The sequence below is a fragment of the Agrobacterium sp. genome (assembly GCF_032092815.1).
Classification (GTDB): domain Bacteria; phylum Pseudomonadota; class Alphaproteobacteria; order Rhizobiales; family Rhizobiaceae; genus Agrobacterium.
This window is the reverse complement of the sequence record NZ_DAMDBP010000008.1, coordinates 85,597-131,858: the sequence shown is the minus strand read 5'-3', so window position 1 is coordinate 131,858 and position 46,262 is coordinate 85,597. Positions and strand designations below refer to the sequence as shown.

The 46,262-nt window shown below is 54.2% G+C and carries 44 protein-coding genes; 36 read left to right on the top strand and 8 right to left on the bottom strand.

Translation table 11 applies throughout. The annotated features are described in order from the left end of the window. The 23 genes from RT613_RS06775 to folD all read left to right on the top strand — a co-directional run. Nucleotides 1-1,047 (top strand): flagellin (locus RT613_RS06775; RefSeq protein ID WP_313614004.1); only part of this gene is annotated, 1,047 nt, incomplete at its 5' end. A gap of 230 nt (nt 1,048-1,277) precedes the next feature. Continuing rightward, the gene (locus tag RT613_RS06770; protein ID WP_313614003.1) at nt 1,278-1,931 is read left to right on the top strand and encodes a hypothetical protein; all 654 of its coding nucleotides are present in this window, start codon (nt 1,278-1,280) and stop codon (nt 1,929-1,931) included. Further along, nucleotides 1,928-3,262, top strand: coding sequence for a MotB family protein (locus tag RT613_RS06765; RefSeq protein WP_313614002.1), 1,335 nt, complete (start codon nt 1,928-1,930; stop codon nt 3,260-3,262). The genes RT613_RS06770 and RT613_RS06765 overlap by 4 nt, the downstream gene beginning before the upstream one ends. Beyond that, on the top strand, nt 3,259-4,551 hold the full coding sequence (gene motC, locus RT613_RS06760) for a chemotaxis protein MotC (RefSeq protein WP_409558776.1): 1,293 nt from the start codon (nt 3,259-3,261) through the stop codon (nt 4,549-4,551). Before RT613_RS06765 ends, motC begins: the two co-directional genes overlap by 4 nt. After that, nucleotides 4,548-5,909 (top strand): flagellar hook-length control protein FliK, encoded by a 1,362-nt coding sequence (locus tag RT613_RS06755; protein WP_313614000.1) that lies wholly within the window; start codon nt 4,548-4,550, stop codon nt 5,907-5,909. Before motC ends, RT613_RS06755 begins: the two co-directional genes overlap by 4 nt. Then, nucleotides 5,863-6,420 carry a lytic transglycosylase domain-containing protein gene (locus RT613_RS06750; RefSeq protein ID WP_313613999.1) on the top strand — a complete coding sequence of 186 codons (558 nt, stop codon included), beginning with the start codon at nt 5,863-5,865 and terminating at the stop codon, nt 6,418-6,420. The genes RT613_RS06755 and RT613_RS06750 overlap by 47 nt, the downstream gene beginning before the upstream one ends. 282 nt (nt 6,421-6,702) lie before the next feature. After that, entirely contained in the window at nt 6,703-7,374 is a 672-nt protein-coding gene (rem, locus tag RT613_RS06745; protein ID WP_313613997.1) for a transcriptional activator Rem, read from the top strand. A 106-nt stretch (nt 7,375-7,480) separates the two neighbouring features. Continuing rightward, nucleotides 7,481-8,701: a flagellar hook protein FlgE gene (locus RT613_RS06740; RefSeq protein ID WP_313613995.1), complete on the top strand. Its 1,221-nt coding sequence runs from the start codon at nt 7,481-7,483 to the stop codon at nt 8,699-8,701. A 22-nt stretch (nt 8,702-8,723) separates the two neighbouring features. Further along, nucleotides 8,724-10,208, top strand: a complete 1,485-nt coding sequence (gene flgK / locus RT613_RS06735) for a flagellar hook-associated protein FlgK (RefSeq protein ID WP_313613994.1) — start codon at nt 8,724-8,726, stop codon at nt 10,206-10,208. A gap of 1 nt (nt 10,209) precedes the next feature. Further along, a complete protein-coding gene (locus RT613_RS06730) occupies nt 10,210-11,316 on the top strand; it encodes a flagellar hook-associated family protein (RefSeq protein ID WP_313613993.1) in 1,107 nt (368 codons plus the stop codon). A gap of 35 nt (nt 11,317-11,351) precedes the next feature. Then, nucleotides 11,352-11,699: a flagellar biosynthesis regulator FlaF gene (gene flaF / locus RT613_RS06725; RefSeq protein ID WP_313613992.1), complete on the top strand. Its 348-nt coding sequence runs from the start codon at nt 11,352-11,354 to the stop codon at nt 11,697-11,699. Next, the gene (flbT, locus tag RT613_RS06720; RefSeq protein ID WP_313613991.1) at nt 11,696-12,145 is read left to right on the top strand and encodes a flagellar biosynthesis repressor FlbT; all 450 of its coding nucleotides are present in this window, start codon (nt 11,696-11,698) and stop codon (nt 12,143-12,145) included. The genes flaF and flbT overlap by 4 nt, the downstream gene beginning before the upstream one ends. Continuing rightward, a complete protein-coding gene (flgD, locus tag RT613_RS06715; protein ID WP_313613990.1) occupies nt 12,136-12,609 on the top strand; it encodes a flagellar hook assembly protein FlgD in 474 nt (157 codons plus the stop codon). Before flbT ends, flgD begins: the two co-directional genes overlap by 10 nt. Before the next feature lie 30 nt (nt 12,610-12,639). Beyond that, the gene (fliQ, locus tag RT613_RS06710) at nt 12,640-12,906 is read left to right on the top strand and encodes a flagellar biosynthesis protein FliQ (protein WP_313613988.1); all 267 of its coding nucleotides are present in this window, start codon (nt 12,640-12,642) and stop codon (nt 12,904-12,906) included. A gap of 121 nt (nt 12,907-13,027) precedes the next feature. Beyond that, nucleotides 13,028-15,115: a flagellar biosynthesis protein FlhA gene (flhA, locus tag RT613_RS06705; RefSeq protein ID WP_313613987.1), complete on the top strand. Its 2,088-nt coding sequence runs from the start codon at nt 13,028-13,030 to the stop codon at nt 15,113-15,115. Next, nucleotides 15,112-15,867 (top strand): flagellar biosynthetic protein FliR, encoded by a 756-nt coding sequence (locus RT613_RS06700; RefSeq protein ID WP_313613985.1) that lies wholly within the window; start codon nt 15,112-15,114, stop codon nt 15,865-15,867. Before flhA ends, RT613_RS06700 begins: the two co-directional genes overlap by 4 nt. A 55-nt stretch (nt 15,868-15,922) precedes the next feature. Next, nucleotides 15,923-16,342 (top strand): hypothetical protein, encoded by a 420-nt coding sequence (locus RT613_RS06695; protein ID WP_313613984.1) that lies wholly within the window; start codon nt 15,923-15,925, stop codon nt 16,340-16,342. A 110-nt stretch (nt 16,343-16,452) separates the two neighbouring features. Continuing rightward, complete coding sequence (locus RT613_RS06690; RefSeq protein WP_313613982.1) at nt 16,453-17,022, top strand: rod-binding protein; 570 nt, start codon at nt 16,453-16,455, stop codon at nt 17,020-17,022. Between the two features lie 19 nt (nt 17,023-17,041). After that, a complete protein-coding gene (locus RT613_RS06685) occupies nt 17,042-17,407 on the top strand; it encodes a hypothetical protein (RefSeq protein WP_313614056.1) in 366 nt (121 codons plus the stop codon). Beyond that, nucleotides 17,407-17,949, top strand: coding sequence for a hypothetical protein (locus RT613_RS06680; RefSeq protein ID WP_313613981.1), 543 nt, complete (start codon nt 17,407-17,409; stop codon nt 17,947-17,949). The genes RT613_RS06685 and RT613_RS06680 overlap by 1 nt, the downstream gene beginning before the upstream one ends. 286 nt (nt 17,950-18,235) lie before the next feature. Beyond that, nucleotides 18,236-18,379 (top strand): hypothetical protein, encoded by a 144-nt coding sequence (locus tag RT613_RS06675; RefSeq protein WP_313613979.1) that lies wholly within the window; start codon nt 18,236-18,238, stop codon nt 18,377-18,379. A gap of 353 nt (nt 18,380-18,732) precedes the next feature. After that, nucleotides 18,733-20,340 carry a hypothetical protein gene (locus RT613_RS06670; protein WP_313613977.1) on the top strand — a complete coding sequence of 536 codons (1,608 nt, stop codon included), beginning with the start codon at nt 18,733-18,735 and terminating at the stop codon, nt 20,338-20,340. A 148-nt stretch (nt 20,341-20,488) separates the two neighbouring features. Further along, a complete protein-coding gene (gene folD, locus RT613_RS06665; protein WP_313613975.1) occupies nt 20,489-21,388 on the top strand; it encodes a bifunctional methylenetetrahydrofolate dehydrogenase/methenyltetrahydrofolate cyclohydrolase FolD in 900 nt (299 codons plus the stop codon). On the opposite strand, the gene RT613_RS06660 is transcribed toward folD, so the two are convergent. Further along, a complete protein-coding gene (locus RT613_RS06660) occupies nt 21,389-22,411 on the bottom strand; it encodes a LacI family DNA-binding transcriptional regulator (protein WP_313613973.1) in 1,023 nt (340 codons plus the stop codon). A gap of 289 nt (nt 22,412-22,700) precedes the next feature. On the opposite strand from RT613_RS06660, the gene RT613_RS06655 reads away from it, so the two are divergent. The 6 genes from RT613_RS06655 to RT613_RS06630 all read left to right on the top strand — a co-directional run bounded on the left by RT613_RS06655 (nt 22,701) and on the right by RT613_RS06630 (nt 29,805). After that, a complete protein-coding gene (locus tag RT613_RS06655; protein ID WP_313613972.1) occupies nt 22,701-24,062 on the top strand; it encodes an ABC transporter substrate-binding protein in 1,362 nt (453 codons plus the stop codon). A gap of 112 nt (nt 24,063-24,174) precedes the next feature. Then, the gene (locus RT613_RS06650; protein WP_313613970.1) at nt 24,175-25,188 is read left to right on the top strand and encodes a sugar ABC transporter permease; all 1,014 of its coding nucleotides are present in this window, start codon (nt 24,175-24,177) and stop codon (nt 25,186-25,188) included. A gap of 1 nt (nt 25,189) precedes the next feature. Next, on the top strand, nt 25,190-26,350 hold the full coding sequence (locus RT613_RS06645; protein ID WP_313613968.1) for a carbohydrate ABC transporter permease: 1,161 nt from the start codon (nt 25,190-25,192) through the stop codon (nt 26,348-26,350). Between the two features lie 36 nt (nt 26,351-26,386). Further along, nucleotides 26,387-28,042 carry an alpha-glucosidase family protein gene (locus RT613_RS06640; RefSeq protein WP_313613966.1) on the top strand — a complete coding sequence of 552 codons (1,656 nt, stop codon included), beginning with the start codon at nt 26,387-26,389 and terminating at the stop codon, nt 28,040-28,042. 18 nt (nt 28,043-28,060) lie between these two features. Further along, nucleotides 28,061-29,152: a sn-glycerol-3-phosphate ABC transporter ATP-binding protein UgpC gene (locus RT613_RS06635; protein ID WP_313613964.1), complete on the top strand. Its 1,092-nt coding sequence runs from the start codon at nt 28,061-28,063 to the stop codon at nt 29,150-29,152. A gap of 296 nt (nt 29,153-29,448) precedes the next feature. Beyond that, nucleotides 29,449-29,805 (top strand): hypothetical protein, encoded by a 357-nt coding sequence (locus RT613_RS06630; RefSeq protein ID WP_313613962.1) that lies wholly within the window; start codon nt 29,449-29,451, stop codon nt 29,803-29,805. Between the two features lie 77 nt (nt 29,806-29,882). Here RT613_RS06630 and edd read toward each other — a convergent pair whose 3' ends face one another. The 5 genes from edd to RT613_RS06605 all read right to left on the bottom strand — a co-directional run bounded on the left by edd (nt 29,883) and on the right by RT613_RS06605 (nt 36,922). After that, a complete protein-coding gene (edd, locus tag RT613_RS06625) occupies nt 29,883-31,703 on the bottom strand; it encodes a phosphogluconate dehydratase (protein ID WP_313613960.1) in 1,821 nt (606 codons plus the stop codon). Between the two features lie 123 nt (nt 31,704-31,826). Continuing rightward, a complete protein-coding gene (gene pgl, locus RT613_RS06620) occupies nt 31,827-32,525 on the bottom strand; it encodes a 6-phosphogluconolactonase (protein WP_313613958.1) in 699 nt (232 codons plus the stop codon). Nucleotides 32,526-32,537: 12 nt separating this feature from the next. Then, nucleotides 32,538-34,013: a glucose-6-phosphate dehydrogenase gene (gene zwf, locus RT613_RS06615; RefSeq protein WP_313613956.1), complete on the bottom strand. Its 1,476-nt coding sequence runs from the start codon at nt 34,011-34,013 to the stop codon at nt 32,538-32,540. A gap of 161 nt (nt 34,014-34,174) precedes the next feature. Then, nucleotides 34,175-35,461 carry an FAD-binding oxidoreductase gene (locus tag RT613_RS06610; protein ID WP_313613954.1) on the bottom strand — a complete coding sequence of 429 codons (1,287 nt, stop codon included), beginning with the start codon at nt 35,459-35,461 and terminating at the stop codon, nt 34,175-34,177. A gap of 24 nt (nt 35,462-35,485) precedes the next feature. After that, entirely contained in the window at nt 35,486-36,922 is a 1,437-nt protein-coding gene (locus RT613_RS06605) for a glutamine synthetase family protein (RefSeq protein WP_313613952.1), read from the bottom strand. 127 nt (nt 36,923-37,049) lie between these two features. On the opposite strand from RT613_RS06605, the gene RT613_RS06600 reads away from it, so the two are divergent. Next, the gene (locus tag RT613_RS06600) at nt 37,050-38,231 is read left to right on the top strand and encodes an NAD(P)/FAD-dependent oxidoreductase (protein ID WP_313613950.1); all 1,182 of its coding nucleotides are present in this window, start codon (nt 37,050-37,052) and stop codon (nt 38,229-38,231) included. Nucleotides 38,232-38,415: 184 nt separating this feature from the next. Then, nucleotides 38,416-38,550: a hypothetical protein gene (locus tag RT613_RS06595; RefSeq protein ID WP_313613948.1), complete on the top strand. Its 135-nt coding sequence runs from the start codon at nt 38,416-38,418 to the stop codon at nt 38,548-38,550. A 64-nt stretch (nt 38,551-38,614) separates the two neighbouring features. Here the strand turns inward: RT613_RS06595 and RT613_RS06590 are convergent, their stop codons facing one another. Together RT613_RS06590 and aceA are read right to left on the bottom strand one after the other, a co-directional pair. Beyond that, nucleotides 38,615-38,860, bottom strand: coding sequence for a hypothetical protein (locus RT613_RS06590; protein ID WP_192487042.1), 246 nt, complete (start codon nt 38,858-38,860; stop codon nt 38,615-38,617). Between the two features lie 65 nt (nt 38,861-38,925). Next, nucleotides 38,926-40,215: an isocitrate lyase gene (gene aceA / locus RT613_RS06585; RefSeq protein WP_313613946.1), complete on the bottom strand. Its 1,290-nt coding sequence runs from the start codon at nt 40,213-40,215 to the stop codon at nt 38,926-38,928. Nucleotides 40,216-40,452: 237 nt separating this feature from the next. On the opposite strand from aceA, the gene RT613_RS06580 reads away from it, so the two are divergent. From RT613_RS06580 to RT613_RS06560, 5 genes are all read left to right on the top strand, one after another. Beyond that, nucleotides 40,453-41,871, top strand: coding sequence for a short-chain fatty acyl-CoA regulator family protein (locus tag RT613_RS06580; RefSeq protein ID WP_313613944.1), 1,419 nt, complete (start codon nt 40,453-40,455; stop codon nt 41,869-41,871). A gap of 128 nt (nt 41,872-41,999) precedes the next feature. Beyond that, nucleotides 42,000-43,094: a polyamine ABC transporter substrate-binding protein gene (locus RT613_RS06575; RefSeq protein WP_313613942.1), complete on the top strand. Its 1,095-nt coding sequence runs from the start codon at nt 42,000-42,002 to the stop codon at nt 43,092-43,094. 122 nt (nt 43,095-43,216) lie between these two features. Further along, complete coding sequence (locus tag RT613_RS06570; protein WP_313613940.1) at nt 43,217-44,374, top strand: ABC transporter ATP-binding protein; 1,158 nt, start codon at nt 43,217-43,219, stop codon at nt 44,372-44,374. A gap of 11 nt (nt 44,375-44,385) precedes the next feature. After that, on the top strand, nt 44,386-45,291 hold the full coding sequence (locus RT613_RS06565; RefSeq protein ID WP_313613938.1) for an ABC transporter permease subunit: 906 nt from the start codon (nt 44,386-44,388) through the stop codon (nt 45,289-45,291). Nucleotides 45,292-45,301: 10 nt separating this feature from the next. Then, complete coding sequence (locus RT613_RS06560; protein WP_313613936.1) at nt 45,302-46,126, top strand: ABC transporter permease; 825 nt, start codon at nt 45,302-45,304, stop codon at nt 46,124-46,126. Nucleotides 46,127-46,262: the final 136 nt, after the last annotated feature.

The window sequence follows — 46,262 nt, the reverse complement described above, 5'->3', positions numbered from 1 at the left end:
CTTGAAAGTGCCATTGAGGTTGTCAAGGAGATCAAGAAGAAGCTTGTTGCTGCCTATAGCGTTGGCGCCGATCGGGTGAAAATTCAGGAAGAAATGCAGCAGCTACAGGAGCAGTTGAAAAGCATTTCCGAATCCGCATCCTTCTCGGGCGAAAACTGGCTTGAGGAGCGCATCGGAAACAGCGGAACGCTGCCGGTCGAAGAGCCTATTACCAAAAAAATCGTGGCGTCCTTCATTCGTACATCGTCCGGTGGTGTTGAGGTGACGACGGTTGACTACAGCCTCGATTCTAAAACCGTGCTGTTTGACTTGAGTGGCGGAAAATTCGGTATTCTGGACAAGGAAGCAATCTTTGTTGGTCCAAACGAGGCGCAGGTCGACGTGAAGATAACAACCGGCACCACGACAACGACCACCGGATACGTTGTCGAGAAGTTGAGCGACACGCAGATTGCAGCCCTCGACGCGGCCACATCGGATACGAATACTGATCCAAACATCTACAGTGACGGCACAGATACCTACTATCAGGTGGCAGCCAACAGCTGGGTAAAGATGGCTGGCACGCCGTCAACCGGCGCAGGCACCGAAGTCGCCTATACAGACGGTTCCGGCACCGACTGGTATTACGATATTGGCGGCACACCTATCCTAGCGGCTGATCGTTCGCTGTCTTTCTCCGTCTCTACACTTGACATTAACGACCTCAACTCTGTTGCCGGCGTGATGAATGGCATGGTGACAGGTGGCAATTACACGGATTCAGAAGCGCTCGATGTTATGGTTCAGTTTGTGAACACGCAGCTTGAAGCCATGACCAGCGCTGCATCGAGCCTTGGTTCGCTGCAAAGCCGTATTAGCATGCAGGATGATTTCGTGTCAGCACTGATGGATGTGATCGATAAGGGTATCGGTCGTTTGGTTGATGCTGACATGAATGAGGAATCGACACGCCTCAAAGCCCTGCAAACCCAGCAGCAACTCGGAATTCAGTCGCTGTCGATCGCCAACTCCAACGCAGAAAACATTCTGATGCTCTTTAAGTAAGAGCTTGCTGGTGTTTGGTAATTTTTAAAGGCGAGGTGAGGTGTCCTTCATCCTCGCACAAGTTTGAAGTTCTAGCGTTTCGAGTGAGTATCCTCGGCTTTTTCTGGCAGAGGGTGGAATTGACGATCTTCGAACATGGTGACGGGAATGATTTCACAACCGCATAGAAAACATGGCTTCTGGAGGCAGCATTGTGCCTCCAATCTCACGGCCATGGGCGGAGGAAGACGATGAGCGCATCCATTGCCCGTTATCTGAAAGACTTTGGCGAAAGCCAGCCTGTCCCCCCTGTCATGGATGAGGCCGCAGCACTACCGCCGTCGTTTGCAGATTTTGATCTGGGCGAGGACGACAGTTTTGCCATGCCCGCTCCTGTCGATGTGGATGAAGAAAAGCGCATTTCCTATGCCGAAGGCCACGAGGCAGCAACGGCTGCGCTGACTGAGCAGTTTGAAGCAGAAAAGCGCGCCCTGTTGGAAAGCCATGCCGCTGAGATCGCTGAATTCCAGGCCCGGTACCACAGCGAAATGGCTGGTTTCGTCGCATCCCGTCTGCAGGAAAATCACGATCTGCTCGTCAGCACTCTTGACGAGCAGATTTGTTCCGTTCTGGCTCCAGTGATGTCGGACGCACTTGTGCAAAAGGCGGTTTCCGCTCTGGCTGACATTATCCGCCCATCACTGATCGATGGCGAAGCCGTGACCTTGACCGTCAAGGGACCGAGGGCGCTTTACGACCTGTTGATCGAAGCGCTTGGCGGCAATGAAAAAGCATTTCGTTTTGTAGAAAATGCGGACGTGGATCTGTCCGTTGAGATGGACAATAGCGTGTTGGTAACCCGTATGTCGGCGTGGGCGTCAAGCGTTCGGAAGGTGTTGAAATGAGTGAAAGCGAAAATCATCACCACGGCAAGAACGAGGTTATCATTGTCAAGCGCAAGGGTGGTGATCACGACGGCGCGCATGGTGGTGCATGGAAGATCGCTTATGCTGACTTCATGACCGCGATGATGGCATTCTTTCTTGTTATGTGGCTGGTTAACGCTGCCAACGAGGAAACCAAGGCCTCCGTCGCAAGTTATTTCAACCCGATCCAACTCTCCGATGAGAAGCCGACGACCAAGGGGCTGGAAAAGCCGGTTGATGAGAAGGACGGTCTCGAAAAGAACGAACGCTCCAAGGTAAAGGCTGAAAACGCCACAGTTGGTTCTGCCGCTGCGACCGGTGAAGACCAGACGTCACAGACCGGTGAAGAAGCCAACTATTCCGAAGCGGACTTTTTCCAAAACCCGTATTCTGTTCTGGCTGAAATCGCCCAGGAAGTTGGCCAGCAAGCCAATGTCAGCGCCAAGGGCGAGGGCGGTGCGTCAGATTCCGGCCCGGCAACTGGTGCCAGTGGCGGTGAGGCGTATCGTGATCCATTTGATCCCGATTTCTGGACGCAGCAGGTGCGCATAACGCGTGCTGACCAGAAAAGCGAAACACAGCCACAAGAAGAGCAGACCGCGCAGCAGGATAATCCCGCTGCTGAAACGCAGACCTCGCCGTCAACTGCAACACAACAGACAGAAGCTCAGCAGTCGAACGATATCATTGCCGATGTCGCCAAGCTCAACGAGCAGAAACAGAATGACCACGAGCAGCAGGAAATTGCCGCCGTCATTCCGCAGCAGAAACCAGAGTTTGATCCAAACGAGATCAAGCCTGTTCCTGATCCGGAAGAGGCACAGCACAAGCCGACACCTCTCGAAGAGAAGGAGGCTAATGAGCTGCGTGAGGAGATTGAAGCACAGATCAGTGGTGTGAGCGGCAAGCTCGCTGAAGGCCTGATCGTGACCCCTGCAGAGGGCGGAATTCTGGTGACGATTTCGGATCAGAGTCAGGCACCGATGTTCAACATCGGGTCGGCAGTTCCACGCCGCGAGATGGTATTGGCAATGGAAAAAATTGGCCAGCTTCTGCAAGACAAGGGCGGCAGCGTCGTCATTCGTGGCCACACGGACGGCCGCCAGTTCAAAGGCAGTTCCAATGACAATTGGCGTCTGTCGATGGATCGTGCTCACAGCGCCTATTACATGCTGGTGCGTGGCGGTCTTGAGGAAGATCGCGTCAAGCAGGTCTCCGGTTTTGCTGACCGCAGGCTGCAGGTTCCGGCAGATCCGCTGGCTGATGCCAACCGCCGTATTGAAATTCTTCTGGAAGCGGACCGAGGATGATGCGGATACGGCTTCCAAAACGCTGGGTATCTCTATTGGCTGCGGTCAGCACGCTTGTCGGCGCGTCTGAAAGCTTTGCCCAGTCGCCAGACAATCTGATGCCGTACTCGATGCTGCGTTCTTTGCAGTTCGTGCAGGATTCTGTTGTGCTGGGCGACCATTCGGCAGCCGAGATGCAGAGGTTCATGCTGACGACCATTGATGCGCGCCTGAGAGACGCGCCGCCATCGATCTTTGCCGACCCGCGCAATGTGGATGCCGCACTGATTTATGCAATGAGCGGCGGTAATCCTGCCACCTTGGAATTACTGGTCGCCAAGGATGTCGACGGAAATTTTGATACGCGCGTCGCAGATGCCCTGCGTAAATATCTCAGCGGACGAGGTACGTTGATTGCCAAAGGGCTTGGCGCGATGGTGCCGGAATATCGCAAGACCCGGATCGGACCATATCTGGCGCTGATCAGTGGCAACGTGACGCTGGCCCAGGATCCTGCGGCCGCATTGAAGTTTTATGATATTGCCCGGCTCGAAGCGCCTGGCACCATTGTTGAGGAAGCGGCACTGCGTCGTTCTCTTGCCATTGCCGTTGAAGATGGCGATGCGACACAGGGCTTCAAATATGCCCAGCGTTATGCGCGCCGCTTTTTGCATTCGCCCTATGCCAGCCAGTTTGCCGACCTCATCGTCGCGCTATCTGTACGCCGCTACGAGCATATCGACGAGCATCTGATCACCGATACTGTTGCCCTGATGGACAAAGACCGTCAGCGCGAAACATATTTGCGTATGGCGCGTATGGCGATGGTTGCCGGCAAGGAGAAACTGGCACGTATTGCTGCGATGAAAGCCAGAGATTTATCTGCAGATCTGCCTGTCATCGATGGCGCACCGGCCAATCTCTACGAGAGCCTCGCCAACATAGGCACGCCTGATGTGGTCAGTGCCATCAAGACGATCACCAGCATTCCTGATGAGCATCTGTCAGACAGAGACAAGATTTTACGCGAGGCGGCACGCGTGGTCGCTGAGGAGGTTGTGAGACCTCCAGTGGCGAGCTCAGCCTCACCTGCGTCGATGGATGTCACACATGAGGGCACTCCGGTCAGCGCGGATGTGGAAACCGCGGCGGGCGAACAACAACCGGTCACGGAAAACAGTGGTGTCTGGCGTAGCCCGACACCTGTTTTGGAAGCGCCCAGCCCGGAATATCAAAATACGCTTACCAGCGGTCGTTCAAAGCTGGATGAGATTGATGCACTGCTGAAGAAAGAGGGCTCACTGCCATGATCGATACGAGCGCATTTACACTGCAGCCACCAGTATCCGATGCAAAGCCGGCAAGTACGGCTGGAAGCAAGAGTGACTCGCGTGCGAGCGGCTTTGATGACGCAATGTCGAGTGCGCGAAACGATCGCACCAATCCGCAAGCCTCCGATAAACAGCCAACGGATAGCCGGACAGACGATAATGTTCCGGAAGATGACGCCCCTCCAGTTCGTGGCCGCCTGCAGGACGATCAGTCCGGCGCCCAGAAGAACAAACTTGCCGGCAACTCGGAAAATCTGCGCGCGCACCTGTCTGCCTATGACAAGATGACCAAGGTGACTGACGATACGTCTGGCACCAAGCAGGTGAAGCAAGAGCAGGTCAAGAAACGCATCAAGGACGGTGACGAGAACGAAACGCTCATCGGCAAAACAACGCCAGAAGCCGATACCGATGTCTCGACCGATGACACTAAGGTTGCTGCAACAACCACTGTGCTCGAGATGGGCGACGCCGCCGTTCAGGAACTGGTAAAGGCCGTCGCCAAGGAAAATCCCGGCGCAAACAGCCGTGTCGAGGACAAGGCGAACGCAAAATCGAAGGCGGCAAATGCCATCGACATGTTGTCCGCAACACAGGCAGATACCGAGACGGAAGAGCTGGATGTCGCTGCCGACCCGCTTACAGTGCGTTTCTCCTCGTCGCGGGCCAATTCTGGCCGCGACATGGACATGTCGATCCGCTCCGGCTCAGATGGTGTGGAGTTTAAGGTCAGTGACGCCAAGGGTGGTGTGATGGAGAACGTGAGTGTTCTCGATTCACGCCGCTTTATCGGTCTTTCCATGTCGACAAATGCGTCTGCGCTCACAAGCCTGATCGCTGGTGATCCGGAATGGGTCAGCGCTATGCAGCCCGGTTCCGAACTGTCCAATGCGGCCGCTCAGAGCAGCACGGGAAGGGTCGTGCATACGTTGAAGCTGCAGATGACCCCGATCGAGCTGGGCACCGTCACCATGTCTCTGCGCATGGTAGGCGACGAACTGAACGTTCATGTGACGGTACAGAACACAGCCGCATACCGCAAACTCAGCGACGACAGCAAAAGCATCGTCGATGCATTGCGGGCACAGGGCCTCCAGGTCGATCAAATCACGCTAAATATTTCTTCGACAGAAAAAAGTGATCAGTCGAGCGCGCAGAACAATGGACAGCAAGCTCAGCAAAACAATCAGCAGACTTTGAGTGATCGCAACCAGGGCGAGTCTGGCGGCCAGCGCGGTCAGTTCGTGGGACAGAGCAATGAAGGGGAACTCGATGGTGTTGTGGAAGGGAATGTTGGCCTCGCTTCCGGTAATCACGGTTCTGGCCTTTACCTCTGACGCGCTTGCAGTTGGCGTACAGGGCGCCTGTGAAAATGAGATACGATCTGCGGCTGCCAAGTATGGTGTGCCGGAAGGTATCTTGTATTCCGTTGGGCTGACGGAAACGGGCCGCAAGGGGCGTCTGGACCCTTACGCGATGAATATTGAAGGAAAATCAGTGTTTTCCGCATCGCGTAATGAGGCTTTGGCTGCTTTTGAAGAGGCGAAACGCAACGGCGCAAAACTGATCGACCTCGGCTGCATGCAGATCAATCAGTACTTCCATGGAGAAAATTTCAGTTCCACGCAGGAAATGTTTGACCCGAAGCGCAACGTGGAATATGCGGCGATGTTCCTTAAAAATCTGCACGACAGGCATGAAACCTGGACGATGGCAGTTGCCAGATATCACGCAGGACCGAACAACGACCCGGCACAGAAGAAATATGTGTGCCGCGTGATATCAAATCTGGTCGCAACCGGGTACGGAAAATGGACGACCAACGCAAAGAATTTTTGCGACAATTAGCAACCTTAAATTGAGATGCCCCATATAAGGCAGGAATCTGGAATTGTGGCGATCGTTTGCCGCAAATGTGGTCCCGCAAGAGGGATTCTTGTTGAATCCGTCCTTTCTCCACATTAAAATAGTGCCATTTAGTTAAAATGCCTACTAAATGTAGATCAAATCGGCACTCAAAAGTTAATCAATTATTAATTTCTATAGTTAATATTCTACAGTTGTCGCTGATTCCCCCGATTCGTACCAATGCCAACATTGGCAACACCACACTGATTCGGAGGCGGACGAATGATCGTAGTGGTTGATGAGCGCGAGCTCGTTAAGAACGGATATACATCTCTATTTGGGCGTGAGGGCATTCCCTCGACGGGTTTCGACCCGCGCGAGTTTGGTGAATGGGTCACGACGGCGGCAGATACGGATCTGGCGGCGGTCGAGGCATTCCTCATTGGACAGGGCAATGGTTTTGCGAATTTGCCACGGGCAATTCGCGACAGAACCATGGCGCCGGTAATCGCTGTCAGCGATCAGCCATCACTTGAGGCAACGCTTGCGCTGTTTGATAGCGGTGTTGACGATGTGGTGCGCAAACCGGTTCATCCACGCGAAATTCTTGCACGCGCTGCGGCCATCCGCCGTCGCCTGAAGGTCATCAACAATTTCACTGACATTGGTCCCATTCGCGTGTTTTCGGACGGGCGCGATCCAGAGATCAACAGCGAAACCTTCCCATTGCCGCGCCGCGAGCGCCGCATCCTCGAATATTTGGTCGCCAATCGCGGCCGGCGCGTTTCCAAAACACAAATCTTCAATGCCATCTATGGCATTTTTGATGACGACGTCGAGGAAAACGTCGTGGAAAGCCACATCAGCAAGCTGCGCAAGAAGCTTCGCAAGAAGCTTGGTTACGACCCTGTCGATTCCAAGCGCTTCCTTGGCTACTGCATTGATTGGCAATGATTTTTAGACATCTGCCGCATTTGCGAGGAATGCGGCATTTGAGACAGCTTCACGCAAGGCCCATCTCTTAAGTTGCTATTCAACGACCACCACGAGGGTTCTTTTAATGAGTATTTTTGGAACGATGAAGACCGGCGTATCCGGTATGAATGCGCAGGCTAACCGCCTGGCGACAGTGGGTGATAACATCGCCAACTCCAGCACGATTGGTTACAAGCGCGCATCGACCGCATTTTCGTCCATGGTTCTTCCCTCGTCCGGCGGCAACTATAACTCGGGCGGCGTCAGCTCCAACATTCGTTACAGCATTTCGGAAACTGGTGGTTACTCCTACACCACCTCTGCGACTGACATGGCGATCGAAGGCAGCGGCTTCTTCATCGTTGCTGAATCTCGTGAGCCAGGTGCGGCCCAGTTCCTGACACGTGCAGGTAACTTTGCCCGCGAAACCGTGGAGGAGCCAGCGGGTTCCGGCGTATACAAGACCTTCCTCAAGAATGCCGCTGGTTATTACCTGTTCACGCCTTCCCAGGCGACAGCATCCAGCAACCGCTTCTCCGGTAGCGTTGTTGAAATGCCAGGCAATGACATTCAGTCAACGCCAACGACGGCCGGCACGATGAAATTCAATCTGAACAACCAGACGGAAGACGGCGCCACCTGGAAGACCTCGATGACTGGTTTCGGTTATCAGGGCGTTGAAATCGTTTACGACTTCACCTTCACCAAAGACGCTGCCAACCAGTGGACACTGCAGATCACCAACCAGGAAACTGGTGTTGCAGTCATGCCTGACATTGCGGTTGAATTCGATCCCGTCACAGGCGAACTGACAACGCCAACTGGTACGTTTGATATTCCTGCAGTCGCCAATCAGAATGATGCCATCACTATCGATCTGGCTGGCTCAGTCACTCAGAACACCGGCAGCACCATCATGAGCGGTGGCCTGAACGGCAACGGTGCTTCGGCGGTAAAGGATGTGATCATCGAGACCGATGGCAGCATCTACATCCAGTACCAGAACGGTTCCAAGGTTCTGACCGAAAGCAGGCTGATGCTTGCGACGGTAACCAGCCCGGATAACCTCAATCCGGTTAACGGCAATGCTTATAGTGCCAGCAACACCTCAGGTATCCTGATTGCCAACGATCCCGGCACCAAGGGCGTCGGTAATCTGATGACCAAGACGCTGGAAACATCGAACGTCGATATCGCCAACGAATTGACCGAGATGATTGAATCGCAGCGCATCTACAGTGCTAACTCCAAGGTTTTCCAGACAGGTTCCGAATTGTTGGATGTCCTGGTCAACCTGAAGAGATAATAAATCTCACGAGGACAGATGAATGTCACTTTCGTCAGCAATGATTACTGCACAGTCAATTTTTAACAATACCGGCAAGCAGACCGATGTTGTTTCAAGCAACATCGCCAACGTTGGTAATAAAAATTACGTCAAAAGAACTGCAATTCTGAGCGCAACAGCGTATGGCGCGTCGGTCGTGACAACGGCCCGCGTACAGAATGACAGCCTTTTGCGGCAGACTCTTGCTTCGTCCTCGCTTTTCTCCGGCCAGAATGTTCTTTTGACCGGTCTTGAAGAAGTCAAAAGCATTTTTGGCGGAAACGACTACGAAAGTTCTCCGAGCGCTTACCTCGGAGAACTGCAAAAAAGCCTCGATACCTATGCTGGCAAACCAGGCGATTCTGCTCTAGCTGCAACCGTCGTTAACGCCGCAACCGATCTTGCTACTTCTCTGAATACCGCTTCCAACGAACTGCAGGCAATTCGTACCCGTGCAGACAAGGAAATGGCGCTGCAGGTCGATGAGCTCAACGAACTGCTCTCGCGTTTTGAAGTCGCAAACAACGCAGTCAAGTCGGCAACAGCATCCGGTTCGGACCCGAATGACGCGCTCGACATCCGCGACAGCCTTCTGAAAGACATTTCCAGCATTGTCGGCGTATCCATCGTGACGCGTGGCGACAATGATATGGCGCTCTACACCAGCGACCAGGGCATCACTCTGTTTGAGACGATCCCACGCCAGGTCAGCTTTACGCCGAAGATCGGCTACACTGCAGCCATGGACGGCAATTCGCTGTACATTGACGGTGTTGCTGTCAAGGCAGGCGACGGTGCCAACACAACGGCCTCCGGCAGTCTCGCCGGTCTGTTGCAGATGCGTGATGACGTCGTTCCGACGATGCAGAACCAGCTCGATGAAATTGCACGCGGTCTGATCACACTCTTCGCAGAAACGCAGGCGGACAGCACCGGTTCTGATCCGGACCTGCCAGGCCTGTTTACCTATGGCGATCCAACTACCGCAACCGTGCCCGCTGCTGGCGCAGTTACCAAGGGTCTGGCTGCGGCAATCAAAGTTCATCCGGATCTGATCATTTCTCAGGGTGGCAATCCCGAACTGCTGCGCGATGGCGGCATTAACGGTGCGGCCTACGTCAAGAATGATCTGACCAATGGCGGTGGCACCGGTTATTCCGAGCTGATCCGCAGCTACGTAACGGCGCTTGACACGTCACTTGATTTCGATCCGGTCACCCGTATCGACACTGACACATCGCTTCTGAAATACGCGTCCAACTCCATGGGTTGGCTCGAGCAGATGCGCCAGGGCGCGACCAACGCAAGCGACGTCAAGACCGCCGCTTATGAGCGTGCCGAAGAAGTCTATTCGAACACCACTGGTGTCAGCCTGGATGAGGAGCTGTCTCTGCTTCTCGATATCGAGCAATCGTACAAGGCGGCTACCAAGCTGGTTTCGACGATTGATGAAATGTTGCAATCTCTGATGAGCATGGTGAAGTAACATGAAAACGTCTTTCATATCATCACTGGCAATGCAGAACAGCATGCGGAGTACGATCCTCAAGGCTCAGCTTGAGATGACGGATCTGACCACGGAGCTGACGACAGGCAAGCATGCCGATCTGGGTGTGGCGCTGGGTGCGAACACCGCGCGCAGCCTTGACCTCAACCGCGATGTGCAGCGCCTGACGTCGATCATCAGCGTCAACTCGATTGCGACCCAGCGTCTTGAAGCATCGCAGCTTGCACTCAAGAACATGTCGGAAGCGGCAAACGAAATTCAGAAAGTGCTCGTTCCAAACACCAGTGCAGAAGAGCCGACCCTGAGCACTGTTCGCAACACGATTACCAATGCGTTCAACAACTTCATCGGTTTTGCCAACACCTCGGTCAATGGTGAGTTCCTGTTTGCGGGCATCAACACTGACGTGAAGCCGGTTGATGACTATTTCGCGGCGGATTCGAAGCTTGCGAAAGCCTATAATGACGAACTGAACTACTACATGACCTCTGTGGTAACGCCGGCTGTTGGTGCAGCGTCCGAGCTTTCCAAAGAGCAGGTCGCGACGTTCATGTCCGACATCGAAAAGAAGTTCAGTGGTGAGGTTAAAGTTACCAACCCGCCGCACGCTGACCTTGCTGTGGGCACTGACTATGATTTTTGGACGGCTTTCGGTTCGAATTCCAGCGATGTGAACATGACAAGCCGTATCAGCCAGACGGAAGTTGTCGAAACATCGACCAACGCAAATTCCAATGGCATGCGTTATTTTGCCTTCACGGCAATGACCACCATGACCTTTCTCCAGGACGACATTGATCCCGAAATTCGCGAACAGGTTTCCATGGATGCGGTGAACAATATCAAGACTGCAATTGACGGATTGAACCAGCAGGCCAGTAAGCTTGGTTTGTCTGAAGAGCGTGTTTCCAAGGCAAATGATGCTTTGTCGGCACAGAAACAGATTATCGAAACACACCTCATCGATCTCGAGGGCATCGATACCTACGAGGCGAAAACCCGCCTCGATTTGTTGACGTCTCAAATTGAAATTGCCTACAGCTTGACTGCACGGCTGCAACAAATGAGCCTTGTAAACTACCTTTGATGATTAAAGGTAGCCGTAGATAAAGGATACAATGAATGTACCAGTTTTCCTATGCGGAGATAATGGAGGACGATGTCACCGACGCGAAAGACCGCGAGCGGCAGGCATTGACCAAATCCTTGGAATTACTGGACGCAGCGCAGAATGATTCCGGACAATACCGTCTGACAGTCGAAGCGCTTTACTACACTCGGCGGGTGTGGGTGAGGTTCATAGAAGACCTCAAGCACCCGGAGAACCAGTTGCCAAACGAACTTCGTGCCAATCTGATCTCGATCGCAATCTGGATATTGAAAGAATGCGAGAGGATCAGAAAAAGGGAATCGAGCAACTTTCAAGGCATAATTGACGTAACAACCATCATCAGGGATGGACTTAAATGAAAAGTACTCTGCGCATTTCGCTCAAATCCGGCGAGAAAATCTTTATTAACGGGGCGGTGTTGCGTGTTGACCGCAAGGTTGCACTCGAATTCCTGAATGATGTTACCTTCCTTCTTGAGAACCATGTTCTCCAGCCTGAGCAGGCGACAACTCCATTGCGCCAGCTTTACTTCATCGCACAGATGATGCTGATCAATCCCGAAGGCCGTGAACAGTCGATGACCATGTTCCGCAAGTCGGTGACAATGCTGCTGTCCTGCTTCCAGAATGACGAAGTTCTGGCCGAGTTGAAGCGCATTGATGCACTGGTTGCAACGGGCAAGGCATTCGACGCGCTCAAGGCAATCCGTTCGCTTTATGCAACGGAAGAGCAGATCCTGAACAATCAGGAGATGACACCGGCGACCATCGAACATATTCGCAAGGAGATTGCACCATGGCGGTAGACGCAGTCAGCGCCACAGCAACGTCCAACCCTTGGGCCAATGCTGGTTCTGATTCCACGGCGAGTGACAACGCTTCGCTGAACTATGACAGCTTCCTGAAGCTGCTTATTGCGCAGATGAAGAACCAGGACCCAACCGAACCTATGGACGCCAGCCAGCAGATGTCTCAGCTGGCGAGCTTCTCTCAGGTCGAACAGACAATCAAGACGAACACCCACCTGAAGAGCATGTTGCAGGCAGAAGCCCTGACACGTTCGACAGATCTTATCGGCAAGTACATCACCAGCGCCGACGACCAGATTTCGGGCATCGTCAAAGAAGTCGAAATCTACTCCGACGGCGTCATCGCGATTACCGAAGAAGGCAAGGGCATCCTGTTGCAGGTTGGTGTCAAGTTCGGTGAGAAAAGCGACACAACCGCGTCAGATTCCACTTCGGGTTCTGACACCGAATCTGATACCTAAGGTCAACAATTGTTGTTCTGAGGTTTTGCAATGAACGAGGCGGATGCGCTTGATATCATGCGGGCAGCCGTTTGGACCATTCTGGTCGCATCCGGTCCTTGCGTCATTGCGGGCATGGTGGTTGGAGTAACCATTGCCTTCATTCAGGCCCTTACCCAGGTTCAGGAAATGACCCTGACCTTCGTTCCTAAGATCGTGGCAATCATGATCACGATCGGAATTGCGGCGCCATTCATTGGCGCCCAGATTTCCCTATTTACAAATCTCGTCTTTTCCCGAGTTCAATCCGGGTTCTGAATTTTCTTGCGGGAACGCGCGATTACCATTTTCGCGCAAGCTTCGGTCGCTAGGGATGGTGTGAAACCATGCGGCGGCCCTTCTCGGTCGCCCCTTCTCATGAAGAGACAGGACGTTATCGATGGCGCAACCACCTGCAATATCAATACCGAAGGTCAGTCCCAGCACGCGTGATGTTGGCTTTGCCCTTGGTATCGTTGCAATTCTTTGCATTCTCTTTTTGCCGATCCCGGTTATTCTTGTGGATATGGGACTGGCGTTTTCCGTTGCGTTGTCCGTTTTGATCCTCATGGTTGCCTTGTGGATTCAGCGTCCTCTCGATTTCTCGTCATTTCCGACGATCTTGCTGATTGCAACCATGGTGCGCTTGTCGCTGAACGTGGCAACAACCCGTGTCATTCTTTCGCACGGGCACCAGGGACATGACGCCGCCGGCAGTGTGATTGCAGGCTTTTCCAGTCTCATCATGTCTGGCGACTTCGTCATTGGTCTGATCATCTTTATGATCCTGATTACGGTGAACTTCATCGTTATTACCAAGGGCGCAACGCGTATCGCGGAAGTCGGTGCTCGCTTCACCCTTGACGCGATACCAGGCAAGCAGATGTCGATTGACGCGGATCTTTCCGCAGGCATCATCGATGAAAAAGAGGCGCAGCTGCGCCGCAAGGAACTTGAGGCAGAAAGCTCGTTCTTCGGTTCTATGGACGGTGCATCCAAGTTCGTGCGTGGTGACGCTGTCGCAGGCCTCATCATTACAGCAATCAACATCTTCGGCGGCATCATCATCGGCTATTTCCGTCACGGCATGGAAATCGGCCAAGCTGCGGATGTTTTTGTGAAGTTGTCGGTTGGTGACGGTATCGTCACGCAAATTCCGGCGCTGATCGTTTCTCTGGCCGCCGGCCTTCTGGTGTCGCGTGGCGGCATGTCCGGTACCACCGACAAGACCGTTGTCGATCAGCTGAGCGCCTACCCGCGCGCCCTGTTCGTTGCCTCGCTTTTGATGGGCTTGCTTGCCATCATCCCAGGCTTGCCTTTCCTGCCGTTTATGGTGCTCGGTGGCGTCATGGCCTTTGGTGCCTGGTACATTCCAAAGCAGGTCGAGGCGATGAACCTCGTTCGCCGCGAAGAGGAAGAAAAGAAGGTTATCCAGAGCAAGGAAGCCGAAAAAGATTCCGTCAAGCTGGTCTTGAAAACCGCTGAAATCGAGCTGGCGCTTGGCAAGCAGGTTTCCACCCGACTGCTGGGCGCGCATCAGGAGCTGGCCTTCCGTGTTGGCAAGATGCGCAAAAAATTCGCCAGCCAATATGGATTTGTGGTGCCTGAGATCAAGGTGTCTGATGACATCATGATCCCGGAGAAATCCTACCAGATCCGTATTCACGGCACGACGATTGCCTCCAGTTCACTGCGTGTCGGCGACGTACTTGTCGTGACCGGTTCTGGCCGCAAGCCGACCATTCCCGGCGACGAGATCCGGGAACCCGCATTCGGAATGCCTGCGGTTTCCATTCTGGAAGCCTTTGCAGACGATCTGCGACGCGAAGGTTTCCATCCAATCGACAACGTGTCGGTTGTTTTGACCCATCTCAGCGAAGTGATCCGCAACAATCTGCCACAGCTTCTCTCCTATAAGGATGTGAAGGTGCTGATTGATCGCCTCGATCCAGAATACAAGAAGCTGGCGGATGAAATCTGCTCGTCTCATATGTCCTATTCCGGTCTTCAAGCGGTTCTCAAGCTATTGCTGGCCGAGCGTGTGTCCATTCGCAACCTGCACCTCATTTTGGAAGCAGTCGCCGAACTTGCACCACATGTCCGCAAAACCGAACAGATCGTGGAACACGTGCGCATCCGTATAGCGCAGCAGCTGTGTGGCGACCTTGCCGACAATGGCGTGCTGCGTGTTCTGCGCCTTGGCAACAAATGGGACATGATTTTCCATCAGGCTCTCAAGCGTGACGGCAAGGGTGAAATCGTCGAATTCGATATCGATCCACGCCATCTTGAAGAGTTCAGTGAGCAGGCATCGAAAGTTATCCGTGAATTCATGGACAGGGGCCTGCCTTTTGTTCTTGTCACGTCGCCTGAAACACGGTCCTATGTGCGCATGATTATCGAGCGACTCTTCGCCACCTTGCCTGTGCTGTCGCATGTTGAACTGGCCAAGGGGCTGGAGATCAAGATTCTAGGCGCTATTTCATGATAACCGACCCGCAAGGGACAATATTGGCATTGTTCCTTGCATTTTGCCGCATCGGTGGTTGCTTCATGACCATGCCGGGCTTTTCAAGTGCCCGGCTTAACACGACCATCAGATTGTTGTTGTCCGTTGCCGTGTCCATGGCGCTGATGCCAATCTTGTGGGATTCAGTCTATCCCAAGGTCTCGGGCGCGACACCTGGCGCCATCGTTGCGTTGATCTTTTCTGAAACCATTATCGGCGCCGTGTACGGCATGATTGCCAGACTGTATGTTCTCGGCCTGCAATTTACCGGCGCGATCGTCGGCAATGCCATTGGCTTCAACGCGCCGGGTGGCGCAGATGTTCTGGAAGACAGCCAGGAAAGTCAGCTTACCAACCTGATCGTGTTCGGTGGTCTGCTGCTGTTGTTCATTTTTGACTTTCATCATGTCGTTCTGAAAGCGGTGGTGGATTCCTACACCTTGACGCCGGTCGGGTTCGTGCTGGATTCGCAGAAAACACTGATCACCATGACCGATACGCTGCGTGCGACGACCAATGTCATGTTACGCTTGGCAAGTCCGTTTCTGATCTATGGCCTGATGTTCAACGTGGCGGTCGGTTTGATCAACAAGCTGGCACCACAGGTTCCGGTCTACTTCATTTCCACGCCATATCTGCTGATGGGTGGATTGTTCATGCTCTACCTTTCCATCGCAGCATTGATTCGTCAGTTCGCGGATGGGTTTGGTCCCATATTCTTCGGTTTCTGACCGGGGTTATTCGGCAGTGTGTGTTTGAGACGGTTCGCCGTGAAGGGAAAGCGCCATGGCGCAAGATAAACGCTCCCGCAAGCTAAAGCGGCTGGTGACAGTACAACGCCACATGGAAAAAATGGCGGAGGTCACGCTTGCCGACACCACACGCCAGCGCGTCGAAGTCAATGAATCCATGGATAGCATCCTCAACGCACTCAGTTCCATGGACCCAGTGCACCACCAGTTTTCCAAGATCTATTCGGAACGTTTTGGTCGTCTGACCGTCAAGGACAAACAGCTTTCCGGTGCGCAGCAGTTGCAGGAAATGGCTGTTCTCAAAGAGAAAACCAAGGGCGATCGCCTGCAGGACAAAATGTACGAGGCACGCGACGACGAAGATCGCGAAATCGACGACAATGCAATTTATGATCTATTGGAAATCATGAATGCGACACCAGCACCAGCCTCCAGCAAGGTTCGCGATACATAGTCACCGCCACATCATGCATCACCTTTTAGTGGTGGTGAATATTCGTGATTGATGAAATGCAAGTGCGTTGGGGCCAAAACCCCAATGCATTCCTTTCAGGAGGTGATTGCGTGGCGATATCGGTTGTTAGCGACCTTGTCATGGACGTTGTCCGGGCGGCAGATCCGCTCGATGTTCAGGTTGCCCAGGATAAGCTTAAGGCAAACAAGGCTGCGTTTGCAGCGTCCAGTCTTGCAGATGCAGGTAAGGGTTTTGATGCTGCGGTTGGCGTTTTGAACGACGCGGCGTCCAAGGCCGGATTGGGTGACACCAATTTGCGCGCCGAGCGCAAGGAAATTCCCGAAACTTTCCGTCAGTTTGAAGCCTCAGTCTTGCGGACCTTCATCGGTTCGATGCTGCCTCAGGAAAGTGAGGAAGTGTACGGCAAGGGTAATGCCGGCGAAATCTGGAAAGGCATGTTGGCCGAACAGCTTGCCAACAGCATGACTGAAAATGGCGGCATCGGTATTGCCGAACAGGTCTATCAGGACACGTTGCGCAAGGCAGAAAACCGCAACTTTGAAAACATCTCCTCTCTTGAGGACAAGGACAATAATGCAGCCCTGCGCATGGTTGCCGAATTCGAGCGCAAGGTTCTCGGTATTTCGGATGAAATGAACGGGGAGGCCAAGAATGTATAATCATAACGGAACAGAAGCCATGGAAGCTATGTCGAACGATCATCGTATTCAGTCCGTTCTCGGACGTCTGGAAACGATCATTGACAATGAAAATGAAAAGATCGGCAAAGATCCAAAGTTTGATCTCAAGGTTTCCAACGCGCACAAAAGCCGTTGCCTCTATGAACTGACCATGTTGTTCCGTGATACGCCGCATGAAGAAATCGCTTCCGGTTACATCAGCCAGGTTCGTGGCATCAAGGAAAAGCTGGCGGTTAACGCACGCCGCGTTGAAGCACATCTCAATGCCGTGCGTGCGGTTGCTGATCTCCTGAAAAATGCGATCCGCGAAGCTGATACGGATGGCACTTACTCTCAGGAACAATTTCTTTACGGCGCTACCTGATGCTTAAACTAATCCTCACGGGTGTATGGGTTTGCGCGATTACGCTCGGCGCAGTGTATTTTTCCGTGCAGATGGCGCTGCCACCAGCTCCGCTCAGCGAGGAAGAAGCCCGCAAGGCATCGCTTGCCTTGGTCAAGGGAGAGCAGATTACAGTGCCTGTCATCAGTGAGGGTGCTGTAAACGGATATTTCATGACACTCATCTCTCTGAATGTCGACAAGACAAAGGTGAACTTGATCGAGGGTCCGAAAACAGAGTTGATGACCGATGAGTTGATCACGCTGCTGGCTGGCTCCAACATGATCAACATCGCCAATGTTTCGACATTCGATGCTGAGGAGTTCAAAAAACGCATTCGCGAGGGGCTGAACAAGAAGCTCGGCGACGAGGTCGTACAGGAAGTGTTGATCGAAAAGCTCGATTATCTTTCCAAGGCAGACATTCGCTCGCAGCAGGGTGGTGCTGAACCGCACTCGGTCAAGATCGTTGAAGGCGAAAAGGTGGAAGAAGCGGCAGGGCATGAACCTGCACCATCTCACTAAACCAGCTCTGGACCACTGAGCCAGCTGTGTTTGAAAGACATTTGAAGGGTCGCGTTTGCGGCCCTTTATTTTGAGCGCCGTCTGTCGCTCACGGCAAAGATTAATATTTGCTTAAAAAAATGCTCCGTATTTGAAAACGCTATTTGAAAGTAATTTCAATTCTGTCACATAATATCACCAAACAGCAAAGAGGCTGTTGAAGAGGAACTGCTAGCGCAGGACGGGTGTGGGTGTGAGTAAATTTTCAGGATTTTCTGTATCAACGTTTGAAGTATCCGAAAAAACCATGCCCCTTTCGCGCCGTGGTGATGCAGGCAGTGCTGACAAGCAAAAAGCCTCGCAGACCCTCTATTCTGGCGATAGCGACCCGGTTCCTGAGGTGTTTTCCCGCCTCGGTTTTGAATGGCTTTATCGCCTTATCCGCCACTGACAGTGACGACAGCGCGCGCGTTTGAGGCTCCGTCGAAGTGAACTGCTGATTTCAGTGGTTGTTAACTCTTTATTTGCCTTGTTGATTTAGGTTTCATTAATATTACGGGGGCTTCAAACCAGTTCCAGCCCGGAATATTAAGGTGGCTTGACGTGGCAGATGGCGCGCAAAACGTTGAAAAATTGCATTTGACAGATCGTATTCCGGCCTCGCCTGGACCCGGGCATCGAACAAATGTCAGGTATCGCTCATCCGGCTGGCTGGGTGGTTTTTTCGGCAAATATCCCTATCTGTTATCGGCTTTTTGCATTCTGCTGCTGACATTGGCAGGTGCCGCAGTTTCGGTGCACTTTATGTCACCGTCGCAGCCAGAAAAATTGACGCAAATTCGCATCACATTCGATACGTCATTGCACCAGAAGGCCGATCCGCAGACGTTGATGACAGTGGCACAATCCGCTGTGTCATCAGATGACGGGCGCGCTGAATTGGCCCGCCAGATCATCAATGACGGTCTGGTGCTGTCGTCCGTACCAGAGACAACGTGGTTGGGACTTTTTTCAGAAGTCGTGCTTGGCAGGGTGCCGGCTCCATCCGATCCTGTTTTGCGGGCAATACATGATATGCGAGGCCGCATCACACTGTCTCAAACCGCTGATGGCAATGCACTTTTTGTCACCACCCATGCCGAAACGTCAGGCGCAAGCGCCCGATTTGCATTGCATGCCGCAAACCGTATCGTCGCCCATATCAATGCCAGCTTGCCGGGTGCAACGTCGGGCAATGTCGATGTCGACCGTGCGAAATTTGAAAAGGCAGAGGCTGCCGTGACGGGTTTCCAGGTTCGCCATGGCAAGGATGCCATGACAAAGATGGAGACTTTGACGCAGGATCTGGCGCTTGCTTCTGACACTGTCCATGAACTGGACGCTAGGCTGGCAGGTGCCACACGTGATCTTGCCACGCTTGCATCCTTAAAGGATAGCAAGGCGCTGGAACGCGTGATTCCAGATGAACTGGTTTTCCTGCCACTTCAGGATGCTGCCCGGAAATATGCAACAGCATCCAAGGCACTGTCGCAACTATCGGTGCAATACGGTCCGAAGCACCCACATGTGATCGCTGCGACACAGACGCTGCGTGAAGCGAAAGCCGGTGTCGCAACAACGGTCAAACAGATCGCTGGCGAAATGAAGCTGGCGGAACAATCCGCCAAAACAGAACTGGCGCAGGTTAAAACCAGACAGCAGTCTCTTGAAAACGAACTTGCTGTGTTTGGCGACGCGCCGCAGGAGTTGCAGAAGCTCGAGACAGAGCTTGCTCAGGCACGTGATGCCTATTTCAGCGGTCTTAACGACAACAGCCAGCAGGGACGCCAAGCATCGCGGCCTTTTGCGATGGCCGATGCGCCGCTTGCGGTGAATATAAGCACCGGTCTGCGACAGATGATGTCGTCAGCGCTGGTTGGCGGTGGTTTTGGTCTGGGTGTCGCGCTTGCTGGACTTGGTTATCTGTATTTGCGCTTGCGCACGCATCATCAGCCTGTTGCCATAGCTGCAGAGGCTCATGTCGATCCGGACATGGAGGATCTCCAGGTTGATGTTTCGGCGGATGAATATGCTGAAGAAACCAACGCGATGGATGAAGACCTCTATGAGGACATGGTAGAGGCGGCCGAAGACTTCGCGGTGTCGAACGCGCACGAACAACTCCACCTCTATGCAGCCAATGACATTCCGCTTGATCAACGGGTGCGTGCGGTTTTGATGCGTCGAAGCGTCCCGGCACATCAGCAGGACATGGCCCAAATTCCGCCAGTGCTGGCAGCGGCCATGCAGGGGCAGTTTGACGTGACAGCGTATGATGAGCCGGATGAAGTGTCAGACATACGCCGTGACATCGCCGTTCTACGCCAGCGCTTGCATGATTACGCAAACTACAGGGCTGCGCACTCCGCCTGACAGGATTGTCGCTCCTGTGACAGCCTTTTTGCTTGCAATCGATATCATTCGGCAGCATTAGGGGCAAAAATCACACAGCTTTCTGATGTGATCAAAAGGCAAGCCGTTGCCGGCTTTCTGCTGGCAGGTTGGTATTGGAGACAGGCGCATGGTTCAGGTAATTGACGGCAAAGCGAAAGCGGTATCGGTAACGGAAGCGGTGCGTGTTGCTGCGGAAGAGCTGGAAAAGACCGCTGGTGTAAAACCGGGGCTTGCAGTCATCATTGTCGGCGATGATCCCGCCAGCCACGCCTATGTCGGCTCCAAGAGCAAGATGGCCAAGCAGTGCGGTTTCAATTCCGTGCAGCACACCCTGCCGCTCGAAACCGGTCAGGCTGAACTGGAGGCGCTGGTTTCCTCACTGAACGACGATCCATCGATCCACGGCATTCTGGTGCAGTTGCCACTCCCCAAACATCTCGATTCCGAACCGGTTATCCAATTGATTCTGCCGGAAAAAGACGTCGACGGTCTGAGTGTCGTTAATGCGGGCAAGCTGGCGACCGGCGATCTGGAATCAGGTCTTATTTCCTGTACACCGGCTGGTGCCATGCTGCTGGTCAAGGATATCAACGGAGCCGATCTTTCCGGCCTCAATGCCGTTGTGATTGGCCGCTCAAATCTGTTTGGCAAGCCAATGGGCCAGCTTCTGCTGGCGGCAAACGCAACCGTGACTATGGCGCATTCGCGCACCAGGGATCTGGCTTCCGTATGCCGCAACGCCGATATCTTGGTTGCCGCGGTTGGACGTCCACAGATGGTCAAGGCCGATTGGGTCAAGCCTGGCGCGACTGTCATTGATGTTGGTATCAACCGTATTGACGCGCCTGAAAAGGGCGAGGGCAAGACCCGACTGGTTGGTGATGTCGCTTTTGATGAGGCAAGCAATGTTGCTGGTGCCATCACGCCGGTGCCAGGCGGTGTCGGGCCGATGACCATCGCCATGCTGATGGCCAATACGGTCATCACTGCCTACAGAAAATCCGGCAAGACGCCGCCGACATTCTGATCAGTTCGGGGCAGGGCCGGTGGATGCACGCACCACAAGCTCTGCCTTCCACAATTCCTGCACGGGTTCGACCTCGTTGAAGGTGATGCGGTTGATCAATCGCTGAGCCACTCTTATGCCAGCCGCGCGCAGTGATGAGCGTGTTGTCGTGAGTGGTACGGAAAAATTATGCGGTTTGAGCAATGGCAGGACATCGTCATGGGCAATCAGCGACACGTCCTTGCCCGGTTTCAATCCACGCTGGTTGAGTGAACGAATGGCTCCCAGTGCGAGGGTGGTACTGGCACACAAGACGGCGGTTGGCGGGGCGCTTTGCGATAGGAGCTCTTCCATGTTCAGAAAGCCGATTTCATCGGTCATGGCGCTGTGCCGCAGACAGTCGGAACGCAGCGCAAGCCCATATTCCGACAGTGCCTTTTCGACACCGGCCTTACGCCGGTAGGTGAAATCGAGACCTTCCGGGCCGTTCAGCAGGCCGATCCTGTTGTGGCCAAGCTGCAAGAGCAGTTTCGTTGCGTCATAAAAGGCGCCCTCATTATCGACATCGAGAAACGGATAATCGGTCTCTGCTCCGAATGAGCGCCCATGCACCATGAACGGGATGTTGAATGATTTGAGCAGATCAATGCGCGGATCGCGTTCCCGCATATAGGCCAGATAGATCCCGTCGACATTGCCGCTGCCAGCTAGCCAGCGCAAAGCGTCTTCTTCATTGCTGGGGTCAGACGGCATGATCAGCATGTGAAAAGAATGTCGTGCCGCTTCTTCACCAAGGCCACTGAGAAACTCACCGAAATGCATGTCGGACTGGTGGGCGGGTGCCGTTGGCATGACCAGACCAATCGAACCGATCTTGCCCGTCGCCAGTCGACGTGCAGTCTGGTTTGGTCTGTATCCGTTGTCCTTGGCAGCCTGCAGCACGCGTTGGCGCGTGTCCGCATTGACCTCGGGATAACCGTTTAATGCGCGGCTGATTGTCGTTTGTGACAGACCGAGCAACTGGGACAATTGCTTCAGGTTCATCTTTCTGGTCTCCTCCACACGCTCAAAGATTTGGCGAGATACAGTGATCTTGCGAAAAATCCGCTTCAAAGCGCTTTGAATTCTGTAATGCCAGTTTCCTTTTTGCTCAATGGAAAATGCAGCCCAAAACTGTAATTTCTTTGCAAAATCTATTGATGCAGTGTAACTGCAACGTTACAGTTTTATTTGGCACTTGACTCCTCTGGTTTGTGAGGGGAATTAATAGCGTCCAAAGCGCTTTGAAGTGTTTGTATAGGTTTAAATCTTGATGTGATGGGAGGTAAGTCACATGCTTAAGACATTCCTGGCAACAACAGCAGCCATGGCCATTTTCATGAACTCCGCTATGGCTGCGGATTTGAAATTCGCCCCTGGCGAAGACGCAAAATTCAACTGGAAAAGCTACGAAGATTTCAAAACAGCCCATGCCGACCTCAAGGGCCAGACCCTGACGATTTTCGGACCATGGCGCGGCGAAGATGAAGCCCTGTTTCAAACGGTTCTGGCATATTTCGCCGACGCAACCGGCATCAATGTAAAATATTCTTCTTCTGAAAATTACGAGCAGCAGATCGTTATCGATACGCAGGCCGGTTCTCCTCCCAACATCGCAATTCTGCCGCAGCCGGGCCTTCTGGCCGACCTGGCTGCCAAGGGGCTGCTTGTTCCGCTTGGTGACGATGTCGCGTCTTGGGTGAAGGACAATTACGGTGCCGGTGAATCCTGGGTGAACTACGGCACCTATAACGGCAAGGATGGCCAGCCGGCCTATTTCGCATTCCCGTTCAAGGCTGATGTGAAGTCGCTGGTCTGGTTCGTGCCGGAGAACTTCGAGGAAGCCGGTTATGAAGTGCCTGAAAGCATGGAAGACCTGATTGCGCTTTCCGACAAGATTGTTGCCGATGGCGGCACCCCCTGGTGCATCGGCCTCGGTTCTGGCGGTGCGACAGGCTGGCCGGCAACCGATTGGGTTGAAGATTTGATGTTGCGCCAGCAAAGCCCGGAAACCTATGACAAGTGGGTCAAGAACGAGATCAAGTTCAATGATCCGGCCGTTGTTGGTGCCATTGATGAGTTCGGCAAGTTTGCCAAGAATGAGAAATATGTCAGCGGTGGTGTTGCCGCTGTTGCATCGACCGACTTCCGTGATAGTCCGAAGGGTCTGTTCGACATTCCACCAAAGTGCTACCTGCACCACCAGGCATCTTTCGTGCCGTCCTTCTTCCCAGAGGGCACCAAGGTCGGCACCGATGTCGACTTCTTCTACATGCCGACCTATGCGTCCAAGCCTGAACTCGGCAAACCGGTTCTCGGTGCCGGCACGCTGGTGACCGTGACGAAGGAATCGCCCGCTGCCAAAGCATTTGTCGACTTCCTGAAAACGCCGATTGCGCACGAAGTGTGGATGGCGCAGTCCAGCTTCCTCACGCCGTACAAGGGTGTGAACACCGATGCCTACGCCAATGAACAGATGAAGAAGCAGGGTGACATTCTCACGTCTGCGACCACCTTCCGCTTTGACGGTTCTGACCTGATGCCGGGCAAGATCGGTGCTGGCGCGTTCTGGACGGGCATGGTTGATTTCGTCGGCGGCAAGTCTGCCGAAGCTGTCGCCACCGACATCCAGAAGGCCTGGGATGGCTTGAATTAATCATTTCCTGCCCGCCCGGCGACTGTGTTGCCGGGCGGTTGTTTCTAGAGCTTTTCGGTTTTCGTGATTGGCTAAAAACAACGCCGGATGACCGGGAATAAGGGAGGGGAATGTGATCGCTCAGATCGTTTCGGCAATCGGGGTCATGATTGTCGGTGTATTTGCTTGTGCCGCCTATTATTGGCTTTCCGACAAATTTCTGCAGGTTCTGTTTCCTGTGGGCGCGAAGAATGTCATCGACGCCTCCCGAAATCTCAACCGCCGGGCTGCTGTGCGTCCGTGGTTGTTTGTCGGGCCGGCCTTGCTGTTGCTGCTGGTCTATCTCGTCTACCCCGTGATCGCGACCTTCATCCTGTCTTTTTATGATAGAACTGGCGTCAATTATGTCGGCTTGGCCAATTATCGCTGGGCGTTTTTCGATGCCGGTTTCAGGCAGTCGATTTTCAATAACATCCTCTGGCTCGCGGTTGTTCCGGCTGCCTGCACCTTCTTCGGTCTTGTCATCGCGGTCATGACAGACCGCATCTGGTGGGGAAACATTGCCAAGAGCATCGTGTTCATGCCCATGGCCATTTCCTTCGTTGGTGCCTCGGTTATCTGGAAATTCATTTATGAATATCGCGGTGAGGGGCAGACCCAGATCGGCCTCCTGAACGCCGTCGTCGAGTTTTTTGGCGGCACACCAGAAGTATGGATTTCCATGCCTTTCTGGAACAACTTCTTCCTGATGGTCATCCTCATCTGGATCCAGACCGGTTTTGCTATGGTCATCCTGTCGGCAGCCCTGCGTGGCATTCCCGAAGAAACCGTCGAGGCTGCCGTGATTGATGGCGCCAATGGCTGGCAGATTTTCTGGAAAATCCTGGTGCCGCAGATCTGGGGCACGATTGCCGTGGTGTGGACAACCATCACCATCCTCGTTCTCAAGGTGTTTGACATCGTGCTGACCATGACCAATGGCCAGTGGAACACCATGGTTCTGGCCAACCTGATGTTTGACTGGATGTTCCGTGGCGGTGGCGACAGCGGTCGAAGCGCGGTGATCGCCCTGATCATCATGGCTGCCGTCACGCCCATCATGATCTGGAACATTCGCCAGGCGAACAAGGAAATGGAGGGCCGCTGAGATGGATATCGTCAAACGTCTTCGCCGTGTTGGCCTGCCGCGCCTGATCGTTCATGCCAGCGTTTTGTTGCTGGTCATTTTGTGGCTGTTGCCGACCCTTGGCATTCTCGTCAGCTCGCTGCGCGACAAGGACCAGATTACCGTGTCAGGTTGGTGGACTGCTTTTGCCAGTTCCACCCAGTCGCAGGCCGTTCGTCTGGCTGATCCGGCCACGCAGCGCCAGGAAGGCGATCGCTTCATCATATCAGGCAACGTCTTCGAGGCCGACCAGGCTGGCCAGGTATCCGCCTTTGGTGTGCGTGTGCAGGAACCGTCTGCCTATCCAGCCGGAGAAGCGGTCGATCTCGGTGACGGTGAAAGCCTGCTGCTGAATGAAGATGGCGCCTATGAATATAGCAAGAATGCCAGCTTCGAAGGATCGCGCGGCAAACGCATCTATATTTCCGTGCTGTCGCCACCGGTCTTCACCTTGGATAATTATCGCACGGTGCTGTTCTCCGAAGGCATTGGCCAGTCTTTCGTCAACTCGCTGACGGTGACAATTCCCGCAACGATCATCCCGATCCTGATTGCCGCCTTCGCAGCCTATGCCTTGTCATGGATGCGCTTTACCGGCCGCTCGCTGATGATTGCCATGGTGGTTGGCCTGATTGTTGTGCCGTTGCAGATGTCGCTCATTCCGTTGCTGCGGCTTTATAATGAAATCGGCAACATCTTCGGGGTGCCATCCAAAACCTATGCCGGCATCTGGCTTGCGCACACGGCCTTCGGCCTGCCGCTCGCCATCTACCTGCTGCGAAATTACATCTCGGGGCTGCCGAAGGAAATCATTGAATCTGCCCGTGTCGATGGCGCCAGCGATTTCGAGATTTTCGTCAAGATCATCCTGCCGCTATCATTCCCGGCACTGGCATCCTTTGCCATCTTCCAGTTCCTGTGGACCTGGAACGACCTGCTTGTTGCCATGGTCTTCCTTGGTACCCAGAAGGATCAGTTGGTGCTGACCGGCAGCCTCAATGCGCTGCTTGGCTCGCGTGGCGGCAACTGGGAAATTCTCACCGCATCGGCCTTCGTAACCATCATCGTGCCGCTCTGCGTTTTCTTCGCCCTTCAACGTTATCTCGTGCGTGGCCTGTTGGCCGGCTCCGTCAAGGGAGGCTGATACTTCATGAATGCCCATACCAAACAGGATACTGCAATGACATCTTCAGTTTCATCCGCTCTCAAGTCTGACAAGGATTGGTGGCGTGGCGCGGTTATCTATCAGATTTATCCACGCTCCTATCAGGACTCCAATGGCGATGGCATTGGTGACCTGAAAGGCATTACCGACCGCCTGGAACATATTGCCCGCCTTGGCGCGGACGCGATCTGGATTTCGCCGTTCTTCACCTCGCCGATGAAGGATTTCGGTTATGACGTGTCGAATTACGTCGATGTCGATCCGATGTTCGGCACGCTGGCAGATTTCGATGGTCTGATTGCCGAAGCGCACCGACTGGGCGTGCGGGTGATGATCGACCTAGTTATGTCGCACACGTCAGACCAGCATCCATGGTTCGTTGAAAGCCGGTCCAGCCGCAATAACCCGAAGGCGGATTGGTACGTCTGGTCGGATGGCAAGCCGGATGGCACGCCGCCCAACAACTGGCTGTCAATTTTCGGCGGTCCGGGCTGGCAGTGGGATCCGACCCGCATGCAATATTACATGCACAACTTCCTGACCTCACAGCCGGACCTTAACCTGCATAACCCTGAAGTGCAGGAAGAGTTGCTCAATGCGACCCGGTTCTGGTTGAAGCGTGGTGTGGATGGTTTCCGTCTCGATACCATCAACTTCTATTTCCACGATCTGGAACTGCGCGACAACCCGGCTCTGGCGCCAGAGCGTCGTAACGCTTCGACTGCGCCGGCTGTTAACCCATATAACTTCCAGGAACATCTCTACGATAAGAACCGTCCGGAGAACCTCGAATTCCTCAAGCGCTTCCGCGCCGTGCTGGAAGAGTTTCCGGACATCGCCGCCGTTGGCGAAGTCGGCGACAGCCAGCGTGGTCTCGAAATCGTCGGTGAGTACACATCCGGCGATGACAAGATGCAGATGTGCTACGCCTTTGAATTTCTGGCACCCGATGCATTGACGCCGCAGCGCGTTGCGGATGTGCAGGCAGCCTTTGCCACAGCCGCGCCTGAAGGCTGGGCATGCTGGGCCTTCTCAAACCACGATGTTGTGCGTCATGTCAGCCGCTGGGGCGCTGATGTCGCCGACAAGGATGCCTATGCCAAGGTGCTCTCGGCCCTGTTGCTGACACAGCGCGGCTCGGTTTGCATCTATGAAGGTGAAGAGCTTGGTCTCACCGAAGCCGATATCGCTTTCGAAGATCTGCAGGACCCATACGGCATCCAGTTCTGGCCGGAATTCAAGGGCCGTGACGGTTGCCGTACACCGATGGTCTGGGATGCCGGTCATGCGCAGGCTGGTTTCAGCACGTCTGATAAGACCTGGCTGCCAATTCCGCCTGAACACAAGGCACGTGCTGTCAGCACGCAGGAAGGCAATGAAGCCTCGGTTCTCGAGCACTATCGCCGTTTCCTGTCATTCCGCAAACAGCATCCGGCTTTCGCCAAGGGCGCTATCGAGTTCCTGCCAGTTACGGAAAGCGTTGTCGGTTACACGCGCTCCAAGGGCAACGAAACGGTGGTTTGCTTCTTCAACCTGTCGGCAACACCGGCCAGTGCCACCCTGCCTGACGGCAATTGGGAAGTGCTCGAAGGCCATGGTTTCGACAGCAAGCTGAACGGCCGCAATGTCGAATTGCCTGCTTGGGGCGCATTTTTCGCGCGTTACGCCTGAGAAAACGGGGAGGGTAGAATGGCGGGTCTCATACTGAAAGACATTCGCAAGTCCTATGGGCAGGTCAAGGTTCTGCATGGTATCGATCTCGATATCAAGCAGGGCGAATTCATTGTCTTCGTTGGTCCTTCCGGCTGCGGAAAATCAACCTTGCTGCGCATGATTGCCGGACTTGAGGAAATCACGGGCGGAGAGATGTTTATCGATGGCCAATTGGTCAACGAGATCCCTCCATCCCGTCGTGGCATTGCTATGGTGTTCCAGTCCTACGCGCTTTATCCGCACATGACTGTGTATGACAACATGGCGTTTGGCATGAAGATCGCCAAGGAAAGCAAGCAGGAGATCGACCGTCGCGTTCGGGCGGCGGCCGAAATCCTGCAGTTGACCCAGTATCTGGAACGTTTGCCAAAGGCTCTGTCCGGTGGCCAGCGCCAGCGTGTTGCCATTGGTCGCGCCATTTGCCGCAACCCCAAGGTCTTCCTGTTTGACGAGCCTCTGTCCAACCTCGATGCGGCGCTGCGTGTCGCAACACGTATCGAGATTGCCAAGCTCAACGAGCAGATGCCCGACACGACAATGATTTACGTGACGCATGATCAGGTGGAAGCCATGACGCTTGCCGATCGGATCGTTGTGCTGAATGCCGGGAGGGTTGAGCAGGTGGGAGCACCGCTCGATCTTTATGAGCGGCCAGCCAACCTGTTTGTCGCACGCTTCATCGGTTCGCCGGCCATGAACATTCTTCCAGTCAAGATAACAGCGGCTGGTCCTGAAACCGCGCTCGAACTCAATGGCAACCAGAACCTGCGTGTTGCCATTGAAACAGCACCTAGCGAGGTCGGCAAAACGGCAAGTTTTGGTGTTCGCCCGGAAGATCTCACTATTGCGAAGGATGGGGAAGATTACCTGTTCGAGGGCAAGGTTTCGATCGTCGAAGCCCTTGGCGAGGTCACACTTCTCTATATCGACAGCGGTGTCATTCAGGAACCGATCATTGCCAAGATCCCCGGCATCGTGAATGTTCAGAAGGGCCAGACATTGCGATTTAACGCGCAGAGAGAAAAATTGCATCTCTTTGATGCGAATGGGGTGACTTACCGCAAGTAGAGTAGATGCTGAAAGCTTTTGCTAACCTTCAAAACATCTATTTTTTGGATTGAAGGTTAGCATTCAAAAGCAAAAGACATCAAAAATTCAAACGCTTGGTGTTTATTTCACCCCTGTCAAACAGGCGGTTTGGTACCATCAAAGGCATGTTTGAATATGTGTTTCATATCGAAACGCGCAAACAAACTTTTAAAGATTATAACCGTAATATGTACCCGTAATTTCAGTGGGGATATATTGTGAACGCCCGTCCAAATATTCAAAAAAGCAGTTATCTGAGTAGGGAAGAGTCTTTCATGTATGACCGCGAAGCGCGGTTCAAACTGGAAGACACGATGAACGCCGCGCGCATTGAATATACCGAAAAGGCAGTCATGAACATGGCTTCCCGTCGCTGCGACGTCATCAAGATTTCCCAGTCCGAGGCGGTGCTGGCTCTTTTGACGCAGTATAATCTCCCGCAGCAATTTTATCTTGATATTCCTGACGCCCGCATCAGCAAGATTGGCTGCGTCTTGATGCGCGTGCATGCCAATAATACCATCCATGTCCGTTTCCTGCGCCTGATGACACAGAAGGAACTGGATCGGATTTTCGTGTTCAGCACGCACCCGGCACACAAGGATAAGACGCTCGATATTCGCTCTTGGTAATCGGAAGACATCCAGCGTCTGGATATGAAAAAGCCGCGTTGTGACCAACGCGGCTTTTTTTATTTATGGAAACTGGTTCAGTTGAACAGAACGCTGGCGCCCTGGTCTGCCGGTCCGGCATTCCGGCGGAATGTCGCAAACAGTTCGCGGCCCATACCCCATTCATTGCCGGAGAGATCAACGGTTGCCGGTTCGCGGTGCGCAAGTTCTGCCGCACTTACCAGAATTTCCAGCGTGCCGGTAACAGCGTCGAGGCGCAGGATGTCGCCATCGCGAACCCGCGAGATCGGACCACAATCAACGGCCTCCGGGGTGACGTGAATGGCGGCAGGCACCTTGCCCGATGCGCCAGACATGCGGCCATCAGTCACCAGCGCTACCTTGAAACCACGGTCCTGCAAAACACCCAATGGTGGTGTCAGGCGGTGCAATTCGGGCATACCATTGGCTTTTGGTCCCTGGAAGCGCACGACGGCGATAAAATCGCGGTTGAGCTTGCCATCCTTGAAGGCGTCGTGAAGCTCCTGTTGATCGTTGAACACCACAGCCGGTGCCTCGATAACGTGACGCTCAGGCTTGACGGCGGAAATCTTGATCACCGCCTTGCCGAGATTGCCGGTCAGCATTTTCAGGCCGCCCGTGGGCTGGAACGGTGTTTCGATGCTGGCAAGAACCTTGGGGTCATGGCTGACCTCGGGGGACGCTTCACGAATGACCGAGCCGTTTTCACCAAGCTTTGCGTCAACGGTGTAGGCTTCAAGACCCTGACCAAATACCGTGCGCACATCATCATGCAGGAAACCATGCTTGAGAAGCTGCTTGATGAGGAAGCCCATGCCGCCTGCCGCATGGAAATGGTTTACGTCGGCAAGGCCGTTCGGATAGACGCGGGCGAGAAGTGGCACAGCGTCGGATAGGTCTGATATGTCCTGCCACGTCAGGATGATGCCAGCAGCACGCGCCATGGCGATAAGGTGCATGGTGTGGTTGGTCGAACCGCCCGTGGCATGCAGGCCGACGATGCCATTGACGATAGAGCGTTCGTCGATCATTTCGCCGGCTGGGGTAAATTCATTTCCCTGCGCGGTAATTGCCAGCGCACGTTTTGTCGCTTCACGCGTCAATGCATCGCGCAGTTCGGTGCCTGGGTTGATGAAGGACGAGCCAGGCATATGGAAGCCCATGATTTCCATCAGCATCTGGTTCGAATTGGCCGTGCCGTAGAAGGTGCAGGTGCCGGGACCATGATAGGACTTGGATTCGGCATCAAGCAGTTCTGCGCGGCCAACCTTGCCTTCAGCATAAAGCTGGCGAATACGGGACTTCTCGTCATTTGGCAGGCCGCTCGTCATGGGACCTGCGGGAATAAAGATCGATGGCAGGTGACCGAAGGTCAATGCCGCAATCACCAGACCGGGTACGATCTTGTCGCAGACGCCGAGATAGACGGCGGCGTCGAACATGTTGTGCGACAGGCCGATGCCGGCAGTCATGGCAATGGCATCACGCGAAAAAAGCGAAAGCTCCATGCCCGGCTGACCCTGCGTAACGCCGTCACACATGGCGGGTACCGCACCGGCAACCTGCGCGATGCCGCCGGCTTCCTTCGCGGCATCACGAATGATGTTAGGATAGACCTCATAGGGCTGGTGGGCCGAAAGCATGTCGTTGTAAGCGGTGATGATGCCGAGGTTTGGAACCTTATCGCCGGCAAGGATGTCCTTGTCGGCGGGGGAACAGACCGCAAATCCGTGGGCCAGATTACCGCAAGAGAGAACCGAGCGGTGAACACCCTTGGAAACCTGAAGTCGCAGTCGCTCCAGATAGGTTTCACGATAAGGTTTGGAGCGTTCAACGATACGGTCTGTGATTGCCTGAATACGGGAATCGGCGGCCATGGGCGTTCATCCTGTCTGTTGGTGAACAGCGGCCTCCGCTTGGGACGGACAGGCCGATGTTCATGTTGTTGTCAGTCTTGGAGCAATCCCTGGTTCAGGCCGGGCATAATCCGGCCCGAAGGATCAAGGTGCCCAATAGATGTTTACGGGCGAATCCGCTCTGTTCAGCACGGCCCGAATGGGCATCTCGTCTTCGTCCAGATCGGATTGCGCTTTTTCAAGCGTTTCCTTTTTGACGGCACCTTCAATGTGCAGAACAAGAAAACGTGCATCGTGCAGGCTCGAAAGGTTGAAGGTCAACCGCTCTTCGCCGGCAGTTTCTGCAGCCATTGTCAGAACACTGCGTGGCTCATCGAGATCGAGCGCCTCTTCGAGATTGTCACCACCGGGGAAAAACGAAGCGGTATGACCGTCGGTTCCCATGCCCAGAATGACGACATCGAATGGGTCGCAGAAGGCTTCCGTTTTTACTGTTGCAAGGGTCGCCGCATCTTCCGGTGTTGCGGCCGCCTGATACAGCGGAATGAAATAGGCGGATTTTGCGTTGTTTTGCAGTAAGTTGTCGGCAACCAGCTTGTGGTTCGACCGATCATTATCTGCCGGTACAAAACGCTCATCAACCAGCGTCACATTAACCTTGCTCCAGTCCAGATCGAACTTGGACAAGGCCTGAAAAAACAGCTTGGGCGTAGAGCCGCCAGAAACGGCAATATTGGCCGTTTCCTTGGTGGCAATGGCAGCCTTGAGCTGTTCGGCAACATCTGCCGCAAGCTTCTCAGCAAGGGCAGGGCCGTTTTCGAAAACATGCATCTGTGCGTCCATAAGCATATCTCCTCAGTCGGCGTCGTGCCACGTGCGGCCATCACGCTCGATAAGAGCAATCGCGCCGCTCGGACCCCAGGTTCCGGCTGTGTAACCCTGCACGCCCTGTCCGGTTTCTTCCCAGCTCTTCAGGATCGGATCGACCCATTCCCATGCGGCTTCCACTTCGTCGCGGCGCATGAACAGGGTCTGGTTGGACCGGATGGTGTCCATCAGCAAACGTTCGTAAGCATCAGGGCTGCGCACGCTGAAGGCTTCTGCAAAGCTCATGTCCAGAGACACCTGACGCAGACGCATGCCGCCCGGACCCGGATCCTTGATAAGCAGTGACTGCTTGACGCCTTCATCAGGCTGCAGGCGGATGACCAGCTTGTTGGCTTCGATCTTTCCGGCCGCATCATCAAAGATTGAGTGCGGGATCTGCTTGAACGTCACGACGATTTCCGAAACGCGCGTGGCAAGACGCTTGCCGGTGCGGATGTAGAAAGGAACGCCCGCCCAACGCCAGTTGGCAATCTCGGCCTTGATGGCAACGAAGGTTTCGGTGTTGGAAACGCCGCCTTCAAGCTCGTCAAGATAACCCTTGACCGGGCCACCCGCCGACGCACCGGCGCGGTACTGGCCACGAACCGTTACCTTTTCGACATTGGATGTGTCGATTGGCTTCAGCGAGCGCAGAACCTTGAGCTTTTCGTCACGCACGGCTTCCGCGTCCAGAGAAGACGGAGGTTCCATCGCAACAAGGCAAAGAAGCTGCAGGATATGGTTCTGCACCATATCACGCATCGCGCCAGCCTTGTCGTAGTAACCGGCACGACCTTCAAGGCCGACGGCTTCGGCAACGGTGATCTGTACGTGGTCGATATGCGCAGAATTCCACAGTGGCTCATAAAGAGCGTTGGCAAAGCGCAGCGCCATCAGGTTCTGAACGGTTTCCTTGCCCAGATAGTGGTCGATACGGAAAATCTGCTCTTCCTTGAACACATGACCAATCGTGTCATTCAGTTCCAGAGCGGATGCGAGATCGCGGCCGATCGGTTTTTCAACAACGATACGCGTAGACTTGGTGATCAGCTTGTGCTCGCGGATCTTGTCGGCGATGTCGCCGAAAATACCAGGTGCAACGGCGAGGTAAAATGCGCGAACGCGATCCTTGCCTTCTTCCAGCAGTTTCTTGAGCGTATCCCAGCCATTGTCGGACTTCGCATCGACTGGCACGTAGAAAAGGCGTTCGCAGAATTTTGCGACCTGCTCTTCGTCATATTCACCCGATTTCAAATGCTCTTTCAGGGCATCCTTGGCGAATTTGCGATATTCTTCATGTGTCATGACCGAACGTGACGCGCCGATAATGCGGGTCGGGTCCGTGAGTTGGTTCTCTACCTGACGATGATAAAGCGCAGGCAGAAGCTTGCGCTCTGCCAGGTCGCCTGTGCCGCCGAAAACGACGCAATCAAAGGGGTCAACAGGAATAATTTGACTGCTCATACCGATTCTCTCGATCTTCACGGGTTGGGGGCATTGATAATCTAATCGATTTAAAAACGCCAGAGTTTGTTGTCGGGAATTATTATTTTGGTGTCACTTCGCTTTTAACCGGCGAAAATGAACATTTATCTGCGGTTATGCCCACTGTCAGAAGCAGGCGATTAAAAACGGTCTCGCAGTGCATACCATGACAATGCGAGGAAAAGCAGCGGCGCACGCAACGCCGCTCCACCTGGAAAACCCGGAACATTCAGGGAGGCGAACTGTTCAAGCGCGCGATCCTTGTCTGTCAGCATATCTGCATAAAGCTTGCCGCAATAGTTGGAAAGCATCACGCCGTGACCAGAGTAACCACCGATCGACATGACGCCGGGCATCACCTCTCGAACGAAAGGCTGGCGTGGCATGGTAATGCCGACCGAGCCACCCCAGGAATGGGTAATCTCGATATTGGCAAGTTCGGGATAAATCTCGGCAATCTGCTTGCGAATATGTGAGGATATATCGCGCGGTGTGTCAGCCGTATAAGCTTCGCGCCCGCCAAACAGCAGCCGGTTGTCTGGTGTCATGCGGAAATAGCGCACCACAAAACGCGAATCTGCGACGGCTTCCTTGCCGGGAATGATGCTTGGAAACTTGCCCAGCGGCGCAGTCGCGCCAATGAAGGAGCGGATCGGCATGATATGGGCGGCTGTCACCGGTTCGAGATTGCCAATATAGGCATTGGTGGCCAGCAGGACACGATTGGCGGTGATGTTGCCCTTTGCCGTTTCGATGATGGTTTTGCCATTTGATTGGCGAATGCCGGTTGCGGGCGTCATCTCATGGATATCAGCGCCGGCATCTTTGGCGGCTCTCGCCAACCCCACCAACAGTTTCAGTGGGTGGATATGGCCGGTGCCGGTATCGCGAACCCCACCGAAATAATGTGTGGAACCAAGGCGCTCCTGCGTTTCCGCCTTTTCCATGTAGGACATGTGCGGATAGTTGTAGCGCCCGACCGCTGCCTCGACGCTTTTACGATAATGTTTTTCATAGGCCTGCTTGTGCGCAACATTCAGCTGCCCCGGCAGGTAGTCCATGTCGATGCCATGGTCCTTTGCAAAATCCAGAACATAATGTTTGGCACTTTCGGCGAGATCAAACAGACCCTTGGATCGTTCAAACCCGATCTCGTCCTCAAGCTCGTCCGGCCATGAGCGCTGGCCAGTGCCGAACTGGCCACCGTTGCGCCCCGAAGCGCCATCACCAATATGATGGGCTTCTATCAGCGTCACGGATATGCCCTTGCGCGCCAGATTATAGGCTGCCTGAAGACCGGTGAAGCCGCCGCCGATAATGGCGACATCAACGTCTTGCGAACCATCCAGTGGCGGATAGTCTGGCCTATCAGCAACTGTTGCCTGATACCAGGAAATTCCGGGTGCTATCGGGCTCTGCCATGTCATTGCGCATTCCTTGACGGTGTTAGATCAGACGTTCAGCAACAGGAATTCCCGCTCCCACGGGCTGATCACCTGCATGAACGTTTCGAATTCCCCCCGTTTCAGGCCGGCATAAAGACCGACGAATTCATGGCCGAACACCCGCTCCAGCTCCGGCTCTCCCTCCAGAAGAGCCACCGCTTCCAGAAGTCCGCGTGGCAGCTCGATCGAGCCTTCATTGGCGGTTTCGTAGGTCGGTTCAGTTGGCTGAATTTGATTAACAATGCCAAGCCAGCCGCAGGCCAGCGATGCGGCAAGGGCGAGATAGGGATTGGCATCCGAGCTTGGCAGACGGTTTTCCACACGCCGCGCTGCCGGGCCGGAAATCGGTACGCGAAATGCCGTCGTGCGGTTGTCGTAACCCCAGGCATTGTTCACCGGGCAGGCCATGTCAGGTGTCAAACGGCGATAGGAATTCACGTAAGGCGCCAGCATCACCAGAGCGTTCGGCACATAACGCTGCATGCCGCCGACAAAGTGGAAAAACTCTTTTGAGGCATCGCCGCTATCGGTCGAGAAAATATTCTTGCCGGTTTCGATATTCAGCACCGACTGGTGAATATGCATCGCAGAGCCCGGTTGACCCTGCATGGGCTTGGCCATGAAGGTCGCATAGATGCCGTGCTTGAGCGCTGCTTCGCGAATGGTGCGTTTGAACAGGAAAACCTGGTCGGCAAGCTCGATCGGATCGCCGTGCCGCAGGTTGATTTCCAGCTGTGCCGGACCTTCTTCATGGATCAGCGTGTCGATCTCGAGCCCCTGCTTTTCCGAGAAGTGATAGATATCGTCGATCAGCTCGTCGAATTCGTTGATGCCAGCAATCGAATAGCTCTGTCCACCGACAATCGACCGACCCGAACGTCCCTTTGGCGGGTGCAGCGGGTAATCCGGGTCATCATTCATGGCGACCAGATAAAACTCGATTTCTGGCGCAACGACCGGCTTCCATCCCTTGTCGGCGTAAAGCGACAGTACGTTTTTCAAGACATTGCGTGGCGTGTAGGGAACGGATTGGCCCTCTGCGTCCACCACGTCGCAGATCACCTGCGCGGTGGGATCGCTTTCCCAGGGCACGACAGACAAAGTCGAGAGATCCGGCACCAGCTTCAAGTCGCTGTCGCGGGGCTCATAACGGAAGTTTGCCGTTTCATCGGGATATTCGCCGGAAATCGTGTGGCGATAAAGCGCCGAAGGCAGGGCAAGCGAGGTGTCGCCCGTGAATTTGGAGGTCGGCATCATCTTGCCGCGTGGCACACCGCCAAGATCCGGGGTGATGCATTCAATGTCTTCAATACCCCGGGCCCGCAGCCATTGTGCGGCTTCACGCCAGGAAGAAACACCACGAGTAGAAGAAAGGTCTGGAGCTGCTGGTTTTGCCATGGTTGCCGATTTTTTTGGGCGGAGCATGGTTCTCTTTGCAGGCATAAATCACCGAAGGTCTGTTTCGAATGCGACTATCATAACCGGAGTTTGGCAATTGGCGAGGGGGAAACCGCATTGACTTTGCCTCATGTTCTGAAAAGAGAAGGCAAGAGATAGTAAAGGATGAAAAATGGTTCGGCGATGTGATGTTCTGGTGCTGGGAGCAGGGGCGGCAGGCATGATGTGTGCCATCCGCGCCGGCCAGCGTGGACGCGCCGTTATCATTGTCGACCACGCAAAAACGCCGGGAGAAAAAATCAGGATCTCTGGTGGTGGCCGGTGCAACTTCACCAATATTCATGCCTCGGCCAAAAATTACCTGTCGGCAAATCCGCATTTCGTAAAGTCTGCATTGGCACGTTACACGCCGAATGATTTTCTGGCGCTTGTCGCTAAACACGGCATCGCCTGGCACGAAAAGACCCTTGGGCAACTGTTTTGCGATAACAGCGCCAAGGATATTATTGCCATGCTGCTGAAAGAGATGCGTGCTGTTGGTGCCGAACTGCTGTTGCAGACGGACCTTTCGGACGTTGAGAAAACGGCAAGTGGTTTTCGGGTGTCGACCTCGACCGGGGTGATCGAAGCGGAAAGCGTGGTGGTTGCAACTGGCGGCAAATCTATTCCCAAAATGGGCGCGACCGGTTTTGCCTATCGTATTGCCGAACAGTTTGGCCTTGCGATGATCGAAACACGGCCGGGCCTTGTCCCGCTGACCCTTGATCCGGGCATGCTGGAAAAACTCTCCGGCCTGTCTGGTGTTGCGGTTCCCTCGGATGTGTCATCTGGGAAGACCTGTTTCAGGGAAGCATTGCTGTTTACGCATCGCGGCTTGAGCGGCCCGTCGATCCTGCAAATTTCATCCTACTGGCGCGAAGGCGAAACGATCCGGCTGAAGCTGGAGCCGGATGTCGACTTTCTTGACCGCTTGAAGGATGCGCGCAAAACCAATGGCAAACAGTCACCGCAGACCGTATTGGGCGAGATTTTGCCCAAACGTCTGGCGCAATATGTGGTCGAGAGTTCTGGCATCACCGGACCATTGGCTGACATCTCAGACAAAAAGCTCGCAGCGTTGGTGGAGGCCATTCAGAACTGGCCGATAAAACCATCGGGGTCGGAAGGCTATCGCACGGCGGAAGTCACCCTTGGTGGCGTCGATACCACTGGCCTGGATTCCAGAAACATGCAGGCCAAAACCGTGCCGGGCCTCTACTTCATTGGCGAATGTGTTGATGTAACTGGCTGGCTGGGGGGCTATAACTTCCAGTGGGCCTGGGCCAGTGGTCATGCCGCTGGTGAGGCAGCCTGATCGGCCGAAATAACAAACAGTTAAGTCATTTTTAATGGAGATGACCGAACGCTTTGAGCATTAACACCTTGTTAAAGGCGGTAGGTCATCCTCATGAAATGCCAGCGCGGTTTTTCCGTTACATGATGTGCTGCTGGGAGCCGCTTGCGGCATTGACGGTTATGTTTCTCGTTTGGAACCGCTCATGAAAAACAACAGCAGACGTGCCCGCGCAATTGCCATTGCACGCACAGATGATTGCAAGCAGCTTCTCACCTTCAGACTGACGCTCATTGCGGCTGGCGCGCTCGCCACGCTTTGTGCGCTGCTGTTGGCGTAGTTTTCCGCTCGTTCCAAAACAAAACCGGGCAGTGAACCGCCCGGCCTGTTTTTGTTGTCTGTAATCAGGCTGCTGCGTTATTTTGTGCAACGATAACGGGGATCAGCAGATCACCCCAGTTACCGCCACCGCTGTGGTGACGTGCCGAGCGAACCAGCTCAACAGAAACACCCGCCTCAACCGCATTCATAACCGCCTGATTGAGGCGATGCAGATCATTGGCCAACATGCGGATTGCGGCCTGCTGGTCTTGTGTCATGGCCGAAGACTGTTCCTCGGCCCGCTCACGAACTCTCGAAATAGAAGCCATTTCATTTTCCTCCGTTGACGCATCGGTCCAGACCGGACGTTTGATGCGAGGTTTTGAAGTGCCAGTCATTCAGCCGCAGGGCGGAACTGGTCGTGTTCAGTCGATTCATGCATGGCGGTTGTGGACGATTGTCCGCCTGAAATTGCCACCGAGACGGCATCGAAATAACCGGTGCCGACCTCACGCTGATGTTTCGTTGCCGTGTAACCGTTGATCTCGGCATCAAATTCAGCCTGCTGCAATTCCGAATAGGCAGCCATCTGCCGGTCCTTGTATCCGCGTGCCAGTTCAAACATGCCGTAGTTGAGCTGATGGAAACCGGCAAGTGTAATAAACTGGAACTTGTAGCCCATTGCTCCAAGCTCACGCTGGAACTTGGCAATCGTGTCGTCGTCCAGGTTCTTTTTCCAGTTGAACGAGGGCGAGCAGTTATAGGCAAGTTTCTTGCCGGGATGCACCTTATGGACGCCCTCGGCAAATTTGCGTGCCTGTTCCAAATCCGGTTTCGAGGTTTCGCACCAGATCAGATCGCAATAGGGTGCATAGGCGTTGGCACGCGCGATGCAGGGTTCCAGTCCGTTCTTGACGCGGTAGAAACCTTCAACCGTGCGGCCTGCATCATAATCCACAAATGGCTGGTCCCGTTCATCGATGTCGGATGTCAAAAGCTTGGCAGCTTCGGCGTCCGTGCGCGCAATCACCAATGTTGAAACACCCATGACATCGGCTGCAAGACGCGCCGCCGTCAGATTGCGGATATGGGCTGCGGTCGGAATGAGAACCTTGCCGCCGAGATGTCCGCATTTCTTTTCCGATGCCAGCTGATCTTCATAGTGAACACCGGCAGCACCGGCCTCGATGAAGGCCTTCATGATTTCAAAGGCATTAAGTGGGCCACCAAACCCTGCCTCGGCATCCGCAACGATGGGTGCAAACCACGTGTCGACCGACAGACCTTTGCCTTCCGATGTTTCGATCTGGTCTGCCCGCTGCAGGGTGCGGTTGATGCGTTTGGCCAGCTCCGGTGCCGCATTGGCCGGATAAAGCGACTGGTCAGGATACATGGCCGATGCCGTGTTGGCGTCTGCCGCAACCTGCCAGCCCGAGAGGTAAATGGCCTTCAATCCGGCACGAACCATCTGCATGGCCTGGTTGCCCGAAAGGGCGCCGAGCGCATTGACGAAATCCTCTTCGTTCAACAACTGCCACAGCCGGTTGGCACCCATCTCCGCCAGTGAATGGCGAATTTCGACAGATCCGCGCAACCGTTTCACGTCCTCGGCCGTGTAGGTGCGCTCGATACCGTCAAAACGGTCTTTGGGGGCATTTGGTACCAGATTGTAAAAATCAGTCATATCTCTCTCCCTGATGTAGAAATAGAAACCGAGTTATTTCCTTTCAAAAGAAAGTCTCGCATTTTCTGTGACTGAATTTACATAATCACTTCGTTTTATTCTACGGGAAACATAAAATCAGTGACTTGAATGAGGTTAGGATGTATTATCTTTTACTGAGGGATGTGGTAAATTTGTAAAAATTGTAAAAGAAACATCACATCCATCTTGTAATATTCTTGTCAAAGGGAGGAGCCTGTGGCGGAGAATAAGATTTTTGCCGGGCCGCGTGTGCGGCGTGTGCGCAATGGTTTAGGACTGACGCAAACCTCCATGGCGGAGGCTTTGGGGATTTCGCCGTCCTATCTCAACCTGATTGAGCGCAACCAGCGCCCACTGACGGTACAGTTACTACTCAAATTGGCATCGGTTTACAAAATCGATCTGGATGAATTGCAGGGTGAGAGCGGCGGCGTTGCCACGCAGTTGCGGGAGGTGTTTGCCGATCCACTGCTGACGGGGGAGGTGCCCTCTCCACAGGAATTGGTTGAGGTGGCCGATGCCGCACCCAATGTGGCCGGTGGCATCATGAAGCTCTATAGAGCCTACCGCGAACAGGCTGAGCGCCTGTCTGATCTGGCGGGGCTGATGGCACGGGATGGTCAGGGCACATCTCTGTCATCGGCACGTCTGCCGATTGATGAGGTGCGTGATGCCTTCGAACATTGCAGCTATCATTTTGCGGCGGTCGATGAGGCGGCTGAAGCATTTCATGACAGCCTGAAAGCGGGTGATGATCTGCCGGCAGCCTTGAAGGCCTGGCTGCAGAAAACCCACGGCGTGGTGGTTCGCACCCTGCCCATTCACGCGATGCCCAATCTGCGCAGGCGGTATGACAGGCATTCGATGCGGCTGTTCCTGTCAGAGCGCCTTTCACCTTTTGACCGGCTGCAGGAAATGGCCATGGAAACCTGTCTTCTGGTTTTGCAGCCACAAATCCAGGAGGCGCTGGACACACTTGATCTCAGCAGTCCGGAAGCAAAACGTTTGGCGCGCTTTGAACTCGCCCGTTATGCCGCCCATGCACTGATGATGCCCTACGGCGCATTTCTATCGACGGCCCAGCGGTTCAGATATGATGTCGATCTTCTCGCCTCCCGGTTCCAGGTGTCCTTCGAGCAGGTTGCCAATCGGCTGGTGTCTCTGGGACGGAGCACATCGCCCGGAATTGCCTTTTTCCTGATGGAGATCGATCAGGCGGGCAATCGATTTCGAAAGATCGGGGCGCATGGTTTCCCGCATTCGCGATTTGGCGGCCTCTGTCCGCGGCTCAATATCCATGCCGCCTTCAGCCAGCCAGGACAACTTATGGCCGAAGCGGCTGAGGTGCTGGAAGGTGACACGTTCCTAACCATCTCAAGAACGATCGAAGGTCCGAAAACCGCCTTTGGTGAAAGGGTGCGGCGCACAGCGATATTGCTGGCCTGCGATATCACTCAAGGCACGGAGACAATCTATGGTGATGTTGCCAGAGCGGCCACTTCCGCCGTGGGCATTGGGGTCTCCTGTCGCCTTTGCGAACGCTCCGGTTGTCTCTCAAGAGCGCAGGCACCGGTAACCCGGCCATTGGGTTTGGATGAAATGGTTACAGGATTGAGTGTTTTTGATTTTCAATGACCCCAAAAAAGTGAAGTGGGAAAATTCTGCACTGCACATTTCCCGCTTGCCGATAATCTTTTTCCTTTCTAGTCTCATTCAAAAAGGGGATGCCGCCTGCTTCGAAAGGCGTATTAACAGGAGAAATCATGACGCAGCGTTCACTTCGTATGTCTGTCGCCTTCGCCGCAATGCTGATGGCCGGAACGGCCATGGCACAGGAAAAAGTGGTCCATGTTTACAACTGGTCCGATTATATTGATGAATCGATCCTGACCGATTTCACCAAGGAAACCGGTATCAAGGTTGTTTACGACGTCTTCGACAGCAACGAACTGGTTGAAACTAAGCTGCTGGCTGGCAACTCCGGTTACGATGTCGTGGTGCCAACCGCACCGTTCCTGGCCCGACAGATTCAGGCCGGCGTTTTCCAGAAACTCGACAAGTCTAAGTTGCCGAACCTCAGCAACATGTGGCCGGAAGTCAGCGAGCGTCTCGCCAAATACGACCCCGGCAATGAATATGCCGTGAACTACATGTGGGGTACCACAGGCATTGGTTACAATGTCGATAAGGTCAAGGCTGCCCTCGGTGACGTGAAGGTCGATAGCTGGGATATCCTGTTCAAGCCGGAAAATGCCGAAAAGCTGAAGAGCTGTGGCATCAACATTCTCGACGCTTCGGACGAAACTTTCGCAATCGCAATGAACTACATCGGCAAGAATCCGGACAGCAAGGAAGCTGCTGATCTGGAAGCTGGCGGTGAAGTCTACAAGGCGATCCGTCCGTCGGTAAAGACCTTCAACTCGTCGGCCTATATCGACGAACTTGCCAATGGCGACACCTGCATCACCATCGGCTGGTCGGGTGATATTCTTCAGGCCAAGACGCGTGCGGAAGAAGCCAAGAATGGCGTGACCGTCGACTACGTCATTCCGAAGGAAGGCACTTACATGTGGTTTGACAACCTTGCCATCCCTGCGGATGCCAAGAATGTTGACGAGGCACATGCATTCATCAACTACCTGATGAAGCCGGAAGTTATCGCCAAAGCGTCTGATTATGTTCAGTACGCCAACGGCAATTTGGCGTCACAGCCACTGATGGATGAAGCCGTTTCCAAGAACCCTGCGGTTTATCCTGACGAAGTAACCATGAAGAAGCTCTTCACCATCTCGCCATACGGACCGAGAGAGCAACGCGTTCTCAACCGCGTCTGGACACAGATAAAAACCGGTAGCTGATACTTAGGCCCGCTGGTTCAGGAACGGCCGGCGGGCGCGTTCCTGGCCCCCTGCTTGCCAGCCTTCGTGGCTGGCAACCGACCATATGCCCGCCTCATCATAATTCTGACAAGGGATTGGGAATGGCGAAATCTCTCGGACCGGTAAAACGAAAATTCAGTCCTTGGGATGATCCTTCATCCGTACCCTTCATCCGGTTTGAAAACATCACCAAACGTTTTGGTGATTTTGTTGCCGTCGACAATCTGACCCTCGACATCTACGAACGCGAGTTCTTCTCGCTTCTGGGGCCATCCGGCTGTGGCAAGACCACGCTGATGCGTATGCTGGCTGGGTTCGAAGAGCCGACCGAAGGCCGTATCCTGCTGCAAGGCAAGGATATTTCCGGCACGCCACCGCACAAACGGCCCACCAATATGATGTTCCAGTCCTACGCGCTTTTTCCGCACATGACGGTGGAAAAGAACATCGCCTTCGGTCTTGAACAGGACGGATTGCCCAGGGCGGAAATTTCGGCGCGTGTTGAAGAAATGCTGCGCATGGTCAAGCTGACTGAATTTGCCCGTCGCAAGCCAAGCCAGCTCTCGGGCGGGCAAAGGCAGCGCGTTGCTTTGGCACGCTCGCTGGCAAAACGACCGAAGGTTCTGTTGCTGGATGAGCCACTCGGCGCGCTCGACAAGAAACTGCGCGAGGAAACCCAGTTCGAACTGATGGATATCCAGCACAGTCTGGGGCTGACCTTCCTGATCGTAACGCATGATCAGGAAGAAGCGATGACGGTTTCCGACCGCATCGCAGTCATGGACAAGGGGATCGTGGTGCAGGTCGCCACGCCTGCGGAAATCTATGAGGCGCCGAACAGCCGCTACGTGGCGGACTTTATCGGCGACATCAACATTTTCGATGCGACCGTGTCATCCAACACGCCCGGTGTCGGTAAAACCGGAACCGTCGTTTTGGATTGCGAAGGATTGGATGTGACTGTCGAGCAGGATTGCAAGGCGGCCGCCGGTAACAAGGTGGCCTTTGCCATTCGTCCGGAAAAGGTGCGCATCACCATCGATCCTCCAGCAGACACTTCGGTTAACGCCGTCAGTGGTCAGGTGTGGGATATTGGTTATCTCGGGGACTTCTCGGTGTTCCTCGTCAAACTCTCCGACGGTCGCATCATGCGCGCCGCGCAGGCCAATGTGTCGCGCCTTGTCGATCGCCCCATCACCTTCGATGATACGGTGTGGCTCAACTGGCGTGCAGATTCCGGCATGGTTTTGACGAACTGAGGGAGGTTCTCATGGCAACGGCCTCTTCGGAAAACAAACAAAGTCCCACACGCTGGCTGGTAGTGGCAGTTCCTTATCTCTGGCTGCTGCTGTTTTTTGCCGCGCCATTTTTCATCATCTTCAAAATATCGCTGTCGGATACGGCAATTGCCATGCCACCCTACGTGCCGGTATATGACGGTTTCAGCCAGATCGGCGACTTCTTCTCGCAATTGGATTTCGAGAATTATCTCTTTCTGACGGAAGATCCTCTCTACATCGATGCCTATCTGTCATCTCTGCGGATTGCTGTCATTTCAACCTTCATGCTGCTGCTTATTGGTTACCCGATGGCGCTTGCCATGGCGCGGGCACCAACCACCATCAGGCCCACGCTGGTCATGCTGGTTATTCTGCCATTCTGGACGTCGTTTCTGATCCGCGTTTACGCATGGATCGGTATTCTGAAGCCAGAGGGTCTGTTGACGGTTTTGCTGCAGTGGCTGGGTTTCCTGTCTCCTGATCAGCAGGTGCATATTTTCCGCACCGAAATGGCCGTGTTCATCGGCATGGTCTATTCCTATCTGCCCTTCATGGTGCTGCCGCTTTATTCCGCTCTGGAAAAGCTCGACAATACGCTGCTGGAGGCAGCAACTGACCTCGGTTGCCCGCCGTGGAAAGCCTTCTGGAAAATCACCTTCCCGCTGTCTCTGCCTGGCGTAATTGCCGGTTCGCTGATCTGCTTTATCCCGATCACCGGTGAATTTGTGATCCCTGATCTGCTCGGCGGCGCGGAAACCTTGATGATCGGCAAAACCTTGTGGACCGAGTTCTTCGGGAACCGTGACTGGCCGCTGGCGTCAGCCGTTGCCGTTCTGCTCCTTCTGGTGCTGGTGGTGCCGATTGCCATCTTCCAAAACCAGCAGCAGAAAGCGTGAGGGCAGGGCGATGAAGAGCAGAAAGTTCGACATAACCGTTCTCACCCTTGGGTTTGCGTTCCTGTATATTCCGATCATCATTCTGGTGGTCTATTCGTTCAATGCTTCCAAGCTGGTAACGGTATGGGGTGGCTTTTCCCTGCAATGGTATAGCGCCATGTGGTCCAACCAGGGGCTGATGGATGCGGCCTGGGTGACCGCCCGGGTCGGTGTTTTGAGCGCCACTCTCGGGACGATCCTTGGTACCTTGGCGGCACTGTCACTGGTGCGGTTTACGCGGTTTCCAGGTCGGATGCTGTTTTCCGGCATGATCTACGCGCCGCTTGTCATGCCGGAAGTCATCACCGGTCTGTCGCTACTGCTGCTGTTCGTGTCTGTTGGCGTCGATAGAGGTTTTTGGACGGTGGTCATTGCCCACACGACATTCACTATGTGTTATGTGGCGATTGTCGTACAATCGCGTCTGTTGACCTTTGACCGCAGTCTGGAAGAGGCAGCGCAGGATCTGGGTTGCCCGCCGGTCAAGACATTCTTCCGCATCACCTTGCCGCTGATTTTTCCGGCGGTTATCGCCGGATGGATGCTTGCCTTTACCCTGTCGCTTGACGATCTGGTTATTGCCAGCTTTGCAACAGGTCCCGGTGCCACGACTTTGCCGATCAAGATCTATTCGCAGGTGCGTCTTGGTGTGACGCCGGAAATCAACGCGATCTGCACGATCTTGATCGGTTTGGTGACATTGGGTGTGATTTTTGCTTCGATCGCCTCCAAACGCACAGAGCTGCAACGCATTCGTGATGAGCATTTCGCAGCAAAGGGGGCGGCAGCGGCCTGAAAATGGATTGGTCCATGTAACGTGTCGCGGTTTCACATCTGCCGGCGCGTTTCTTTTTGGGTGATAGATCCCCAAAAAAAGGTGATGCGAAATCTTACACTGATCCGTTACATTAAAATAAGGGTTCGAGTTTTTG

Coding starts and splice junctions, on each gene's coding strand:
- RT613_RS06770 (WP_313614003.1), top strand. CDS start 1,278: ATGAGCGCATCCATTGCCCGTTATCTGAAAGACTTTGGCGAAAGCCAG.
- RT613_RS06765 (WP_313614002.1), top strand. CDS start 1,928: ATGAGTGAAAGCGAAAATCATCACCACGGCAAGAACGAGGTTATCATT.
- motC (WP_409558776.1), top strand. CDS start 3,259: ATGATGCGGATACGGCTTCCAAAACGCTGGGTATCTCTATTGGCTGCG.
- RT613_RS06755 (WP_313614000.1), top strand. CDS start 4,548: ATGATCGATACGAGCGCATTTACACTGCAGCCACCAGTATCCGATGCA.
- RT613_RS06750 (WP_313613999.1), top strand. CDS start 5,863: ATGTTGGCCTCGCTTCCGGTAATCACGGTTCTGGCCTTTACCTCTGAC.
- rem (WP_313613997.1), top strand. CDS start 6,703: ATGATCGTAGTGGTTGATGAGCGCGAGCTCGTTAAGAACGGATATACA.
- RT613_RS06740 (WP_313613995.1), top strand. CDS start 7,481: ATGAGTATTTTTGGAACGATGAAGACCGGCGTATCCGGTATGAATGCG.
- flgK (WP_313613994.1), top strand. CDS start 8,724: ATGTCACTTTCGTCAGCAATGATTACTGCACAGTCAATTTTTAACAAT.
- RT613_RS06730 (WP_313613993.1), top strand. CDS start 10,210: ATGAAAACGTCTTTCATATCATCACTGGCAATGCAGAACAGCATGCGG.
- flaF (WP_313613992.1), top strand. CDS start 11,352: ATGTACCAGTTTTCCTATGCGGAGATAATGGAGGACGATGTCACCGAC.
- flbT (WP_313613991.1), top strand. CDS start 11,696: ATGAAAAGTACTCTGCGCATTTCGCTCAAATCCGGCGAGAAAATCTTT.
- flgD (WP_313613990.1), top strand. CDS start 12,136: ATGGCGGTAGACGCAGTCAGCGCCACAGCAACGTCCAACCCTTGGGCC.
- fliQ (WP_313613988.1), top strand. CDS start 12,640: ATGAACGAGGCGGATGCGCTTGATATCATGCGGGCAGCCGTTTGGACC.
- flhA (WP_313613987.1), top strand. CDS start 13,028: ATGGCGCAACCACCTGCAATATCAATACCGAAGGTCAGTCCCAGCACG.
- RT613_RS06700 (WP_313613985.1), top strand. CDS start 15,112: ATGATAACCGACCCGCAAGGGACAATATTGGCATTGTTCCTTGCATTT.
- RT613_RS06695 (WP_313613984.1), top strand. CDS start 15,923: ATGGCGCAAGATAAACGCTCCCGCAAGCTAAAGCGGCTGGTGACAGTA.
- RT613_RS06685 (WP_313614056.1), top strand. CDS start 17,042: ATGGAAGCTATGTCGAACGATCATCGTATTCAGTCCGTTCTCGGACGT.
- RT613_RS06680 (WP_313613981.1), top strand. CDS start 17,407: ATGCTTAAACTAATCCTCACGGGTGTATGGGTTTGCGCGATTACGCTC.
- RT613_RS06675 (WP_313613979.1), top strand. CDS start 18,236: ATGCCCCTTTCGCGCCGTGGTGATGCAGGCAGTGCTGACAAGCAAAAA.
- RT613_RS06670 (WP_313613977.1), top strand. CDS start 18,733: ATGTCACCGTCGCAGCCAGAAAAATTGACGCAAATTCGCATCACATTC.
- folD (WP_313613975.1), top strand. CDS start 20,489: ATGGTTCAGGTAATTGACGGCAAAGCGAAAGCGGTATCGGTAACGGAA.
- RT613_RS06660 (WP_313613973.1), bottom strand. CDS start 22,411: ATGAACCTGAAGCAATTGTCCCAGTTGCTCGGTCTGTCACAAACGACA.
- RT613_RS06655 (WP_313613972.1), top strand. CDS start 22,701: ATGCTTAAGACATTCCTGGCAACAACAGCAGCCATGGCCATTTTCATG.
- RT613_RS06645 (WP_313613968.1), top strand. CDS start 25,190: ATGGATATCGTCAAACGTCTTCGCCGTGTTGGCCTGCCGCGCCTGATC.
- RT613_RS06640 (WP_313613966.1), top strand. CDS start 26,387: ATGACATCTTCAGTTTCATCCGCTCTCAAGTCTGACAAGGATTGGTGG.
- RT613_RS06635 (WP_313613964.1), top strand. CDS start 28,061: ATGGCGGGTCTCATACTGAAAGACATTCGCAAGTCCTATGGGCAGGTC.
- RT613_RS06630 (WP_313613962.1), top strand. CDS start 29,449: ATGTATGACCGCGAAGCGCGGTTCAAACTGGAAGACACGATGAACGCC.
- edd (WP_313613960.1), bottom strand. CDS start 31,703: ATGGCCGCCGATTCCCGTATTCAGGCAATCACAGACCGTATCGTTGAA.
- pgl (WP_313613958.1), bottom strand. CDS start 32,525: ATGGACGCACAGATGCATGTTTTCGAAAACGGCCCTGCCCTTGCTGAG.
- zwf (WP_313613956.1), bottom strand. CDS start 34,013: ATGAGCAGTCAAATTATTCCTGTTGACCCCTTTGATTGCGTCGTTTTC.
- RT613_RS06610 (WP_313613954.1), bottom strand. CDS start 35,461: ATGACATGGCAGAGCCCGATAGCACCCGGAATTTCCTGGTATCAGGCA.
- RT613_RS06605 (WP_313613952.1), bottom strand. CDS start 36,922: ATGCCTGCAAAGAGAACCATGCTCCGCCCAAAAAAATCGGCAACCATG.
- RT613_RS06600 (WP_313613950.1), top strand. CDS start 37,050: ATGGTTCGGCGATGTGATGTTCTGGTGCTGGGAGCAGGGGCGGCAGGC.
- RT613_RS06595 (WP_313613948.1), top strand. CDS start 38,416: ATGAAAAACAACAGCAGACGTGCCCGCGCAATTGCCATTGCACGCACA.
- RT613_RS06590 (WP_192487042.1), bottom strand. CDS start 38,860: ATGGCTTCTATTTCGAGAGTTCGTGAGCGGGCCGAGGAACAGTCTTCG.
- aceA (WP_313613946.1), bottom strand. CDS start 40,215: ATGACTGATTTTTACAATCTGGTACCAAATGCCCCCAAAGACCGTTTT.
- RT613_RS06575 (WP_313613942.1), top strand. CDS start 42,000: ATGACGCAGCGTTCACTTCGTATGTCTGTCGCCTTCGCCGCAATGCTG.
- RT613_RS06570 (WP_313613940.1), top strand. CDS start 43,217: ATGGCGAAATCTCTCGGACCGGTAAAACGAAAATTCAGTCCTTGGGAT.
- RT613_RS06565 (WP_313613938.1), top strand. CDS start 44,386: ATGGCAACGGCCTCTTCGGAAAACAAACAAAGTCCCACACGCTGGCTG.
- RT613_RS06560 (WP_313613936.1), top strand. CDS start 45,302: ATGAAGAGCAGAAAGTTCGACATAACCGTTCTCACCCTTGGGTTTGCG.